Below are 54,472 nucleotides of genomic sequence, written 5' to 3'. Positions count from 1 at the left end.
GCCACCCGAACCTGAAAAGAAAGAGGAAGCTCCTAAAGCAAGCTCTTAAATTTCCCGTTCTACACTTAACAGGGTGTTGGCGCTGAACTACAGGAGATATCTGATAGCCGGATATCTGCTAGCGTTAATGGTAATCGCTTCATCCATTCTCTTAATCCCGGGTAAAAGATACGAGACTCTTACAACATCCGACAGCGGATGGATCTGGGCAGAAGCCAAGTTGTTGGAAAGAAACAACGGATTTGCAGAGAAAAATCCATGGTCACATGCACCGCATGGATGGGAGTTCGAAAAAGAGCAGTTGCAACCCCTCCTGGCCGTCATGATATACCGCGGAGTAAAGACCGTCTTACCATCTGTAGATCTCTACGACATAGCAAAATATTATGGAATAATTTTCTTCTGTCTTAGCATAATCCCGATTTTTCTGCTTGGTCGGGAGCTTCACGGGGATGTTGCAGGAGCGGTGGCGGCCTTCCTCTTCACAACCCTCGTATCATCAATATATTGGAACAAAGTTGGGGCCTTCGACAGAGAACCCACGATAACGTTCATGTGCGCTTGGACTGTCTACTTCTTTGTCAAGCTTATGAAATCTGGAAAAGATGGGATCATTCCCTACGGAATCCTTAGCGGGATAACTTTTGGACTATTTGTGCTGACTTGGGCTGGGTCAATGTTTATCTCAGTCGCCCTCATCGGCGGAATACTGTTCACGCTCGCCGCTTACTTCTTTACAGAACTTCTCAAGAAAAGGAGGAGCATCGATTTAGCGTTCAAAAATACTGTGAACTCTCATATGCCCTTGCTGATAGGGTTTGTGATAGCTATCGTGACGTCAACTGTAGTTTTCTGGTCTGGAGGTGTTAGTCCAGACAGATGGCTGGGAACTGCGCAGTCTATACTTGACTATGTGGGAATTGGCGGGGGTGGCAGGGTATCCTTCCCACGCTACGCCTCCGAAATGGTCGCGCCCGCTTCTTTCTCGGATATCTTCACAAAGTTCTATCAAAACAATTTTCTCCTAGGCATAACCCTCATCGGTTGTATCGTAACAGTTCTCTATTGCATCTGGAAAAGAGAACCCCATCACTTTCTCCTTTTAGCCTGGTTCATTGTAATGCTTGCGATGGTGTGGCCGAAAGCAGGTCAGGCTAGATTTGAAAGACAGTGGTGGCCGCTTTTACCAGTTATGGCTGGAGTCGGGATCAGCGTTATTCTGAGCTGGTTGAAGGATTTCTCCTTCCATCCTGACTGGAGCTGGCTCAGAAGATTTCAGACTCCGGTTTTGGCCGTTGCTATCATCGTGCTTCTCGGATCTGCATTTGTCGTGAACGCAACAAGGGCCGCTGAAGCAACAACGCCGCCTACGGAATGGCGACTCGGAGCTGGACTTGATGCGGCGCTTATGGAGGCTTTCAAATGGATAAGAGAGAACACTCCTGAAAACGCAATAGTTTCTATCCAATGGTCATACGGACACCTGCTGACTGGAGCGACGGAAAGAAAAACCGTCTGCGATGGTGTGGAGGGGATAGGCGAGCAAGGAAAATGGGAAAACGATCCAAACTTCTGGCCGAAACCACCAGATTATGTTTATTATGTGAAGAATAATGAAGCTAGACTTTACGGGGTAAACGAACCTGCTAAACCATTTTTCATCAACGGAAGGAGAACCGACGTTCAGCGTTTTCCACAGATTGGTGAAAACGAGCTCAAATGGTATCTTAAAACCTATAGAGACAATTTCGGAATAAAAATCGACTACATACTGTTCACTTATGACGAGTACTATTACGCATGGTGGAACTACAGTGTTTACGAACCTCTCACAATAATATTTAAAGCAAATGTCAGATATCGCCCATATGGCCTAAGACCGAGCATGCAAGATAGCATGTATGTCTTCAACTTCGGAGGCGACAGGAGAGAAGTTGTCTTAGATCACCAGAATGGGCGAGTATTCCTGAGAACCGAAAATGAGGAGAAAACTATGGATGGATATGCAATCGTTGTGATTGACGAAAGTGGTAGACCGACAAACATGGCAGGATTCTACCCGCCCGAGAATGAAGCAGAAATTCCGGAAACCCTCGTGGTTTTCCTCAACCAGACCGGGAACATAGAAACTGCATGGTTGATCAGCGGAGTGTCCGAGCAAATAACCAGCAGACCGGAGCCTATCGGAATCCAAGCTTTCCAAGATAAGTTGAATGTCGATTTCCTAACGCAGGTCTTCAAAAGCTCAAACGGATATGTTAGAATTCTGCAAGTTGACCATTCGGTGATCGATTGATGCAGTTGCGGTGTCCGCGAGGAACCAGAGATCTCTGGGGAGACGAGCTGGCAACTGCAAGGTTTGTGGTCTCAAAAATGAGAAGTGTTTTCGAAAGATTCGGATTTCAAGAAGTGCAGACGCCAATTTTCGAACATCTCGAACTATTTCTCGTCAAGAGCGGAAGTGAGATAATCAAACAGATCTATGATTTTGAAGACAAGTCTGGGAGAAAGCTTGCCCTTCGACCAGAGCTAACCGCACCGGCGATAAGGTTTTTCATCCAACATCTTAAGAGAAATCCTCCCCCAGTCAGACTTTTCTATTTTGGAGAATGCTTCAGGTACGAAGAACCGCAAGCTTGGAGATGGAGAGAATTCACGCAAGCTGGTTGTGAGATAATCGGAAGCCCAAACCCGCAGGCGGACGCGGAAGTGATCTCCCTAACATGCGAAATTATGCGCGAAGTTGGAATGAATGACTGGAAGCTAAGGATTGGTGATGTTGGAATTTTAAGGAATGTGCTCGCCTCGGTTGGGGTAAAGGAAGAAAAGCAGGACCCTATACTCAGGGCGGTTGATTCAGGAAACAGGAATAGGATTCTTGAAGAACTGCGGAAAGCTGGCGTTCCTGAAGAAGAATATGAAAGGCTCCTAAAGATTTTTTCCTTGCGTGGAGATTTCAGAGTGTTTCAGAAGTTAAGCGAGTTCGACATCGATGAATCCATGCTTGAAAGGTCTAAGGAGCTTTTAAGAATTCTCCGCGAAGCTGGAGAGAAGTTTGAGATAGATCTCGGAATAGCGAGGGGCCTCGACTATTACACGGGGACTGTCTTTGAGGTCTATGTCGGAGATGTGCAGGTCGCGGGTGGCGGCAGGTATGACACGCTCGTTGAAAGACTGGGAGGACCCAAAACACCAGCGACCGGAGTCGGCTTCGGCGTCGATAGGATTTCCTCTCTTCTCCTGAAAGACGGCAAAGCGGAAAAGCCGATAAAACCGTTAGTTTATGTCGTTCCACTCGAGAGGGATCTCCTGCCCAAAGCTTTGGAAATCTCTAACATGTTGAGGAGAAAGGGTATAGTAACGGAGATGGAGGTTATGGAAAGAAGCCTACAAAAGGCCCTGAGTCATGCGGATTCGATGGGGATGAGATTTGCTGTGATAGTCGGAAGAAAAGAAGTCTCTGCCGGTCAAGTCGCCCTGAGAGATTTGAAAACAAAAAAGCAGGAGACAGTCAAGATCGAGGAGCTCGTTTCAGCGCTCAAATCTGTAGCCTAGCTTCTCAAAAATTTTCTTCATCTCGAGAGAGTCCAATTCCAGAACTGGCGATTCAGAGATTATTGTTATCTTCATTCCTCTCTTCAAAACTTCTTCGGCGAGTGGTCGAAACGGCGGATCTCCAGCTCGCATTGGTAGATGTCGCTTTTCGTTTCCGGCGCCGGCTTGCTTAGCAGGCGTCCATTCCATTGCTGTGAAGTGCGTGTGAAGATGATCAAGCTTCAGAGGCTTTAGAGCATCTAAGATTTGCGCGTAGTCGATCCTTCCACCCTGCCTGGCGTAGATGTGCGCAAAATCCACGACAGGTCTACACCTTGAAAGCTCCTTGCACAGAGAGACTATTTCTTCCAAGGTTCCGAAAGCGCTCTGTTTCCCCGTCGTCTCGTGACCCAAGAAGACATCATCAATTCCCTCCTTCTCGAGTTTGGCGATCATGTCTGAGTCCGCCTCCTTGACCGTTCGGTACGCCTCCTCCGGAGATCTTCCGCCATAATAGCCGGGATGAAAAACTACTATGTCCGCACCCATTGCATGAGCTCTTCTGGCAGATTCGAGAATTCTCTGCTTTGAGGCTTCAACCTTCTTTTTGTCTGGGGAGCACAGGTTTATGAAATATGGACAATGGACGGAGAGTCTGACGCCGAGCTCTTGAGCGATCTTTCCAACCTCCTCCGCTGCTTTCTGCGTGAGCGTTATACCCCTGACGAACTCTATCTCCATGGCGTTCAGACCGATTTCGGCAACGCAGCGAACTCCAGCAAGCGTGCTCCTCTCCTTACACATTCCGGGAATTCCCGCCGGACCCAGCCATATTTTTGCTTTCACTCTGAACCTCCCCAGAAAATCTCTGACCGTTGACATATAATTAATTTCAAGAGCGCCACCTCTTCCTGATGCTTTTATTCAAAATACGGAGAATGATTTTTCGAGAGAATGCTCAGTCGCGTGAAAGAGAAGGTGCGCAACATCGTGGCTCCGATTGCCACTTCCATCGCTGCCAGAGGTATCACACCAAACACTCTCACACTAATCGGACTCTTAGTCGGAATGGTTTCTGTTTTCTTTTTCGCACGTTCGAACGAATTTTTAGGAGGAATTTTCCTACTGATCTGCGGAATCTTTGATTTACTCGACGGAGCCGTTGCAAAATTCGGCGGGATGGTCACGGCCTTCGGAGGCGTTCTTGACTCGACGATAGACAGACTCGTGGATTTCGCAGTCTTGGCTGCGGTGGCATATGGAGGGCTCGCAGAAGCTGGCTGGCTTCCCGGCTGGCTCTGGTGTTTCCTTGCGATAGAGGGGAGCTTTCTCGTCAGTTATATCAGAGCGAGAGCAGAAGCAGCAGGAGCTAAAGAGATGGATGTTGGACTCGGAGAAAGACCGGAAAGAATGCTCATCCTGGGAATAGGCGCCCTAGTCGGATGCGTCAAGTATGCCGTTGTGATCGTTGCTTTCTTGGCGAACTTGACGGCTTCCCAAAGGGTGATAGTTGCGAGGAAGAGGCTGAGCGGACGCTGAACCCTCTATACAGATTTCTTAGATAATCCTTGCCTTTCTGGAAAAGATCTCTGCCCCGTGCCGTGATTTCGTACAATGTTTTTCTCCTCCTCCCCGTGACTTTACGCACCGTGATGTATCCATCTCTCCTCAAAGCCTGCAAAACGAGATATGATGTGACTATCGGTGGTTTCCATCCAAATCTCCGCTCAATCTCCTTCATCAACTCATAACCGCACATAGGTCGCTCGCTCAGTAACCTTAGAAAATACATCCACAGAATTTCCACCGTTGTTTTCTTCTTCAGCCTGACTAGTGGCGCTTCTTTCACAATCGACCGTTCATCCGCAAGCTTTATAAATATTTCCGAAATTGATATATCAGAAAATGAAATATGGTGAAAACGGATGAGTAAGATAAAAGTTGCCATAGCAGGTGTCGGAAACTGTGCGTCCTCACTTGTGCAGGGCGTTGAGTATTATAAAAATGCAAAAGAGGACGAGTTTGTCCCGGGCCTCATGCATGTTAACTTCGGCGGATATCACATAAGAGATATAAAATTTGTGGCAGCCTTCGACGTTGACGCGAATAAAGTTGGAAAAGATCTCTCAGAAGCTATCTTCACTCCACCAAACTGTACTGTCAAATTCTGCGATGTTCCCAAGCTTGGGGTTGAAGTCATGAGAGGTCCCGTTCTTGACGGACTCGGAAAATATCTGACGCCGGTGATTCCCGTAGATAAAAGGCAGAAGCCGGTGAACGTTGCCAAAGTGCTCGAGGAAACGGATGCCGATATACTGATAAACTACCTGCCGGTGGGAAGCTATGAAGGAAGTAGATTTTACGCAAACGAGGCACTAAAGGCAGGCTGCGGCTTTATAAACTGCATCCCAGAGTTCATCGTTTCCGACAAAAACTGGGCAAAAAAGTTTGAGCAGGAAAAGATTCCATGTGTCGGCGACGACATAAAGTCGCAGGTTGGAGCTACGATCTTGCACAGAACACTCACTAAACTGCTGGTTGACAGAGGTGTCAAGGTCGAAGAAAGCTATCAGCTGAACATAGGTGGAAACACGGACTTTCTCAACATGCTGGAGGAGGAACGTCTGAGTTCGAAGAGAATAAGCAAAACCGAGGCCGTTTCCAGCCAGTTGCCGTATGAAGTCCCGCTTAGAATCGGTCCAAGTGATTATGTCCCATTCCTGAAGGACAGGAAAATATGCTACATATACATAAAAGGAAGGAAGTTCGGCGATGTTCCTCTTTACATCGATGTAAAGCTCTCCGTTGAAGATTCCCCCAACAGCGCTGGAGTTGTTATAGATGCGATAAGAGCTGTGAAGCTCGCTCTAGACAGGAAAATAGGCGGACCGCTCATAAGCGTCTCGGCATATTTCTTCAAACATCCACCTGTTCAGATGTCTGACGAGGAAGCGCGTAAAGCGGTGGAGGAGTTCATAGCTGGCAAGAGGGAGAGATAGAATGGTCGAAGTCGTAATCGTCGGTCATTTCGCAATCGATATAAACACCTACCCTTGGGGAACGATAGAAAACGCATTAGGCGGAGCACCGATCTATGGTGGTCTCACAGCTGTTTCGCTGGGCTTCGAGACTGGGATAGTCTCAAAAGTTGGAAGAGACTTCGTTGAAAGATTTCCGCCTCTCTTCAGTAAGCTCGGTTTGGACACGGAAGGGATTCTCGTCAGCGGAAAGAAGACCACTACGTTCGAAAATATTTACGACGAGAAAGGAAACAGGAAGCAGGTCTGCAGATATGTGGCTCCAGAAATCCTTCCCCAAGATGTGCCGGGATCTTATAGGGACGCAAAAGCGTTTTACGTTTCTCCGATAGCGGGCGAAATTTCCGCAGAACTTTTAGCCAGTTTAAAGACGGAAAAGAATGTTGTTGCCCTCGATCCTCAAGGGATTTTGAGAAAAATCGAAAAGAATGGCAATATCAAAATTGTGAAAAAGGATCTTCGCGAATATCTACGATATGTGGACATCCTAAAAATAGGAAAGGAGGAAAGCGTCATTCTTGGACCTGAGCCAAAATCCGAAATGAAAAAGCTGGCAGAAGCGGGCCCTTCGGTTGTGATCGTTACGCGTGGAGAAAAAACAAGCATCGTTCTTCATGAGAGAAACTTCTTCGAGGTTCCAAGCCTGAAAGTAGACGCTAGAAGCATGACTGGAGCCGGGGATGTTTTCGGAACTGCGTTTCTCTGCAGATATTTGAAAAGAAAAGATGTGATTGAGGCTGCAAGGTTCGCGTCTGTTGCAGCAGGCTTGAAGATAAGATATCACGGACCCGTCGGATTCCCGAGTGAAGATGAAGTTTTGCAGGCTATGAAATCGCTTCAGTAAGTTTTAGCTAAGTAAATCAGTTTTTCCGAATCTCCGCAACAGTTGACACACTTCCCGGTTGCTTTTTCGTCAAGAGACTCTCCGAGAATTCTTCCACCTGTTTTTTCCTCTATCGACATGCCACACTCCTCCGAGCCGCACCAGCAAAGTTTAACTATTCCTCCTTTCTCGGCCAAGATCTGTGCCGCTTCTTGGACGCTTTCCGCACGATGTATCCTCGACTCGAAGAACTTCATAGCTCTCACTCGGAGATTTTCAGAGATTTCTTCTAAGATTTTGTTGACCTCTCTCACCAAATCATCGGCTTTCACCGTACACCTCTCTCCTGTGTCTCTCCTGACAAGCATCGCTTCAGATTTCTCAACCTCTGAGGGCCCGATTTCTACTCTAAGCGGGACCCCTCTTCTCTCCCAGTAGTAATACTTATTGCCAGGTCTCAAATCTCGATCGTCAAGATGAACCCTAAAACCGGCACCCCTTAAAATCTCGAAAATTCTCCGGGCCGTCTGCATGATCTCCTCGCTTTTTTCCTTGAAAATCACAGGGACAATAACAATCTGGATTGGAGCCACAAGTGGGGGGAGACAAAAACCGATATCATCACCGTGAACCATCAAAACTGCAGCAATTGCTCTCTCGGATATTCCGTAACAAGTCTGATAGACGTATTCATGCGAACCATCTGGCTTTTCATACTTCACATCATAGACTTTTGAAAAGTTCTGACCTAGATTGTGGATTGTCCCTATCTGCAAAGTTTTTCCGTCAGGAGCAAGCGTGTCAAAAGCAATGGAGTAAACCGCCCCAGCGAATGTATCCCACTTCGGTCTTTTCGAAATCACAGAAGGAATTCCAAGTAAATCAAAAAACCTTTTGTAAATCCCGATCGCTTCAAAAACTTGCCTCTCTGCATCTTCCCAGCTCGCGTGAGCGGTATGGGCCTCTTTGAATGTCGTCACCTCCCTAACCCTTACGAGGGGCTTGGTCATTTTTGTCTCATATCTGAAAACGCTAACCACTTGGTAGATCTTGAGTGGCAGATCGGCGTGAGATTTTATCCACAGAGAAAACATCGGATACATTGCTGTTTCCGACGTCGGTCGCAAAACTAGCCTGACATCGAGGGGCTCCGTTCCTCCGTGAGTCACCCAATAAACCTGCCCCTCGAATCCTCGTATGTGTTCTGCCTCTTTTCTGAAAAGGTCTTCCGGGATCAAGATGGGGAAGAGCATTTCACTGTGTCCAGACTCGTCGAGTAACCATCTAAGGATAGAAACAACATTGTTTCTTATCTTAAATCCGTATGGGAGCCAGACGTATAGCCCCTTGACAGGATATCTGGGATCTACTATTTCCGCTCTTTCGAGCATCTCAGCAAACCACTCACTGAAGTTTTTCTCCCACGCATTTCTTTCAGCCATCCAAATCTACCTCCGTTAGTTTCTCAAAGCCTTCTTCTTTCACTATTACCATATCTTCCCACCTTGCTCCTCCTACTCCTTTAACATACACCCCAGGTTCCACTGTTATTACCATTCCCTCCTGGAGAATTTCTTGAGATGTCGGAGAAAGGGAAGGTGGCTCATGAATATCCAGACCTACTCCATGGCCGGTTCCGTGAAGGTAAAACCGGAGTAACCCTTTTCTTCTGATGAATTCTCTGGCCGCGAGGTCGACATCGCTCGCTTTTATCCCTCCTCTGACTCTTTTCAAGGCTTCCGCTTGCGCTTCTCTGACTATCTGCACTAGTTTTCTGAACTTCCGTGAATGTCCGAGGACAAAAGTTCTGGTCATATCTGACGCATAACCCTCAAAATAACAGCCTAGGTCGACAACCACTATATCCTCCTTTTTGATTCTTCTATCCGTCGCTCCCGCATGAGGCAGCCAAGAGTTTTCACCAGATGCGACTATCGTTGGAAAAGGAGTACCCTCCCCTCCCGATTTTCTCATCACATGCTCGGCTTCGGCCGCAAGTTCCAGTTCCGAGACACCAGGTGATAGGAGTTCATGAATTCTCTTCATTCCCAAAATTGCGAGATTCGCCGCTTTCTTCATTATTTCGATTTCTTTTGAATCCTTCATCATTCGCATTTCCTCCACAATTTTCGGAAGTCTTTTGTAACCGGCTCGGTACAGCATTCGCAACTTACTGATGAACTCAGGAGGGGCTTGATCATATCCTACAACTTTCGCTCCCAACTCCTCTAAACAATTTATGACAAGTTCCCAGGGTTGTCCAAAAAAGATGCTCTCTCCAGACCTGAGTGGAGACTTCCATCCTGAAAACGCCCGAACGTCCTTTATCCAGCTCTCTCTTTTTACTCTGTCGAACTCTAACCTGCTGCAAATCAAAATTGGCTTACCTTTACAAGGAACGATTACGGCTTTTCCCGCCTCACTTCCAGCGAGATATCTATGATTTTTAAAAGCGATGAAAACATCGAGTCCGTATTCCTCCATTTTCTCCTGCAATTTTCTTACTCTTTCCATCACGTAGAAACACCATTCATTTTTCCGCATACATATAAAATGAAATGATGTCCTTAAGAAAAATTGAGCTAGCCAAGCTGTATTCGGAAACAGCTGAAAAATACAGAAGAAGATATCGGGAAATTCAGCGTGAGAAGTACGAGTTGGTTTTGAGCATATTGCCATCCAAGATCGGAAGAATTCTGGATGTTGGGTGTGGTACAGGGGAACTCCTTTTAAGAGTCGCTAGAAAGGCTGACCTAGCGATCGGTATGGACATTTCCCCAGGCATGGTGAAAAGGATTCCACATGCTGTAAAAAACGTATGTGTTGTGATCGCGGACGCCGATTTTCTCCCATTCAAAGACAATTCTTTCGATTTTGTGGTTTCTGTCACCCTTTTGCAGAACATGCCAGATCCAGAAACCACAGTAAAGGAAATATGCCGTGTGGTGCGGCCTGGCGGCCTGGTGATTCTAACGAGCCTCAAGAAAAAACATAAAGAAGAGATGTTGGTCTCTTGGGCCAAGTCTGCTGGTTTTTCCGTTGAAAAAAGCGGGGAAATCGGGGAAGATGTTTATTGCGTATGTCTGAAAAAGTAGCAAACCTTAATTAAGAATAAAAATTAGTTTTGATGCAATGCAGGCAGTCATCATAATCGATATGATAGTTGATTTTGTGACTGGAAAATTCGGAGGCGAGCATGCTCAGAAAATAATCCCTAACATTAAACGATTGTCTGAAGCCGCACGCAGACGGGGAATACCTGTGATATACGTCTGTGATGCTCACAACCGTTGGGATCCTGAGATCTCTATTTGGGGTGAGCACGCAATGCTAGAGACAAAAGGTTCTGAAATAATTCCAGAACTAGCTCCAAAACCCGAAGATTTCATCATAAAGAAGAGAACTTACAGTGCCTTTTTCCAAACAGAACTAGATGACCTTTTGAAAAAACTGGGCGTGAAAGAAGTTATTCTCACCGGAGTCGTAACAGATATCTGCGTTCAACATACGGCCGCGGATGCTTTCTTCCGCGGCTATCTTATTGTTATACCTTCGGATTGCACAAACGCCGTCAAAAAGGAAAAACACGAACAGGCTCTCGAAACGATGAGGAGTCTATATGGGGCTAAAATAACCATCTCGGAAGAGATTATTTCTGGTTGGGGTGAAAATGAGAAAGTTCCATATTGCCACGGTTGAGGAAATCAAAAGTGGAAAAACCACAGACATCTACTTCGTCAGAACCAGACAGATCCTCGAAAAGAAAGGCATGAAATCAATTTCTGCCCTGGCGGAGGTGACGGCTAGCTCTTTGCCAAACAACTGGCCTTGGGCGGTTCTGGCCGGCGTAGAAGAGGTAGCACAGCTTTTCGAAGATGTTCCAGTGACTGTTAGCTCGATGCCTGAAGGAACTATCTTTCATCCCTATGATTTGCGAGGATTTAGAGTTCCGGTATTGACTATTGACGGAAAATACGCGGAATACTGTGAATTCGAAACTCCCATGCTAGGAATGCTCTGTCAAGCGACCGGAGCTGCTACGGTAGCTGCAAGAATAAGGAAACTCGCATGGGGGAAAACTCTTATAGCATTCGGGATACGCAGGGCACATCCTGCAATCGCTCCAATGCTAGACAGAGCAGCCTACATCGGCGGATTTGATGGAGTTTCCAGCTTAATCGGGGCCGAGACGATTGGGGAAAAGCCAATGGGAACTATGCCACATTCGTTGATAATATGCTTCGGAGATCAGAGAAGTGCCTGGAAGGCCTTCGACGATGTCATGCCGGCTGAAATTCCTCGGATAGCCCTAGTCGATACTTATTATGATGAGAAGGCCGAGGCGATCATGGCTGCCGAGACTCTCGGAAAAAAACTTACGGGCGTAAGGCTAGATACTCCCGGCTCGAGAAGGGGAAATATGAGTGAGATAGTGAAAGAAATTCGGTGGGAACTCGACGTCAGAGGATATAAATGGGTGAAAATTTTTGTTTCGGGAGGAATTAGTGAAAAAAACATAAAGGAGCTCTGCGAAGCTGGGGCGGACGGCTTCGGGGTTGGAACTTCGATCACGAACGCTCCGACCGTCGACTTTGCCATGGATATAGTAGAACTGAATGGAAAGCCTGCAGCAAAACGCGGAAAACTCGGAGGTAGGAAAGACGTATGGAGATGTCGTCATTGTCTCGCATTTCTCCTCACTAGAGAGGGAGAGACCCCTGGAAAGTGCCCAAAATGCGGAGGAAAGATGGAAAAGGCGCTGCAGCCTCTAGTTAAAGATGGAAAAATCGTGGGAAAACTTCCAAAACCGAAAGAAATAAGGAGATACGTGTTAAAACAACTTGAACGGGTGAAGGAGATATGAGGACAATACATTCGAGAGCTGACCTTAAGAAAGTCAAACGAATGGTGGTAAAAATAGGCACAAAGTCGCTGACTGGAGAAAACCACAAACTCGATGAAGAAAAGATCGGGAAGTTTGTAAAAGACGTCATGGCTGTGAAAAAAATGGGCAAGGAAGTTTTAATTGTGTCGTCTGGAGCGATAGGAGCCGGGATGGGGAGAATGAAAATAACAAACAGGCCGAGGAAGCTTTCGGCTCTTCAGGCCGTTGCAGCGATCGGCCAAGGAATACTCATGCAAACTTATGAAAAATATTTTGGAGAGCACGAACAAGTTGTAGCCCAAATCCTTCTGTCAGCAGAAGACTTCGTAGATGCGGAAAGATATAAGAATTTTAGGAACACGGCAGCGACTTTGCTGAAGTGGGGAGTGATACCAATAATAAACGAAAACGACACGGTGGCGACCGAAGAAATAAAAGTTGGAGACAACGATATTTTATCCGCCTATGTTGCTAAGGGGGTAAAGGCTGATTTGCTCGTTCTGCTCTCCGATGTAGACGGCGTTTATCTTGGAGATCCCAAGAAACCCGAAAGTAAGATCATTGGGCTCGTGGAGAGAGTAACACCCAGAATTGAAAGAGCCGTTTTAAAATCTTCGAAAGGCTTCGGCGGAATGTTCACAAAAGTTCAAGCGGCCAGAATAGTCACGGAGGCTGGGATAGCTGCGGTTATCGCAAACAGCAGAGAAAAAAATGTTTTGGAAAGAATTCTGAAAGGAGAAGAGATAGGAACCCTTTTCCTGCCGAGGCGGGAGTGATGGAAGTAATCGAAAAAGCTAAAAAAGCGCGCGAAGCTTCATTGAGACTTCCCAATCTCTCTAAAGACGATAGAAACCGAATATTGCTTGCGATAGCTAAAGAGATTGAAACACAAAAAGCACGGGTGCTGGAAGAGAATGCTAAGGATATCAGAGAAGCGGAGACAATGTTAGAAAGAGGGGAAATAACAAAACCCGTGCTCCAAAGATTAAAACTAAACGAAGAGAAAATTGCTGACATAACAAAAATGATTCGAAGTGTTGCAGAATTGCCGGATCCATTGGGGAAAACTGTTTACGCCATGGAGATGGATGACAACCTCTATGTCTATAAGCTAACATGTCCGATTGGTGTAATCTGCTGTATATTTGAGGCGAGACCCGACGTACTTCCGCAGATTTCCTCACTCTGTCTAAAGTCAGGGGATGCTGTGATCTTAAAGGGGGGAAGAGAAGCAAAATATTCAAACAGGGTTTTCTTCAGCATTTTCAAAGAGAAAAGCGAGGAGCTCGGAGCTCCGTCCGGGTGGATTCAACTTGTGGAAGAGAGATGGGAAGTAAGAGAATTGCTAAAGCTCGACGAATATATTGATCTCATCATCCCCCGCGGAGGCAAGGATTTTGTGAAATACATTCAAGAAAATACGAAAATCCCTGTCCTTGGACATGCGGAAGGCATATGTCACGTGTACGTAGACGAATATGCGGATCTGGAAAAAGCGCTGAAAATCTGTTTTGACGCAAAAGTCCAATATCCCGCTGTTTGCAACGCTGCTGAAACTTTGCTCGTTCATTCGAAGATCGCTAAAGAATTTCTGCCAAAACTTGCAGAGCTCTATAAACAAGCTGGTGTAGAGATCAGAGGATGTCCACGTGTCAAAGAGATATTGCCAGATGTTAAACTGGCCACAGAGGAGGACTGGAGAACTGAATACCTAGATCTCATAATTTCCATAAAAATCGTGGATTCGATCGAGGAGGCAATAAATCACATAAACATCTATGGATCTAAACACACGGATGCAATAGTTACGGAAAACATGAAGAACGCTCTAAAATTCGTCTCAGAAGTCGATTCTTCGAGCGTAATGGTAAACGCGTCTACCAGATTCAGCGACGGCTATCGCTACGGACTCGGTGCCGAGGTTGGGATAAGCACGAGTAAAATTCACGCTCGTGGCCCAGTTGGACTTGAGGGACTCACAACAACAAAGTACGTGGTCATAGGAAACGGTCATGTAGTTAAGGATTACATCGGTGCTGGAGCTAGGCCTTTCAAGCATAAGCCAATAAAACTTGACTGGAAAGAAGTCTTGAAAATATGAAGAACAACAACATCAAGTACAAAAAGGTTGTGGTTGGCGGAACTTTCGATTACTTCCATGACGGACATAAAACTCTTTTGAGAAAGGCGTACGAAATCGGGGAGCGCGTTTGCTTAGGAATATCTTCAGACAAAATGGCAGAACTTCTGCAAAAAGACTCTGCGGGAGTTGCACCACTGGCAGTCAGATTGCTGGCTGTCCTTCATTTCCTGCGTGAGAACGACTGGCTGGGAAGAACAGAGATAACCATACTTGAGGATCCGTTTGGACCGGCAGTAGACGATCCAGAAGCTGAAGCGATTGTTGTCAGTCCTGAAACCAAATGTCGAGCGAAGGAAATAAACGAAAAAAGACAAAAGAATAATCTTCCTCCTCTCCAAATAGTGGAGATCCCATTCGTACTTGCTGAGGATGGTAAGCCTATTTCTTCGATAAGAATAAGATATGGTGAAATCGACGAACACGGAAAGTTAATAAAACAAACGAGAGTTGGATAAAAAGTGAATCGCATGCATCCTTCAAGGGATATCATAGGTAGCAAAGGAAAAGAGCTTTTGGGAAAGAAAATCGCTCTCGGAATTTGCGGTAGCGTGGCGGCCTTCAAGGCACCAGAGCTCGCAAGACTTTTGATGAGACACGGTGCTGAGGTCCGGGCGGTGATGACAAAAAGTGCTACAGAAATCATATCTCCCAACCTGATGGAGTGGGCAACTGGCAACGAGGTCATAATAGAACTCACGGGAAAAATAGAGCATGTAGAGACGGCTCTGTGGGCGGATGTTATACTGGTAGCCCCTGCAACGGCAAACACCATAGGAAAAATTTCTCAAGGTATAGATGACACAACTGTGACATCTCTTGTCTCCGTTGCGCTAGGATTGAAGAAACCGGTAATATTGGTTCCCGCCATGCATGCTTCTATGTACGAACATCCTGCGGTTAAGGAAAACCTCGCGAAAATCAAAAAAATGGGAATGGTAGTTGTAGAACCGATTGTTGAAGAAGAAAAGGCGAAATTTCCACCGATAGAAAGAATATTCTGGCATGTTCTTTGTGTTCTGACGAAAAAAGATATGGATGGTTTAAAGGTTCTTGTCACAGCAGGTCCAACTGTGGAACCGATAGATCCCATAAAATTTATTACAAATCCGAGCTCCGGAAAGATGGGAATTGCCTTTGCCAAGATTGCGGCGGCTCGCGGGGCCGAGGTCACTTTAATATATGGACCTGGAACCGAACCAATTCCTGAAGACATAAACGTTGTGCAGGTTAGGACTACGAAAGAGATGAAGGATGCTTTTGATCGCGCGCTCGAAGAACATCCGGACATAGTTGTTGCCGCTGCGGCTCCCCTTGATTTCGAGGTTGAAAGTCCTTTCGAAAGAAAACTCAGACACGATCAACCTGTTTTACTGAAACTGAAACCTGCGCCGAGAATTCTCGACGATGTTAAAAGAAAAGTTCCGGAAGCGTTCGTCGTGGGCTTTAAAGCCGAGTATTTCGTCAGCGATGAAGAGTTAGAGAATTCAGGAAAAAGAAAACTAGAGGAGGGAGGCCTAGATTTAGTTGTAGCTAACGATGTTGCAAGACCGGGAGCAGGCTTCAGAGCGGATCGAAATGAGGTTATCATCATCTCAAAAAACATGAAAAGTAAAATGAGTGCAAGCAAAGAGGAAATAGCGTGGACGGTCTTAAACATTGCGCTGGAGGAGCTGCGGAAAAGGAAATCTTGAAAGCCAAAGTTTTTGTTCCCGGCCACATTTCCGGCTTTTTCCAGCCTTTTCTACACGAGAATCCTTTGCGTTGTGGATCTAGAAATTGCGGACCGTGCACCGAAGCAGGTGTGAAAACCCAAGTGACCCTGAGAAAATCCGAGAAGAGAAACATTGAAATCGAAATAAACGGTAAGCGTTGTGAGGCTAAAACAAGCAGGTGGGTGGCTGAAAAGCTTCTGCCGGAGGGCTGGAGCGCAACCATTGAACATCTAACCGAAGTTCCCGTTGGGGCGGGATTTGGAGTAAGTGGCGCTGGAGCGCTTGGTGTTTCAATTGGTTTAGTTCGCGCCCTCGGACTAAAGATGAGAAGATCAGAAATCATTGCAAATGCGCATGTAGCGGAAGTCATCTGTAGAACCGGTCTTGGGGATGTGAACGCTCAGTCCACAGGAGGTTTGGTCATTGGAGTTAAACCCGGAGCCCCACCATACGGTAAAACAAGAAAAATGAAGCTGAATGGAAATTTTTTGATAGTTTGTTGTACTCTCGGAGAAATAAAAACTTCCTCCATTCTAAGAGAAGAAGAATTCATAAAACGTGCAAAAGAACTCGGTGGGGATGCTATGCGAAGAATCCTAGCATCCCCAACGATCTCCAATTTTCTCCAGATTTCCAGAGATTTCGCAGAAAAGCTCGGTCTAATGAGCAAAGAACTGAGAGAGATGTGCGATATGGCGGTCAGAGAAGGAGCGTTGGGCGCAAGCCAAGCTATGCTCGGAAAAACTGTTTTCGCATTTTGCAACCAAAAAAATGCGAAAACAATTGAAAATCTATTCCGTGAAGTTGGAGGAGAGACCCTTATTACGCGAATATCTAAAGGGGGAGCAAGCTCAATAAGTTTCCCTATGGACAACCTCGTCTAATGGCAAACGAGGGGTTTTTGATGGTTTCTCTGCGGGCTTTCCAATCGGAATTATTGCTACCGGCCTAACACCAGATGGAATCTTTAGAATTCTGGAAACTTCACGCTCATCAAACGCGCCTATCCAGCAGGTGCCATAGCCTAAGGCAAACGCTGCTAAAAGCATGTTTTGGATTGCCGCTGCTGTATCTTGAATCGCATAAAGCTCCTCGCCACGCTTACCGTACACCCGAGAACTTCTTGCAAGGTTTGCACAGACGATAATCACAACTGGTGCTTCTTCTATGAAAGATTGTCCAAGAGCTGCCTCTACAAGCTCTCTCTTTCTCTCCGCATCTCTAACCACTATAAATTCCCATGGTTGTCTATTTCCTGCACTTGGAGCTGCAATCGCTGCTTCTAGAATTTTTTTCAAATCCTCTTCACATACCGGATCTTGCTTGAAGGCCCGGATGCTCCTCCTTTTGTGAATAGCTTCAAATACATCCATCGAAATCAATTTAATCATATTGATGTAATAGCTTTTCGGATGTCGTTTCCGCAGCTGAATTGGATCGTTGAAAAAGCCGCCGAACTTTTGGAAGACAAGGTAAAGGAAGGACCTCTTTCAGAGAAAGATGTTGAAATAGCCTTTGAAATTCTCGCTAAGCCCAGGATGGACCATATTATGAGTAGTCTCTCTGGAAGAATCAAGGAATCTGAAGCTAGAGACTACATAATGATGAAACTCAGAGAAAGGGCTAAACTTTTAAACACACAACATTGGGGAGTTGGTGAAAAAATTTAGACAAAAGGAACACCCATCCAGATGGCATAAATTAGAAATGCTAAAACAATAGCAGCCAAAAGTAGACTCATGCCCCATTTTTTTGCCTGCGCCCTGATACAGATGTATGAAAAGAGAAGGAAGACTGCTGCAATCAAACCGAAGATTATCGAGAGGACGATCTGCCCAGCGAGCTTCACCCAGCCACTAGCAAAGAATATTGCCAATGCTGGAAGGATAATAAGCAGGGCAAGCAATGTCCCCGCTATCATCCACACCTTCAAGCGCTCATCCCCCATTTTAATTTTCGACAATCTATAAAAGGGTTGTATAAAAACCTTCTCCGAGTAGCGATGGGCATAACCGAAGACATTCAGTGGCTTAAATCGGATGAAGGCAGCTTGCTTACTATTTTTGCAATCATAGCAAAGAGCGGGCCCTGTAGCCTGCGACAGATAAAGATGAGCTATTCGAAAAACGGAGATTGGTGGCCTGTTAAACTGTATGTGAAAATGCTCGAGGAAAAGAAAATTGTAGAAGAAAGAGAAGGAGAATACTCACTAACTGAATATGGCAAAAAAATATTGGAAACCATAAAGGCTACTGAAGATTTAACCGCTTTGTGAGATGAGAACTGTTTTTTACTTACAACCGTTCATTTTTCATTTGAGGGGTCGTGGGGTAGCCTGGTCTATCCTGCCGGCTTTGGGAGCCGGTGACCTGGGTTCAAATCCCGGCGACCCCACCAGATTTTCTTTTGCCACATTTCGCCTTTTTCACAACTCTCTTTTTTCTAATAATCCTCTTTTCCGGAAGCAAAACATCTAAGAGCACGAACAAGAAGCTACATGCAACAGCAATTGCTAGATAAACGTATCCCATCCCCTTTCCTGTTTCTCCAACCTCTCCCCAGCTGCCTATGCAAAGAATTTCTTTTTGGGAAACTAATGCAAAAATTTTCCCATATAGAAGAACAGGTGGATAGACCGCTGCTCCAACATTCATCTCCCAGATTAAGTTTCCGTTCGCATCATAATTTTTGAAGCCTGTCCTGGTCCCGACCAAGAGCGTTTCTGTTTCAGATATCACGAAAAACGGTTTCCCCTTTGTTTCCGTTGACCAAATGGTCTCACCGGTTTCTTTATTCAGAAAAACGAGACCTTTTGAAGTGCCTACGCAAATGCCTTCCTTAAAAACCAGCGGCTTTGTGACGCAACCCAGATCCCTCATCCAGAGAACTTCACCTGAATTTGTGGAAACTGCAAAAAGAGAATTATCGGAACATAGATACGCCACGTTTTCTTCGATTGTGAAGTCGAAAATCACCGGACAGAACCTACCAATGGAAATCGTTTTACGCCAAGCTCCATTTGAAATATCTAGGAAAACGAGATTTCCTCCAAATGTGGCTATAACCAAAGAATCACCAAGCAAAATCGGCTGGGTGACGACTATTTCATTGAGATTTTCTTCCCATCGGAGAATTCCATCAAAACCTAAGGAAACAACGTAGCCTTCGTGAGAAATAATAAAAATCGAATTACCCCCAACAACTAGGGCTCGTCTCCTGGGATCTTTCATTTCAAATCTCCACAGAAGATCGCCGTGATCTGCGCTAAGACAAACGATTCCTTCGGATGTGCTCACAAATACTCTTCCCTCACATGCTGCAGACGCCAAAATTTTTCCATCCATCTGCTTTGACCACCTGATTTTTCCGCTATGGGCGTAAAGCGCGAATAAGCGGCCCTCATCTGAACCTGTGAAGACAAGCATTTCGTAAACACAAGGAGGAGAGAGACATGAATCGCTGCTAAATCTCCAAGCAATTTCTGGGGTGGCTACAACTGCCTGTAGGAATAGCAATAGGATCGGGATCGAAACCATTATTTTCATTTATTCTCCCACAAATCGAAAACTTCTGGCAATAAAAGAATACCTCCACAAGTTTTTTGAAAATGTTACAACAACTCTTGATTGAAATGACTGAAACTACAAACATACTTGAAAACCCGATTCTACGTCGCGAGCTGATAGAAGAAAGAGAATATCAATTAAAAATAGCGGAGGAAGCTATAAAGAAAAACGTTTTAGTCATTCTTCCAACGGCTCTTGGTAAGACAATAATTGCTGTTCTGGTTGCCGCTCATTTTCTCTACAATTATAGAGATAAAAAGGTCCTTGTAATGGCTCCAACAAGACCACTTGTCTTTCAACATTGGGAGACATTTTTAAAGTTTCTGAAAATCCGGCAGGAAGACGTCGAAGTTCTCACTGGAAAAACTCCACCAGCATATAGGATGGCTGCTTGGAATGGAAAAAGGAGGCTTTATTTCGCTACCCCGCAAGTTGTGGCAAACGACCTAGAGAGGGGTCTCAGACTGGAGAACTTCTGCCTGCTTGTCTTCGACGAATGTCACAGGTCAAGAAAAAACTATGCGTACACGAAAGTCGCGAAATCATATGTCAGCCAGTGCCCATACCCGATAATTCTGGCTATGACGGCAAGTCCCGGCGCAGAGAGGGAAAAGATCGAGGAAATCTGCAAGAGCCTGTTTATCGAACACATTGAGATAAGAACGGAAGAGGACCCAGACGTGCTACCGTATACAAGCAGAATAAAGATGGAATTCTTTTCTGTTTCACTTCCTCCCGACTATGGAGAAATCAAACAAGCTTTGCGGGAGATGCTCGACGCAAAGTTGAAATCTCTAGTTGAAATGGGAATCATAAAGAAACCTTCAAAATATGTCTTCAGAACTGACTTGCTAGAAGCGGGACAAAAAATCAGAGAAGCGCTTTCGTCTGGGGGTGGTGGCGCTCTTTATCAAGCAATACTCCTTCAGTCTGCTGCCCTCTCGCTTTACCACGCACTCGAACTTCTTGAAAGCCAGGGAGTGTACACGTTTCGAAAGTTTGTGGAAAAACTGATGAGAAGCCGAAAAAGAAGTCATAGACTGATAATAGCTGAACTAAGGGAAAGAAAACTTCTTGACAAGATTCTGAAGCTCGATATTGAACATCCGAAAGTGGAAGCAGTGGAAAAAATTGTTGCAGAGCAACTGAAGATAAACCCATCCTCCAGAATAATCGTGTTCACACAGTACAGAGATACCGTGAACAAGATTGTTGAGAGGCTCAGATCCTTAGGAATAGACTCGGAGAAATTCATCGGGCAGGCAAAAAAGGAAGGCGAAGGAATGAGCCAAGACGAGCAGAGAAAAATTCTGCAGGCTTTTAAAGAAGGCAAAGTGAGGGTACTCGTTGCTACGAGTATAGGAGAGGAAGGACTTGACATCCCTAGCGTGGAATTGGTTGTTTTCTATGAGCCGGTTCCGAGTGAAATAAGATTCATTCAGAGAAGAGGGAGAACAGGGAGGAGAAAATTCGGAAGAGTTGTGATCCTCGCAGCAGAGAAATCTGTTGACACGGCATACTTCTGGAGCACAAAAAGAAAACTCGATAAAATGAAAAGACTCGTGAAACAGCTAAACAAACAACTTCATCCCATACTTAGAATTGGGGCTCCGCCTACCCCGGCGCCACTTGAGCCCAAAGAGATTACAGAGCTTCCACCAGAAGAAATAGAATTAGCAGAAAAAGAAAGAATAAAGCGATTTGAAAGAGAAATCGCGCAAATTTCAAAAAGAGTCGTTATGGGGGTTCTTCGACGGGGAATTGACGGTCTACCAGTGCAAGAAATCTCCAAAGAACTAGAAGAGGAGGGTTTCTCGAAATCTGCCATTGCTGAAAGTATCGATAGACTTGAGGCAACGGGTCAGATTAGACGAAGAGGAGATGTTCTATTACCGAACACAAGTAAAAACGGAAATTTGAAAACTCACACCTTCGAAGTTGAGAAGGTTCTTCCTGGCAAAGCAATACTGCTTGTTGACGGAAAATGGAGATCCGTGCTCACGCCCGATCAATATAATGGTCCTAGAGAGCTCATACGCAAGGGAGCTAAATTCTCTGCGGAAGCAGACCTTTATCAAGAGGATGGAAAACTCCATGTCCGAATAATCTCCGTGGACAGAATTTTAAGTTGAAAACATTAAGAAACCGATTGATTTATAAATCAATCATAACATTAACTTTATATACAAAAAACGGACCAAAGCGGAGGATAAAAATGGAATTCTGTCCGAAATGTGGTGGGCTGATGCTTCCGAAAAAAATAGGTAAAGGTAGAAAACTCATATGCCAAAAGTGTGGTCATAAAATCGAGCTGAAAAGAGGGTCCAAGTATAAGATAAAGACTGAAAAGAAAAGAGAAGAGAAAGTCACAGTTGTCACAAAAAAAGAAAAGAAGAAAAAGAAACCTGTAAGGTACGAAGTAGAGACAGAGCCGATAGAATATTATGAAGAATTTTTCGAGGAGTGACCAAAGATTTCTACAGATTTTGGGCATGAACAGTTTCTCTCTCCAGGCAACTTTTGTATGGCTGAAAGGAAGATCTTCTTTATTTCCTCATTTTTCTTTTTCATCATTTCAAGGACTTCCGAGTGTGTGAGGATGTTTCTCGAGATCCCCGCAGCATAATTCGTTATAATCGCAACAGAGGAATAGCATATCCCAAGCTCTCTAGCCAACACGCATTCCGGGACTAGGGTCATTCCAACCATGTCTGCGCCAAGCTTCTCAAGAGCTCTTATCTCCGCCGGTGTTTCAAATCTGGGTCCCTCCATGCATGCATAGACACCTCCCTCGCGGATTTTGAAGCCCAAATTTTCAGCGACTGATTTTACGACCTTCCGGAGTTGTGGACAGAACGGCTCTGAGACATCGATGTGTGCGACTCCGCTCTTTCCACCCTCAAAAAACGTTGAAGGACGGGATTTCGTAAAATCGAGAAATTGCGTGACAAGAATAAAATCGCCCGGTTTAAACCTTCTGTTTATCGCGCCGCATGCCGATGTAGCAAGAATTCTTTCAACCCCTATCGAGTGAAGCGCCCAAATGTTTGCTCTATAATTCACTCGGTGCGGAGGAATCGAGTGAGACTCACCATGACGGGCCAAGAAAGCGATTTTTTTGCCTCCAATTTCCCCAATGCGAACACCGATAACTATTCCATATGGGGTTTTTATGTCAAACTTTCTCATCTGAACGTTTGATATCTCATAAAAACCGGAACCGCCGATAACCGCAATTTCAGCTCTCATATGCTTCTAAACATAGTCAATCGACAAAGTTAAAACCATTCCCAGTCAGCACCCAAATCTCCTCTGTCTGCTTTGATAGTTTCGAATGGCTCTCAAAAAATCCAGCTTGCTGAAAGCTGGCCAATCTGCTTCACAGAAGTAAAGTTCGGAGTAGGCCGACTGCCAAAGCAGAAAGCCGCTCAGCCTTTCCTCCCCGCTCGTCCTTATTATCAGATCTGGATCTGGAAGCCCGGCGGTGTAGAGGTGTTTCTCTATAAGATCTTCTGAAACGTCTTCAGCTCGTAGCTCTCCTCTCTCAATACATTCGCATATGCGCCTAACGGCCCGTGCGAGCTCCTTTCTACCGCCATAACCAACGGCGACATTCAGAATATAACCATCGTTATCTCGGGTGGCATCCTCAGCTTTCTTTATCGCATCTTGAACATGCGGTGGAAGCATTTCTATTTCTCCTATCACCTTTACTCTAACGTTGTATTGTCTTGTTCTTTCATCGCGTGCCACTCTCTCGAATTTTTCCGCAAACAGATCCATCAGCTTTTCCACTTCTTCCCGAGATCTCTGGAAGTTTTCTGTAGAGAACGCATAAACGGTGACGTACCGAATGCCTAATTCTCTACACCAGTCAAGAACTTCTTCTAATTTCTTTGCTCCAAACTTGTGACCTTCGGTTGGTGGAAATCCGAGTTTCTTTGCAAACCGTCTATTCCCATCAAGAATTATCGCTATATGTTTCGGAAGATTTCCGTTCTCTCTTATCTCTCCGAGTAGCTGCTGCTCGTAAAGTCTGTTCAGGATTTCTCTAATTTTTGGTATGCCTAGGAGCCTAGCTAGCGGGATTCTTTCTATCACTACTCAATAATCTGTGCCTTCTGGAAAAATAATTTTCCTCTACAGATACCTCTCCCTTTCTGGACCAGCTTTAAGAGCGGCTTGAGCAGCGGCGAGTCTTGCAACAGGAATTCTGTACGGTGAGCAGGAAACATAGTTTAGCCCGACCTCATGACAAAATCTGATGGAATCCGGATCTCCGCCATGTTCGCCGCATATCCCCACAACCAGATCTGGTCTCTTTTTCTTCCCTAATTCTACACCCATCTTTATCAGCTTCCCAACACCCTCGATGTCTAACGTCTGGAATGGATCTTTGGGGAGAATCTTCTTCTCTATGTACAAGAAAAGGAATTTGTGCTCTACATCATCCCTCGAAAAGGCAAATGTCATCTGAGTCAGGTCATTTGTTCCAAATGAGAAGAATTCCGCCCACTCGGCGATTTCATCTGCCGTCAGAGCTGCTCTCGGAACTTCGATCATCGTTCCAAACTTGTAATGAACCTCAACCCCGTACTCTTTCATAACCTCCTTCGCCACACTTTCGAGTTGTTCCCTCACGACCTTCAGCTCGTTGGCATGCGCAACCAAAGGAATCATTATTTCTGGCTTCGGGTTGTATCCCTCGCGCTTGAGCTCACATGCCGCCTCGAAAATTGCTCTCACTTGCATCTCATTTATTTCCGGATGTGTGATCCCGAGTCTGCATCCTCTCAATCCCAGCATGGGGTTCTGGTCACGCATCTCCTCTACCCTGCGCAAAAGATGTTCCTTCTCCTCGAGTTCGCTGCTCTTTTCTCCTCTTATTTTCATTTCCAAAACTTCTTCCAAAAGCTTCTCATATCTTGGCAAGAATTCGTGCAGAGGTGGATCGAGGAGTCTTATAACCACTGGTAGTCCGTCCATTATTCTCAAAATCTCTTTGAAATCACTCTTCTGGAATTCCTTAATCTTTGCGAGCAATTCCCTACGTTTCTCGGCGTTATCCTCCAAAATAACCATTCTGAAAATCGGAAGCCTTTCCTCTTCGAAAAACATATGCTCGGTACGACAAAGACCTATACCCTGCGCACCCATTTCTCTCGCGAGCTTGGCATCTCTCGGATAGTCCGCATTCGCCCAGTTTTCCAGTCTCTTTACTTCATCACACCAGTTCAACAGCTTTTTAAGTTCTGGAGAGAGTCGCGGTTCTATCAACGGAGCTTCTCCTAAGATTACCTCTCCAGTGGATCCGTTGATTGTAATGATGTCTCCTTCCTTTACGATTATTCCGCCGGGTGCTTCGAACTGGCCCAATTCAAGGTCTATCTTTATCTCTTCACAACCAACCACGGCCGGTTTTCCAAGACCTCTTGTGACTACAGCAGCGTGAGAAGTCATGCCCCCTCGTGAAGTGAGAACGCCCTGCGAGGCGATTATTCCACCGACGTCGTCCGGGCTGGTCTCCGGCCTAACAAGAATGACTTTCTCCCCTTTAGATCCAAGTTCTTTCGCTTTCTCTGAGTCAAAAACAACTTTACCAACAGCCGCGCCCGGACTCGCGTTAAGCCCCTTGGCGATGACCTTCACTTTTGCTTCTGGGTCTATCTGCTTGTGAAGGAGTTGCTCCACCTGGGATGGTTCTATTCTGAGAATAGCTTCCTCCTTTCTGATTATCCCTTCCTCAACCATATCGACAGCGATTTTAACTGCTGCCTGCGCTGTTCTCTTTCCAGTCCTAGTCTGGAGAAGATACAGTTTTCCCTTCTCCACCGTGAACTCGATGTCTTGCATATCCTTATAGTGGCGTTCAAGCCTTTCGGCGACATCTACGAGCTGTTCGTAGATCTCTGGCCATTTCTCCTTTAGCTCGGATATTTTCATGGGCGTTCTTATCCCGGCTACAACGTCCTCGCCCTGCGCGTTGAAGAGAAACTCTCCGTAAAGCTCCTTCTCACCAGTAGAAGGATTACGCGTGAACATCACACCAGTACCGCTGTCGTCACCAATGTTCCCGAAAACCATCGTCACTATGTTAACTGCCGTTCCCAGATCGTGGGGAATCTTGTAGTAATTTCTGTATTCTATCGCCCTCTTGTTATTCCAAGATTTGAAAACCGCCTCGATGGCAAGCTCTAATTGCTTCCATGGGTCTGCTGGAAAATCTTCTCCTTTCTCCTCTCGAATTATTCTCTTGAAGTCTTCGACGATTTTCTCCAGATGTTCTGCCGTCAAATCTGTATCTTTCTTCGCGCCGACTCTTTCCTTCCACTGCTCAAAAACTTTGTCAAACTTTTCACCACTTACCCTGAGCACTATCCTCCCAAACATCTGGAGGAAGCGTCTATACGCATCTAGAGCAAACCTCCGATTTCCCGTAAGCCTCGCTAGTCCTTCCATCGTCTCATCGTTCAGGCCCAAATTCAGGATTGTGTCCATCATGCCCGGCATGGAAAGCATGGAGCCCGAGCGAACGGAAACGAGAAGAGGATTTGACTTATCACCAAAGCTTTTACCCGTCATTTTCTCAAGTCTCTGCATCGCTTTTCGCACTTCATCCATCAGCCCATCCGGGAGCTTTCCTCCAAGCTCGTAGTACTTTTTACAGACGTCCGTTGTTATCACAAAGCCAGGTGGAACCGGAAGACCAAGTTGAGTCATCATGCAGAGACCGGCTCCTTTGCCACCTAGGAGCCTCTTGTTCGTCGGGTCTCCTTCATCGAAGAAATACAAACTCTTGTTACTGTCCATGTTCTCTTTACTATTTGGATATTGAAGGGATATTTAACCTTTTGTTAACACAATTTAGGAGGGAGAAAATGGAACCGTCAGAAATCATAAAGGTTTTACCAGGGTTCGGTGGTTTCGATTTTCCTTATGAAAAAGCGGATGTTGTTTTCGTTGGTGTTCCGCTTGACTTAACCTCTAGCTACAGGTCGGGGTATAGGTTTGCGCCTGCAAAAATAAGAGAAGCTTCGGCAAATCTTGAGACCTTTGTCACATCCATCGGCATAGATGTTTTCGAAGCCCTCAACATCTCCGACTTGGGGGATATTGTGGTAACCCAGACGGATATCGTTACCACAGGGCAAAAAATCGAAAAAATCGTTAGAAAGATCAGAAGAGATGGAAAGTTTCCGTTCCTGCTAGGTGGGGAGCATACTCTCACGGTTTTCTCAACTGTGGCATTCGATGATGTATTCATCGTCCAACTTGACGCCCACAGGGATCTGAGGGAGGAATACCTCGGCGATAAAATATGCCATGCGACGGTTATGCGGAGGATTCTCGATCGAGTTCCTGCGGAAAAGGTCATACAGCTTGGAGTCAGATCTTGGTCAAAAGAAGAGGAGGAGTGGTTAAGAAAAACGCGAATCCGGGCATATACCTCAGAGGACATTTCTACAAATTTGGATGGGGTTATGAGAGAGATCAGAGACCTGATTGGCAGTGAAAGCGTTTACCTGACAATAGATCTCGATGTTCTGGATCCGGCCTTCGCCCCGGCTGTGGCTACTCCTGAACCCTCTGGACTTTCAACCGCCGAGATTTTAAAAATTGTACGAAAGATAGCCGAGATGAAACTGGTAGGAGTCGACGTTGTCGAACTGGTTCCTCAATATGATAACGGAAATACAGCGTTCGTTGCTGCTAGAATAATCTACGAGATCTTAGCAGTTTTGGGCTCCAAAAAATAATGCAAGGAAAGATTGTCTAACAATAACATTCAGGTGGACGACCGATCAAATTCCTTGTCCAGCCTTCTGCACCAGGTCCTGTCCCTTTTCAATGATGATCCTGGTAGGCATTGGTATCTTCATGGAAGCTCTGCGAAGAGCCTCCTTGGCTAATGGGAAGTGTTCTACACCTACTCTAACCGTCATTATTTTCTGACCGGTCGTTACTCTTGCCGCCGTTCCGATTGGCTTCCCAAAAGCTAGCCTCATTCCGTCAGATATTCTATCCGCACCCGCTCCAGCAGCCATTGGATTTTCACGTAAAACGTGGTGAGGGTACACTCTGAGCTTTAGATGATATCTTTCTTTACCAATCTCCTTTTCTAAAAGTCTGTTCGCAGCGACCCTTGCAGCCTCAAGTGCGTTGTGCCTTATTTGTCCGTTCTCAAGAGTTATCAGAGACATCTCTACGGGAAAATCTCCCGAAGGATTCCCCATATCGAAAAAAGTCACCCTTGGCTGAGGAACTCCTTTTACGAATTCCTTTCTCGTATACGCAGGTCCGCTAAAGTATCTGTATGTCTTACCAGGTCTGAGCGGCATATCTCCACCACTATGTAAGAGTGACATTCTCTTTAAAAAGGGAGTCGATAAAGTTGTGGAATTCAGATGTATATCATAATAGTTGGGGGAGGTCGGACGGGATCCGCCCTTGCCCAGAGGCTTAGCGAGCGAGGACACAACGTCGTCATAATCGAGAAGGACGAAAAAAGAGCTCATGAACTAGCCAGTAGACTGAATACTCTTGTTATTCACGGAAACGGAGCGGAACTAAAAGTACTGAAAGATGCTGGACTCGAGAAAGCTGATGCTCTGGTGGCGCTGACGGATGCGGATGAGGTGAACCTGATGGCATGCGAAATCGCAAAAAAGCAAGGAGTACCGACGGTTATAGCAAGGGTCAACGACGATGCTCATGCGCAGATGTTTGAGTCAATTGGAATAGACGTTGCGGTAAGCATTCCAACAACACTCAGCATGCTCTTTGAGAAAGTTCTTTTGGGCGGTGCTGGAGTTTACGGTCTGCTAAGCGTGGGGGGTGGAAAAGGCGAAGTCATAGAGGTTAAGGTCGGCCCTAACTCGAAAGCCGTTGGTAAGACACTTTCTGAGCTCAAGCTTAAGGACGTCGTGGTCGCGACGATATCGAGGGGCGATGAACTCATAATCCCAAAAGGCGATACCACCATTCAACCTGGGGATTTGGTCACGATAATCGGATACAAATCTGCCGCGACGAAGATAGCGAGGTTCCTGAAAGGAGATTAGGTTTTTCTCAAATGTGTAGTTCTACAATGTCTCCGTCTTTCAAAACGTATTCGCGGGAGACTTGCTGACCTGGGAATTTGGTTGATCCCCAGACCCTCGCAAATTTCAGATTTTTCTCAAAATCTTTGTGTACAGCTCTGGCAACGTCTAAAACCGTCGCACCCTCGTTCAGAACAAGTGGCTTTTTGGACGGCTGGCCGTCGGGGGGTTTTGTGTAGATTCTAATCACCCGCAGTGATTTGAATATTTCTTTCTTCAGGTTTGCGATGTCGTTTCCGACTAAAATCACACGAAAACCCTCGGGTATCTCCGTCTGAAGGAGGCGCAAGTTTTCCAAGGCACGTGGAGAATCCGATTTTGTGGCCAAAATAAAAGCCGGTTTAAAAACAATACCTCCTCTGATCACGTCACGAAGCAGCTCGATGGAAACAGGTTCGCGAATTATTATCGAAGCGTTGTGTATTCTCATTTCTTGGAGGAGCCTCTTAACGGCTTTTTCTCCACCTGCAACGAGCTCTGCTCCCCTGATTTCTATGCCCCCTGAAGATTTGGGCTCGAACGAGATTGCGGGTGGACGTTCGTTTACTTTCACTCTAATTTTTTCTAATTCTTCAAGAAGGACTCTAAGTTGAAGAACAGGATCTTCAGACAGATCTATAACCAGCGCAATAGCATCCGCCGTTCTGGCCAAACTCAATGGAGCTGGTCCAAGACCCCTACCTTCAGCCGAACCCTCGATGATGGCTGGAGCCTCAACGAGCTGAACTTGAACATCCTCAAACTCCATCATTCCTGGCTCCGGACGTGTGGTAGTAAAAGGATACTCAGCCACCTCAGGTTTGGCTGAAGTTAAGAGCCGCAGAACTGTAGACTTTCCAGAATTCGGAAATCCTAAGAGAACTATCTGAGCCGCGCCTTCCTTCTTCACAGCGAATGTTAGAGTCGTCCTTCCGGCACGCTTTGCCCTTCTCCTTTCCTCTTCTTCCCTGAGTTTCGCCAAGCGCGTCTTGAGCATCTTGAGCAGTTTCTCTGTACCTTTGTGTTTGGGGGCTAGCCTTATGAGTTCTTCTGTTAAACGTATCTTTTCCTCCAGCGTTTTCGCCTGCGCGTACTGCTGTTCCACTTTTAAATATTCTGGAGGAAGATTCGCGGGCATTTCTCCCCCAAAATTAACGGTTCGATGGATGGCTTATTATATTAGAGGCGGGACTTACGGCGGACCTTGAGCTTCCCTAGAATCTCTGGAAAAACCGGTATTAGGGCTTTGATCAGAGATGAGTGAAATTCAAAATCAAACGCGCTTTTAACAATTCCTATAAACATTTGATCTTCAAGAAGCGATACCAATGTGTCTATTTTTTTGTCAGAAAGATTAAAGAGAAAACGGCTGGCGAGCTTCGAGACCTCCAACTCGCTCAGAAGCTCTTTTCTGAACATTTGGATGTAAAATTTCGAAGCTTTTTTCGGTTTTTCTTCCTCGAAAGCCCGGAGGATTGAGAGGGCTGCGATGTTTGCGCAAAACATCCCTAGAAAAATTCCTCCACCGGTAATCTGTTTGACCTGCCCGGCTGCATCTCCAACCAGAAGAAAATTGTCTCTGGCTGGAGATGATAGAAAAGTTCTGGGGATGGCTTTGACTCCGGCACTCACTACGACCTTCTGTTTCACTCTGCCAGCTATTCCTGGGTGTTTGGCGATGAGATTGCGCAGATATCTAACCGGGTTTCCAGAAGTCGTTCCAAGTCCTATTCTGCAAACATCGCCTGCTCGAACTCCCCAAGCGAAAAAGCCCGGAGAAAACCGCTGCCCAAGGTATATCTCGGCAGTTCCTTCCTCGATTTCACCCTTTGTTTCAATTTGAGCACAAAAGGTGAACTCTCCAAAATCTAGCCCGAGAGATTTTCTAACGATTGAAGAAAAACCGTCGGAGCCTATGATAATCGAAGGTTTCGCAAATCCAGAAAAAACACCGGAGAGTTTAACTTTCGAAGTCGAACAATCGATCCCGATGCATCTCGTCGAGAGATAGAACTCTGCGCCCGCATTTAATGCCTCCTCAGCCAACCACCGGTCAAAAGCGGCTCTGTCGATCACCCAAGCTTCTTTCCCTCCACGCCCAATTTTTGAAGATAAACCAGAAGATGAGAAAAACTGGGCGCTTTTGAGTTCTCCCAAAACCCAATCCTCCTTTTTAATGCCAAGTGTCCTCATTCCTCGGATACCCACAATACCAGCACAGCAAGAAGGATGACCTATCTGTGGATGCTCCTCCACGACGACGACCTCAAGTCCTTTCTCCGATAAGATTTTTGCGAGGAAACTTCCGCACGGACCGGCTCCGACTATTAGAACATCTGGATAGATCATCTGCTTAAATGTCTAAGGAAAATCGATTAAAAAGACATTCAGCAACATTCTTTTAGCGTCGGCTAGGGTAATTAAAGGGGTAGTAGAATGACGGTACAAATCCTTACCGCTCTGATGGGCTGTCTTGCGGTCATCATCCCGGGGCTTCTTTTCTCAATCGCGCTCTTTCCAGGCAAAAATCAGATGGATCTTTCGACGAGAATTGCAAGTGGAATCGGGTTGGGGTTGCTGCTCTCAACTTGGGTCTCGTACATCTTGGCAAGATATCATAGACTCGTACTGAGTCAATTTCTCATCGCTATGACGATCGCTGGAGCGATTCTTTTCTTGTTCGCCTTTTTAAGAGGTGGGATAAAGATCCCGAGTTTCCTACAAAGAAAGAAAACTCCTACAGAGGTTCCAACCGGTGGAGGAAATGAAGGAGGCGTTCAAGTTCAAACAGGCGATAGTAGTCAGAGTTGACATCCCGATGAGTCCGGGAAAAATAGCAGCTCAAGTTGCCCACGCTGCCGTTGCCGCTGCTGAAAGAACTCGCATGGAAAAACCAGAATGGTTTAAGGAATGGATAAGTGAGGGCCAGAAGAAGGTCGTACTAAAAGTTCATGACGAGGAAGATCTACGCAATCTGAAAAAAGAAGCAGAAGCTCTGAGAATCCCGAGCGAACTCATATCCGATGCTGGACTCACAGAAATCCCCCCTGGAACGATTACGGCTCTAGGGATAGGTCCCGCCCCATCTGAGCTTCTGGACAGAGTAACAGGAAAACTTCATCTCCTCTGAGCGGAGATAATATGTCGAAAAGACTGAAAGATGTTGGAGAGAGCGCAGTTCTAAGACTTGCCAGAAAGATTTTCACAAAAAGTAAAATTGTCGTAACTGGAATAGGAGACGATGCGGCCGTGCTTTCCATTGGTGGAAAATTTTTTGCAATGACCACAGACATGTTTGTCGGCAAAACTTCCATTCCGCAGATCGCAACCCCCGAACAGATCGGGAAGAAAGCGGTTGTCATAAATTTTAGCGATCTCGCGGCGGTTGGGGCTAGACCGATCGCACTCCTTTTCTCCATCGCCATGCCGGCAGATTTTGAGTTATCATCCGTCGAGAGAATAATGAGGTCGATGGAAAAAGAAGCCAGAAGGTATGGAGCTTGCGTGGTTGGTGGGGATGTGGATAAAGGGGAAGATATAACGATTGCCGGTTTTGCTTTTGGAATAGTTGAAGGAAAAATTCTTACAAGAGATCGGGCTAGGCCTGGTGAACTTGTGGGGGTTACTGGCGAGCTAGGTAGTGCGGCCGCCGGACTGGATGTGATCAGGAGAAAACTTGAGGAAAAAAGATTCGAACCGCTCATAAGAGCTCAGCTCGAACCGGAGGCGAGGTGTGTGGAAGGGATCATATTGGGGAAATGCAAGGGAGTTACATCAGCGATCGATATCAGCGATGGCTTCGCGTACAATCTTTGGCAAATCGCTGAAGAGAGTGGGATCGGGATAACCGTTGAGAAAGAAAAACTTCCAATTTGCTCGCTCGTAAAAGAATACTCAAAGAGTATAGGAAAGGATCCGTACGACTTCGCTCTCTTTGGAGGTGAAGATTATGAACTCCTTTTCACCATAAAACCATCCTCTCTTTCCGAACTGGAGCGGAAGTTTAAGAGAGCTAACAGAAAATTCACGATTGTCGGAAAAACCGTAAGGGGAAGAGGTGTTTGGATCTCCGAAGAAGGAAAGGTCAAGAGATTGCCAAAAATAGGTTTCGAGCACTTTAGGCATAACTCTCAAAACCTATGAACCCTCCTCTTTAGTGGAGGCAAAAGATGAAAACTGCAGAACTGGGGGCTAATGAAAAACTTGTCCTGGCTTCACTGAGTGAGGAGAAGATATCCCTAATTCAGGATGTTATAAGAAGAACCGGATTAAACCAGGCTACCGTCATGCGGGCCGCGCTAGAACTAAAAGAAAGAGGATTGATCGAAATCATCGAAGAAAGAAGAGAAAAAGTCAAGCTAACTGAAGAGGGAATGAAATATCTGACTGCCGGACTCCCAGAGCGAAGACTTCTGCAAGCTCTAGAGAAAAGAGAAGGTCCTATCGAAGAAATTCGAGAACTCGCGGGAATGAACGAACAGGAAATGAACATCGCCTTGGCTTGGTGTAGGAGAAAAAACTGGATAGAAATGCCAGAAATCGATGGAAAGAGGATTTTGCGTCTAACTCCAGAAGGTCGTTCTGCGCTTCTCACCAAAAGTCCTGAAGAGGAAGCACTTGAAGCAATCGGGAGAGGGGAAATCTTGAAACCCGAAATGAAGGAAATTGTTGTTATTCTCGAAAGAAGGGGACTTGTCGAAGTAGAAGAAGAAATCGAAAGAAAGCTAAAAATCCTTCCTGCAGGGGAAGAAATAATCAAGACAGGAGTAGAGATCGGGGAAGAGATTTCAGAACTGACGAAAGAGATAATCGTAACTGGAAGGTGGAAGACCGCCAAGTTGAAGAAATACAATGTGCTTGCACCGGTCGCCGACATTTTCCCCGCCAAAATTCATCCGCAACAGAGAGTGATTGAAGAAATCAGAAGAATCCTGCTCGGGATGGGTTTTGTTGAAATAAAGGCGAGGATAGTCGAATCAGAGTTCTGGAACTTCGATGCACTTTTTCAGCCCCAAGATCATCCAGCCAGAGACATACACGATAGCCTTTGGGTAAAAAAACCAGAAAAAACTATGCTCCCTTCCGAAGAGCTGGTCAGACGTGTAGCAAAAAGTCATGAAAAAGGAGTGGCAGGCTCAAGGGGATGGGGATACAAGTTCAATCCAGAGATTAGCAGACGTCCGGTACTCTGCTCACAAACCACGGCTGCCACAGTCAGATACCTCGCCTCTAAACCTAAACCCCCTGTCAAGGTCTTCTGCATAGATAGAGTTTATAGACATGAAAAAATCGACTACAAACATTTAGCAGAGTTCTACCAGTGTGAAGGCATAGTGATGGAGAGAGGCATGAATCTTAGAAACATGCTTGGCTATCTGAAGGAAATATTAAACGCACTAGGTTTCGAAAAGATAAAGTTCATGCCGTCTTATTTCCCATACACCGAGCCATCTGTTCAGGCGTTGGTTTATCACGAACCTAAAGGAGAGTGGCTGGAGGTTCTTGGAGCGGGCATGTTTAGACCAGAGCTACTCCGACCGTTAGGTATACGTTATCCTGTTTTGGCTTGGGGAATAGGTCTGAGCAGACTAATCATGCTGAAAATCGGACTTGAAGACATAAGAGACCTATTCAAGAATGACCTGGCGTGGTTGAGATCTGGCGCACTTTATCAGGCCTTATCAGAAGGTGATTGAGATGCCAACCATCACGATCGACTGGGAAGATTTGCTGAAACTCGTCGGAGGAAGGATTGGACAAAACAGAATTGTCAACTCTATGGAGCTTCTCGGGCTAGAGACGGAAATCGATGGAAATGAAGTTAAAGTTGAGGTTCCGCACAATAGACCCGACATGCTCAGCGTGGAAGGAATAGCCAGAATTCTAAAGGGGATACTTGGAAAAGAAACTGGACTGCCAAAATACAAGGTGAGAGAATCCGAGGTAGTGGTATACATTGACAAAAGCACGAAGGATGTCAGACCGATGATTGCGGCGGGTGTGGCATTAGACGTAAAGCTCAATGAAAAGGCAATTCTATCGATAATGCAGCTACAAGAAAAACTCCACGAGTCGCTTGGAAGAAAGAGAAGAAAGGCCTCGATAGGTGTTTATGATCTCGACACCGTTAAACCGCCTATTCATTATACAACGACAGACCCCGAGGGACTAAGGTTTGTCCCGCTTGGGTTCTCGGAAGAGATGTCCCCAGCTGAGATCTTGGAGAAACATCCAAAAGGCATAGAGTATGGACACCTACTCAAAGGACTGCCGAGATATCCAGTTCTGATCGATTCTGCCGGGATAGTGCTGTCGATGCCACCCATAGTCAACAGCGAGGATACAAAAGTCACCAAAAAAACCAGGAGGATATTCGTGGACGTAACTGGCTTGGATTGGAAAACTGTCCACGGTGCGCTAATCATCATGTTGGCGGCTCTGGCCGAGCGAGGATATAGCATAGCAAACGTTAAAATAAAAAATGGAAGAAGAACGTGGACAACTCCGGATTTCCGACCGGGTCAGATTAGGGTGCACACCAAAAACGTCTGTGAAACCATCGGAATTGATCTAAAAACTAGTGAAATTGTGGAGATTCTCAGAAAGATGAGATATGAGATATACAGAAGTGGCGGGGTGCTAGAAGTTTTCTACCCTTCTTACCGTTTAGACATAATGCACGAAATCGACGTGATCGAAGATGTAGCGATTGGCTATGGATACGACAAATTGGAACCGGTCGTCCCTTCTGTGCTGACCAAGGGGGAGGAAGCCCAGATAGAGAAGATATCTCACTGGGCAAGACTTGTGATGATCGGCTTGGGCTTCACAGAAGTGATGACGTACACACTTTCAAGTAAAGAAAAAGTTTGTGGCAAAATGTGCGTAGAAGAGGAACTCGTGGAAATTGGAAATCCAGTGTCCTCAGAATACTCGGTGATCAGATCTTCTCTAATACCATCTCTCCTAGAAGTGTTAGCGGAGAACAAACATTATCCGACACCACAGAAAATCTTTGAGATAGGAAACGTTGCCGTGCTAGACCCGACCTACGAAACTCGCGCTAAAACTGTGCGGAGACTTGCTGGAGCCATAACCGGAAGTGAAGCAACCTTTGCGAACATTAGGGCGGCGGCGGAAGCTGTGATGAGAGAGCTATCTTTCAAATGGGAAATTAGAGAAACAGAACATCCCAGTTTCATCTCGGGAAGGGTTGTAGAAATACTATCAGATGAGAAAAAAAGAGGAATAACGGGGGAGATATCCCCAGCCGTTCTTGAAAAATTCGGACTTGAGAACCCAGTCGCAGTGTTCGAGATCGAGCTAGGATCTATCTGACTCTAACTGCATATCTTCCAGGCTTTTTTATCGATAAATGTTTCGCAATCTCAGATTTTTCCGGATTTTCAACTATCAAGTAACCAAACCACTCGGAGGAAAGCGCTGTCTCGCCACAACTGCATCTGTTCCCTTCTACTAGTGCACGGCATCTTTTGCAGGCTTTCAACTTTTGCCCTCCTTCTCCAACCATTCTAGCTTACCCAAGCCTGGCTGACGCATTGTCATGCCGATTTTTTCGGCTCCTATTGCCATGATTCTCGCTCTAACATGGTCTCCTACTTTAAGCACGAGCTTCTTCTCTTTTCCAATTAGGATGCCCTTCTTTCTGTCATGGCTGATGTAGTCATCCATCACCTGGGAGATGTGGACTAGACCATCCAAAGGACCTATCCTCACAAACGCGCCGAAATCTGTGATGTCTACGATTTCTCCCAGAACGACCTCATCCAGCTCGGGCTTGAACACCAAGGCTTCAAAAACTACATCGTGATGGCTGGCGCCGTCTCCCATTATGATTCTTCCTTCTCCTATTTTCTCAACCTTCGTGATTGCTAAAATTACTCCGACATCTTTATCCGCTATTCCTACGTAGGTTTTTCGCAAAATGTCAATGACGGCGCTTTCGATCGGCTCACTAAATTTGTCTGGCGGAACTCTTACGGTATCCTCTATCTTCACGAGCTTAAACATGCTTTGTTCACCTATCCAGATTTACGGATATATTATTTATAAGCGACTTTTAGGATAAATTCCTTACGTAACGAGTATATTGGGTGGTACCATGTATATGCTTATAGGCTGCGACGACTTTGGGTTCTCTTTGCTGCGCGAACTATCCGGCAGAAGGATGAAGATAGTGGTGATAGAAGATAATCCAGAACGTGTAAGGCATCTGAAAAAAATCGGCTATTCTGATGATTCTGTGCTTGTCGGAGATCCAGCTTCTCCGGATACTTTGCTGAAAGCAAGCATAGAGAAAATGGATGCCGTTCTGATAACCTTCCCCGACTTTGAAAAAAACTTGAAGATCCTGCGAACGATCAGAAATCTGTTCGAAGGACCTTTAAAGACACTTAACGTCATGGGTCTCACGCCGGTCGTGATGGTGAGAGTGAAAGACGAAGCGGAAAAAACTGAGGTCGAAAAAAATGGGGGAAGCGGCATTCTTCCGGAAAATCAGCTGATGGCATCTGCCGCATCGGTTCTTTTCGACGAAATTTCGCTCATGTTGAAGGAAAAAACATTGAGAAGGTTAATGGAAGACATGAGAAGAAAGGCTGGAAGACTTGCGATCATACTCCAGACGAATCCCGATCCTGACAGCATCGCAAGCGGTGTTGCGCTAAAACTTTACGCGAAAAGAATGGGAGTTGATGCAGATATCATCTACGACGGAGTAATCGGGCTTCCTGAGAATGTCGCCTTGATAAATCTCCTCAATGCTGAGTTGAAAGAGGCGAATTCTGTAGATTTGGATAAAGACTATCAGTGGACAGCTTTAGTCGACGTCGCTACTTCTGCAAATTGTGCCTTGCCTCCTGAAAAGATTCCAACCATAATAATCGACCATCACATCGTGCCAGAAAGTGAAATCAAAGGAAACTTTGTGGCGATCTTCCCGGTTGCCTCCACTTCCACGATAATGACAAGCTTTCTGCGGCACGCCAACATTCAGATAGACTCTGTGACCGCGACGGCGCTGATGATGGGACTTCTAACGGACACTATGTGGCTGACGAGGGAGCTGACGGAGATCGATTTGGAAAACTTCAGATATCTATCTGGATTGATGGATAGAAGCCTCTTTCAGCGAATAAGAATGGTCTCTTCTCACCCATCACCAGAACACATCGAACTCTTGAGCAAGGCATTGAAAGCTTCTAAGATAAAGGGAGACTTTAGATTTGTCAATCTAGGCGAGGTTGACAAAAGAGAGGACATTGCGATTGTGGCTGATTATCTGCTATCGTATGAAGGACCGAACACCGTTGTGGTCTATGGAAAAATGGATGGTAATATTTATGTTTCTGCAAGAACGAAGTTAGACACTCTCCATCTCGGAAAACTCATGAAAGACAGTTTCTCGAATATTGGGAGCGGAGGTGGACATGCCAAAATGGCCGGAGCAACGATTCCACTCAAGGCTTTTCCGGCGGACATGAGCAAGAGTAAAATCAATTCAGAAATTCAACGCAGAATTCTTGCTGCAGCCGGAGTTGTGAAAAAGAGAAAGAGAAAATGAGCTGGTTGAGGGAAGCTCTCCGGGGAGTCTTATCCGAGGAGAAATTGCGGCTCGTTCCTAGAGGTTTTCAACAAATCGGAAGAATAGCCATATTGAGCTTGCCAAATGAGCTCACAAATGAAGCTGAGATCATTGCAAAGAAGATCTTGGAGACCGGTCAAGTTGATACGGTGGCGCTGAAGACCGGCGGAATCGAGGGCTGGAGGAGGAAGCCAACCATAAAGATTATCGCTGGTAAACCTCAAACAGAAACAATACACAAGGAAGCTGGTTGTATTTTCAAGCTGGACGTGGCTGAAACTATGTTCTCGAAGGGAAACTTGTCAGAGAGACAAAGAATAGCAGATCTCGTAAAAGAAGGCGAGGTGGTTGCAGATCTTTTCGCAGGAGTAGGGCAGTTTTCTATACCGATTGCGAAAAGGGGAAGAGCCAAGCTGGTCTATGCCATTGAGAAGAACCCAATCGCTTACAAATATCTCTGTGAAAATGTGAGGCTCAACAAAGTTGGACATATCGTTATGCCAATTTTGGGAGACTGCGCACTGGTCGCTCCCCGCGGAATCGCCGACAGAGTCATACTTGGAATTCTGCACGTTGGTCACGTTTACTTACCACTCGCCAGCGAAGTGCTGAAAGAAGATGGAGGAGTTATCCACTATCATGAGACGGTACCGGTGAAAATGGCTTTCGAAAGACCTCTTCAGAGAATAACAAAAGGTGTCGGAAGGGAAATAAAAAAGGTTGAGGTGAGGATTGTCAAAAAATACTCGCCAAAGGTTTTACATGTCGTTGTCGATGCGGATGTGGGAAGGAGGATTTCAACATGAGAAAAGCCAACGAAGCTGAATTGAGAAAGTTGAGGATGATGGCGGATTATCTCTTTGGTTCTGGTGCTGGCGATAAACTTTTTCCAGATGGAATTTTCATCGTAAAAAGTAAGGGGAGGATAAGACAGGTGTGGATGAATGGAGAACCCATCTGCGCTATCAGAGCATCCGATGGTCACATAATCCTAAACAAACGAGGGGCGATGGGACTATTGAGAGCTTTTCCTACGCCAAGGTTACGGGTCATCGTCAGCGATGAAGCGGCACCTTTCGTTGCGCAAGGGAAAACCGTCTTTGCCAAACACGTCATAAGAGCGGACCAAGAGATAAGACCGGGCGAAGAGGTAATAGTCGTGAACGAAAAGGATGAACTCTTGGCCACCGGAACTGCCATGTTGGCTGGAGTGGAGATGGGTAAGGTCAGATGTGGGTTGGCAGTCAGAGTCAGAAGAGGATATGGGAGGAGGAATGGTGAACATGATGGGGATGAATAAACGGCAGATGGAAAAGATGATGAAACAGCTAGGGGTGAAAATATCAGAGCTCGAGAACGTTGAAGAGATCGTCATAAGAACCCGTTCGCAGGAGATCATCATCAAAGAACCGAGCGTGACGATAACCGAGATACAGGGGCAGAAGATTTATCAAATTTCCGGGAAGGAGGAGGAAAAGAGAAGAATTGAAGAAGAAGACGTGCGGCTAGTTATGGAGCAAACGGGTGCGAGTAGAGAAGAAGCTAGAAGTGTACTTGAGAGGACCAATGGAGATCTAGCCGAAGCCATTCTGCTCCTTAAAAAGCAGAATTCTAAATAAGGGAAAATGAAAACCAACTGACGGTTGCTATTAATACTGCCGCAACAAGAACTCCGAAAGTCATGGCAAGGGTGGCTGCAGACCTACGCATGCTTAAAACGTGGGCGATCAGACATCCAGAATATACCCCAGTTCCAGGAAGCGGTATGGCCACGAAAGCGAAGAGGCCGAGAAAGCCAGCTGGATTTCTGGTAGCTGCTCTGCGCAGACTCCATTTGTAGAGCCGGTCCACTATCTCGAATCTCCTCCTTAACGGTGGAACTATCCAATCGAGAAGGAAAAACGCCAGTGGAATAACCAGAATGTTTAAAATTACACATACTGCAAGCGAAAAGCTGAGCGAAAATCCCATCGCTAGAGCGGCGGGAAGGGATGCTCTGAGTTCTAAGAAGGGTACGAACGTGAGAAAGAATACCCACCAGTCCATCGCGTCTTAATCCACTGTCTGGGATTAAAAATAGAACGGTGCTCCCTTCAATCACCTTTTTTAAAAATCAGAATCGAAAATAAAACGGATGTCCGAAGGCACACCGCCTGACAAACATGAAGTTCCAAGCTGGGATGAAATTTATAAACTCTGTTTAGAGGTCGCAGAAAAAATAAAGAGAAGTGGCTTCAAGCCGGACATTCTGGTTGCGATCTCCCGTGGTGGTTGGATCCCCGGGAGGATTCTCTCGGACCTTTTAGAAAATCCGAATATCGCCACCATAAAGGTCGAACATTATATCGACATCTATAAGACTACTCCAAAACCGCAGATAACCCAGCCTCTCCCAATCGACGTGAGTGGGAAAAGGGTTCTCCTGATAGATGACATTGCAGATTCGGGAAAGAGTCTCCAGCTAGTCAAGGAGCATCTGCTCGAGAGCGGAGTAAGGGAAGTCAAAATCTGTGCTCTCTATTGCAAGCCTTGGTCAGTTGTTGTCCCAGATTTCTATGCGCGAGAAACAGATGCTTGGATATGGTTTCCGCACGAGCTGTTTGAAACCATATCCAAGATGGTCGCTAGGTTGAAGAAAAATGGTAAAAGCCAAGAGGAGATAGAAGAAGCTCTTCTAAAAATTGGGTTAAAACAAGAACTTGTAGAAAAATTTTTGAAATGGATGAAAAATCAGGATCTCCTTGAGTCAAGATAGGAAGCCAGACCCTCCACGTCTTTGACGTATTTTCCGACCAAGCTTTTCAGCTTCTCCCATATTTCAGTGTTCAGGTGAAGATTTTTTACTCCGCTTAGGTGACGCTTGCAGAACGAAACCATCTCTCGGCCTCGCCTATCGAAGTCCATGAGAACGATTACCTCTCGCTCTTTCATGAGCTCGTCCATATTATTTACCATGCTGCTACCATTCATGACGGTGAAAAATCTACCGTTTATTCCGAGTTTGGAGAGGGAAAAGACATCCTTTTTTCCCTCCACTACTATGACGGCCCCGTCGGAAGCCAGCCTACTAAGCTCTTGCAGAGTATCTTCGATTTCCTGCAAAATTTCTTCGTTCATCTTTAATCTATCTGTCAGGCTTTGGATATAAAAATTGGTTTTTCAAAAAACTTGTATTTCAGTATGGCTCTTTTTTCAGTCCAAGTGAATAAGCAAAACAGTTGGCTAGCAGATGAATGATTGGAGTTATTACTAGAAGAATGATGAAAATCGAAAGAGATGGAACACGTAATGGCAAAGCAAATATGACTGCAAAAAGAAGGAACCCGAGCTGATCTAGCAGGGGAAACGGTCTGCCTCTTTCGAAACCCAATCTGCGCTTGACAAAGCTTCCGAAGAGATCTCCACAGAGCGCTCCAAGTGACAAAAGAAAAGCAAGTGGAAGCAGTCCCAAATTGTTTGTTGTGAGGGTCTGAAACCCACCAATAATCGTACCTACTGAAAGCCCTCCAAGAAATCCTCTCACGGTTTTGCCCGGGCCGAAAATCGGCCGCCCATCCCTAAACTTCCTTCCACCATCGATGGGTCTTCCTCCCCCAAAAATCACGGGGGAAGCGTTCGCAAAATATGCGGGCAGGATAAACCACAGGGCTTCTCCTACTAGACTGAGCATCACGGATTTCATCCCTCATGGTAGCCCCGGCCGGATTCGAACCGGCGTCGCAGGCTCCAAAGGCCTGCATGCTTGACCGCTACACCACGGGGCTCCAGATTTACATCATACACCGGCATATTTGATGTTTTCCCACTAATTTTGTAAAAAAGCACTGCTGCTGCCAGAGAAAGAACAAAAATCAGGAAGAAGACCCAAGAAAAGCTCCAAACTACTCCCATATAATCCAGCAGGCTGGAGAGAATCGCACCAACCCCATAGCCCGTAAAAACCAAACTATAAAGTTCGTCAAAATTTCCGGAGAGAAATTCCGAGGTTGCTAACGGAAATATTGAAAACCATCCACCAAAAACGAACCAGAGAGCGGAGAAGGAAATTGCATACAGAAAAAGATTTGTCGCCTGCGAAGCTAAGATTGAAGAAAAAGCAGATATCGTGAAAAATAGAATCGCGCCGGATCTCACACCAGATCTGTCACAGATAAATCCAGCGATTGGTCCGCCGAGCCCGTTGAAAATCGCGAAAAGAGAGGTCATAAAGCTGGCGGAGGAAGGATCTAGAAATATCACTTCCTGCCCATACTTTGCGGACAGAGACACTGCCAAAAGCCCACCGATTGTACCGAGCGCGAGCGATGTCCAAAGCATCCAAAACTTTCCTGATTTCAAAACTTTTTTAGAAGACACACTCGGAACTGGCTCAATGTTCTCCCCAGAAGTAATGTTGAGAAAGAAAAAGGGTAAACAAACTATAAACATGGACCCTAACCAGAAGAAAGTTCTGAAAACCCCAAACTTAACAATCATCAGTCTAGAGAGAGGAGCCATAAGAACTGGAGAAAATCCAAATCCCATAGCGACTATCCCTATCGCCAGACCTCCATAAGAGGCAAATTTTCGTTTTACGATTGCGATCGGAATAAGATATATGCTTCCCGTTCCTGCTCCAGCGACAAGGGATGAAATAATCAGAATGTTCGGATTTGATTTCGCAAATGCTCCGAATAGCCAGCCGATTCCGCAGACAAGCGAACCAACTAAGGAAGTTTTTGTATATCCAAACCTTCTTATAAGCTTCCAGCTGATCGGTGTGAAAATTGCGAAGCTTGTCAAGAAAACCGCAAATGGGAGTGATGACTGAAAGGAGCTCCACCCTAACTCTTCCTCAAGTGGAATCCGAAACACGCTCCAGCTGTATATCGTCCCGAGCAGGAGATTTATCATGAAACCCATCAGAGGATATATCCATCTGTTTTCTTGGTTCACTTTGCTCCCGAAATCTGCAAATTATTCTACGCCTGTTTAAAGGTTTCTGCAGCATATTTTTTATGAGAACCAATGATGTAAAATTTGCATGATGCTCGAGAAAATAGTGGAGTGGCTCGGTTATATTGGAGGGTGGATAAGGCTTATCGTCATATTCGCTACTTTCCTAGCTGCGGGCTACATTTTCACGTTTCTGCTTGGAGCAGCCCTGCGACTGATCTGGAGAAAAAGTAGACGGGAAGTAGAAGAAATAATCATCAAAAAAATTAGGCTGGCGATTTTGACCGTTTTCTCGCTAGTTGGGCTCCATTTTATTCTATGGCGCGAGGCGCTGTTTTCTGAAAACATCAGAAATTACATCTCTCTTCTTATCTTGGTCCTCATAGTCGTTATTTCGGCATCCATTGTGACGAAAGCGATAGGAAGACTTCTTTCTCATTACGCTAGTCAGAAACCTTCCCTGAAAGGAGCAATACCTATTTTCTCAAAACTAGTGAACATTTTCGTCTATGTTATCGCGTTCATACTCGTTCTCCACATACTTGGAGTAAATGTGACCGCGCTCGTCGCCGGACTGGGAATAGCTGGGATAGCAGTCGCCTTCGCCCTTCAAGAAACTCTCTCTCAGTTTTTTGCTGGAATGTACATCATCTCCGAACATCCTATAAAAATCGGGGATTTCATCGAGCTTGAGACTGGACAGAGAGGATATGTGGTCGACATTGGATGGAGGTCAACCAAGATAAAAGAGCTTCCGGACAACGTCATAATAATACCCAACTCGAAGCTTGTCTCGTCCATCATTAAAAATTACTCAGAGCCCCAAACGGAAATGAATTTTGTGATTCCTGTCACCGTTAGCTACGGAAGTGATCTCGAAAAAGTCGAGAGAGTGACCTTGGAGGTAGCCGAGGATGTTATGAAAAAACTCGGGATCAAGTTGTCAGGTTTCAAACCGTTGCTGAGATACACTTCTTTTGGAGAATCGGGAATAAATTTCAACGTGGTTTTGAGGGTTAAAGAATTCAAGCAACAGTTCCCACTAACGCATGAGTTCATGAAGGAACTCTACAAACGTTACAAAAAAGAGGGAATTGTCATTCCGTATCCGACTAGAGTTGTTTATCTTGAGGAAAAGAGCAAATAAAATTTTTCTGGCGGGCCCGCGGGGATTCGAACCCCGGTCACAGGCTCCGCAGGCCTGCGTCCTATCCAGGCTAGACTACGGGCCCGAGTTTTTCTCGGCTCCCCACAACCATTATTTTGACTTTCGTCTAGTTATAGACACATGTTTATGAAGAAATCTGAAAAAGGAGGATTGGTGGAGATTGAGAGTAGTTCTCTTCATATGTACTGAAAACAGATTCAGAAGCCAAATTGCTGAGGCATATTTCAATAAATATGCACCGAAAGGGTGGAGGGCGATAAGTGCGGGTTTAGAACCTGCAGATGAAATTCATCCCAATGCGCTCAAACTCATGCTTGAGGAGGAAATAGACATTAGTGGAAAAAAACCAAGGCTACTCACGATTGACATTCAGCGCGGTGTTGATGTTGCGATAATCGTCTGCAGCGGATATACATGTCCAGTAGTTTTCGCAAAGCATGTTGAGAAATGGAATCTACCAGATCCAGCAAGAATGCCTTTACGAGAGGCTAGGAAAATCCGTGACGAAATAAAAAGTAGAGTTCTCGATTTAATTCGCAGGATCAAAGAGAATAAGATTAGATTCATTAAATCAAACGAGACATGTTAAAAAGCATCTGCTAGAATCCGGCAAACTCCATGACGATCAGATGGCCCTTCTCGCCAACGCGTCTGAATCCGTTCTTTTCATACCAACTTTCTCTTTCCCTAAAAACCTCTACAGTTATCCTCTTACCATTGAAATCATCTTTTATCACCTTTAGGAGCCAGGAACCGATTCCATGTCCACGCCACTCCCTATTGACGTTTATCTCTAATATGTGGACGCTTTCGTCCTCACGAACGATAGCTACGGCTATTACTGAAGAAGAATTCCAGCACTCGTACCTGTGTATATCTCCTTCACACGTTTTTTCTATGTGCATATGGTAAAACTCATCCTGAAACCCTTAAAAATGCTTTTCAATGATGAAAAACGAACCTGAGAATCCCCATAAGGAGAAGACCAAGCAAAAATAATGAGAAGGAAACGATGGTGTTGAATTTGTCTGTTTCTTTGTGCAGTTCGGGAACCAAATCAGATGCAGCTATATAGAGAAAACCTCCAGCGGCAAAGGAAAGAAGCAAAACTTTGGCATCACCAAGGTATGGAAGAAAGAAGTATCCAGCTAAACCTCCGGCTACAGCTGTGAGCGCCGACAAAAAATTGAGAAAAAGAGCTCGACGTGGTTTGATCCCGCCGTAAACTATCACACCAAAATCCCCCATCTCTTGAGGAATTTCATGAGCTGCTACGGCAAAAGAGGAAGTCAGACCGAGCGGGATGCTGACAGCAAAACTACCGGCAATGATTAAACCGTCAATGAAGTTATGAACACCGTCTCCAAGCAGATTGAGGTAAGCGAAAGTATGAATTGGACAAGCTCTGTCGTGGCAATGTCGCCAGAGCAATTTTTCTAGAATCAAAAACAAAACAAAGCCAAAGACTAGAAATGAAAATACTGTTTCCGAACCCAAAGTTTCAGCTTCTATCGCTTCCGGGAGCAGGTGAAAAAATGCTCCACCGATAAGTGCTCCGGCGGCAAACCCAACTAGCACAAGAAGAAGCCTCTTCAACAACTTTTCAGATAAAATCAAAGTAATTGCGCCAACGAAAGATATCAGGCTTATTATGAATGTCATCAACAAAATCCATAAAATTTTGATCATTTTGAGATCCTCCTACACCGCGAATCCTCAAAAATCTCCTTCCCACATGGACAAACCGTTGGATGATTGTTAAGCCTGCAGATCGCATTAATGATTTCCATCGAGACCCTATAATCCAACTTGGATGCTTCTTTACAAGCCGTCCGGACATCACACCCCAACTGCCCGACAAAGAGAATTTCTAGTAGTCTATGCTTTCTAAGAAGCTTCCTGGCCTCCCGTATGCCGGCCATCGTGAGCTTTACTTCGCGATAACGCCTGTATTTAAGGAGGTTTTTTCTTGAAAGGCTCTGGATGACTTCCGTCACCGTAGCCGGATTGACCCCAAGAGATTTCGCCAGCTGGGAAGTACGAACACTCTGAAAGTCCTCGCAACGTCGCCTGTATATCTCCTTCAGGTATTTTACTTCATTCTCCGTTAGCTGTATAACTCCCATAATCTCCAAAAATTTAGGTGAATCCTAAATTTATAGACTTATACGAATGCGGCTACATAGCTTCCTTTCTCCACCCCGAGCGATTCCGCAACTGGACGACATTTGGCTCTAAGAATGTAAAAACATCTGTTGCCGAGATCGAGTTCCGAGAGCGTTTCATAATTTCCCATTCCTTTGGAGATGATTATATCGGCAGAGTTGAAAGCCTGCTTAAAGGAATCTTTCGCCAGCGAAAGGTAAACTCCAACAGTTGGAGAAGAGGGTATAACCTCAGCTGGTATTTCCACTCCCTTTAAATCAATCATGGACAAATCGTTTTGAATCGGTTTTTCCTTAACAGCGTAGTAAACATGCGCCCTTTCCGACAAGAATTTCAAAAATGGTATATCAAAGAAAACTTCCCCTGCATTGTCGGCGATGTAAAGAACCTTATTTGCTTTTTCTAACCTGCGCTCAAGTTCATCCCTATCGTCCAGCGCGAATTCGATTTTTTCTATTACCGCTCTTTCCAAGGAGGAAACAGGCAAAAAGAAGTCAAGCGAGTTTCCGATCGCCGCCACCTCAACGAGTTTTTTCAAGTCACGCAACTCACCGAATTTAGCGACTATCTCTTTCGCTCTTTTCATTTCCTCAATCTTTCTTTCTCTGAACGGATCCGGGTTTCTGGATACTCTATAAATCATCTTGAGAAATTCGTTGGAAACATCAGACGGAACCGATGAGGGTGGATAGCTCGAAATTATTTCCTCAGCCATTCTCATCATTTCCTTTTTCAGATTGGGGTCATGAGAGGCTAAATCTACTGTTAGCTTGGCAAGCCATCTGAGACATCTTGGGCAATCTTTCCCCATGCGCATATCTCATCGATTTTAGTTGTTCATTTTCTCTTATGCGCCTTCCTGTAAATTGCACGATACTTCCCGTACTTTCTGGGTTTTGCGAAGAACTCCTCCTTTTCTCTTTCCATTTCCCTGCGGCAAGTGCGACAGAGAAGAATGAAGTTAGAGACATCGTTGCCGGCTTCCTCATCGAGTTTGCAGACCTCGACGGCTTCTTCGCTTAAACAGATTTCACACCTCTCTCCAAGAACCTTTCGCACGTGAGAGAAGAAGAGATCTTTTGCAACCTTTTCGATCTCCTCTCGCATCTCAAGTTTTTTCGTCCACTCCTCCGGTATTTTGTGTATACCTAGAAGAGTTCCTGCTATTCCACCACTCATGCTTGCAATGGTGTCGGCATCGCCACCGAGCGAGACCGCTTGCAAAATCGTTGCCCTGAAATCTCCGGCGTTTGCCAAAAACGTATAAATCGCAGTTGGGACGGAGTTCAGAGCCTCGCTTCCGTTCCCTAACTGAGACACTACTTCTTTCTTAGAGGCTCCATGCTTTAAGAACTCCTCAATCTTTTTTAGCTTCTCCACGTAGGCTTCAGAGTTTAGACCTTCGACGAGAGAGTTCAGGAAATCAAATCTGTCGAACTCCGAAAAATCCGTGGTGGCGGCAAGAGCAACGGCTTTTGCCTGAAGCTTTGCACCCTCAACTGCGAGCGGATGAAAGTGTGTGACAATGCTCGACTGCTCGGCTGCCTCGAAAAGGGCAGTCATATCATCGCAAAAGAAAAGTCCAACTGGCAAGACACGCATGGCTGCTCCGTTTCCCCAAGAACCTCCTTCAGCCACTTTTCTGGTTACTTCTCTCCAATCTGCCCCATTCTTCACTTTTTCCAAAACCAATGTTGTGGTGATACCGTAACCACGGGCTGGGTCATAACTCAGAACGAATTTTTCGATGAGATCATCTGGGTCCACTTTACCTTTTTCCACGATCGATCTTGCAACATCTAGCGACATCAGCGTGTCATCTGTGACTGTCAAAACCGAAGAGGATGAGATCATTTTTTCTATCTCTTCTTTTGTGACCGATGCAGAGCCTTCAAAAGGTCTGCCGGTCGCGTCGCCGACTGCGGCGCCGATCATGCCACCGACAAACTTTTCAAGCCGAGTCAAAACTTTTCCACCTCCTCTTGAACGTCCAGACGTGTTTCTGCCGCAAAACTTCTCTCGATCAAGCTCACGAGTTCAACAATTCCTTTATTCTCAGTTGCGGAAATCGGAAGCAGCTCTCCTGCTAGGCCCATCTTCTCTACAGCCTCCAATATCATTTTTGTGTTCTCTCTGTTCAGTGGATTTTCCTCACTTTCGAGCTTTTCTAAAAGAGCATCTTTTCTGTTCACCCAGTCTGATATCTCCTCCACGGTTTTTTCGTCGAGCAAATCTGCCTTTGTCAGAACGTTCAGCTGTGCTACCCTGAAACGGCTTAGAACCGATGTCGAAAGCATTAACATCGATATGAAAGAGCTCGGGCTGCGGGCCAGAAATGCATCGATTAGAAAGAGAATTAGAGGAGTACCTTTCTCGGTAAAGGCACGCACGACCATTGGACCGGTATCCCTGAACGCGAATAGCTCCATTTGTCCCGGAGTGTCCACCAACACGTAGTCGGGGTTCCATTTTGAGATAATCTCTCTAATTTTTGGAATATGGTCGACGATGAGATCTACAGAGACTACGAGAGCACCATTCGGTCCGAGCCTGAACTCCCTCATTACCTCGCGAAGTGAGATATCCTTTCTTATGTCTATCTCGGGCGTATATGGAAGCCACTCGGCTCCAGGGTCTAAGTTAACGGACAAAACTTCCAGACCTGCGGCTCTCATAGTCTCGTATAACACGGCTGTTAGGGTAGATTTTCCACAGCCGGCCGGACCAAGAATGTACACGAAGTTGGACATACCGATGCCAGAAAAAGATTATCCCACAACCTTTCTTTATTTTTTCTCCAGCATGAGTAGATATTCCCCTGCTTTGCCGAGCTTCCGCCTCGATGGCGTCGTGCACCATCTTTCATTGACGAGTATCGCCTTCTTCACGGAGAAGCCAACATCCTTGGCAATTTCTGAAACCTTTTCGATCACTTTCACAACACCCCTCTTCGAACAACCGTCGGAGATCACCAAACAGACTTTGGCTGCAGAACGAGAAACTCTGAAAAGTTCCTCCATGAATCTCGCCATATCTGAGAAATACTCTTCTGGACTTGAATCGTCAGCCCAACCACCAAAGAAACTTTCTATATTTGTTTGGACATCCAAAATCCACTCCTCGATCTTGTATGCTCTTATGTACTCACCCTTGAATAAGTATGGCGGAGACGTTATGGTTATATCAATGCTCTCGTCGGGAAGATTCATCCTCCTGGCATCACACCTCTCTATCCTTACTTTCGCTGGTTTTGTGGGAAGATTCCTTAAATCCTCGAGCATCCCTTCGGTTACCTCTTTAAAAATTGTTAAGAGTGGCTTCACCTTTCTCTTTCTAACCTTGAGAACTGCACCGTCTACTTCCGCCCAACTGCAATGAAGAGCTGCCTTCATAAGAGCAAGCAGAAAGAAATTTCTCTCCCTTTCTTCAAGCTTCAAAATTTTTTCCTTTAAACTTAAGATCAGTTCAGGGATTTTTGGCGGAAAGAATTTTCTAACCCATTCTGGAGCGATTTCGCCGGGCTCTACCTCAACCGCGATTATTTCATTCATTAGTTGGTGAAGCCTCGCCAAATCATAATCGGACGTTTTCACGCGAGACGCGAACAAAAAAAGAGGATGAACGTCAAAACCTATGCTGGACAATCCTGCCTCCTTGCAGGCGAGCAATGTCGTACCAGCTCCACAGAAAGGATCTAAAACTAGCGAGTTCCGGTCTGGCTTCCAGAGATCTAAAAGCGTAAGAACGAGATGGCTCGAGAATGACTCCTTCAGCTGAAACCAACGATAAACGGGTCTTTGCTTATCTGGTATGGGCGTAACAAACTTGCCAAACTGTAATTTTTTGGAAATTTTCATGACTTCCCTGCCCTTAGCGACTTGAGAAATTCTATTTCTTCTTCGTTCAACTCCAGTTCTCTAGCCAAATGTTGTAAACGCTCCGGTTTGCCGCCAAGCATTATAGGTAGATAAGGCAGAAAATCCTTTTTCACAACTCTGGAGGAGGTATGACATTTGCGCGCAAGCTTTTTGGCAACGGAATTGCGAATGTTTCTTGTTTTCATTGTTTGTGCCATCTTCCTTATCCACGAAGACGGCTGGAATTTTGAGAATTGAAGCTCTTCTCCTTTACTAACCGCCACACCGGCAGTCATCATATCTGACGCAAAACTCCAGAATTTGTACGAACTCCTAGAATAACCAAAAAATTTGTCCGCCTTCGAAAGAACTTCATAAACTTTTACAAGCGACTCAGGATCCTTTACAACCTTTGGAACGTTTTCAACGATCCAAGCAAATGCTTCGTCCGGTGAAAGATCTGCGTCCCACAAAGCGGTTCTGGCGATTTTCGCACTCTTACTTCCGAGAATAGCGCTCAGAGCATCGAAAATCGTTTTTTCACGGTTTCTCCTTGCAATTATCACGTCATCCTTCGTGAGAGTTTTCTTTCCAAAAGCTGCGACCTGAAGATCGTGAATGGCTGAGCGCATATCTCCTTCCGATATGTTCGCAATCATTTCAAGAGCTTCCTGATCTGCCCTTATTTTCTCTCTCTGGGCTATCGTTGCTAGTCTTTTGACTATGAGTGGTTTCTGAATCCTCCGGAAAACGATAGGTAGACAGAGCGCACGGATATCTGCCGGCACCGCATAAAGATCGTTAGCGATGAGAATTATTGGGTTTCTCGTCTCGTTGAGAATTTCTCTAAGAGCAGCGTAACCGCCGCGATCTGCAGTTCCGTGAATATTATCTGCTTCGTCGATTATCAGGAGTCTTCTGCCAGCCGCTCCTTCAAACAGAGTCCCGGCCCTAGAGGCTTCTCCGGCAATTCTCCTAACCGCGGAAAGCGTCCGCTCGTCGCTTGCATTCATCTCCACATACTCCCACCCCATTTCTTTTGCAAGCAGAATTGCGGATATCGTCTTTCCAGTTCCCGGTGGTCCGTAAAGAAGCAAGGCTTTCTTCGCTGGGGTTTTCTTTTTCCACTCTCTAGCCCAGGCTTTCATCTTCTCGATCGCGGCTGCCTGCCCCACGACCTCAGCCAAGCTTTTTGGAGAATGTTTATCAACCCAAATTTCCGTCATCAATGTTAATTTCTCCTTTTTGGGTTTTAATCCGGCACGTAAGCAAAAATTAAAGCACTTCGCGTGAATTTTACTCTGATGAGAATCGCTGTAATGTCTGATTTTCATTTCGGAGTGAAATCTGGAACTACTCGTGAACAAGATTCCTTCGACCAGGCAGAGGAGGCTCTTAGAAAAGCCATCACATCCGGAGCTGATCTTATTCTGGTTTTGGGAGATATCTTCGATAGAAGTAAGCCAAGCTTGGAGAGCTGGGCTAGAGCTCTTCGAATTCTAACCTCTCCCCAGCTCGCCGAAAATAGTGGGATAAAACTCGTGGAGACAATTGATAAACCGGAAGATTCTATCTCTCCGCTAGCTTTGCGTGGTATTCCGCTCGTGGCGATTTTTGGAAACCACGAAAGAAGAGCAAGAGGTGAAAAAAATCCCGTTGAGGCGCTCGAGGCTGCGGGAAAACTCATATTGCTTAATGCGAATTCTGTGACTTTTGAAAAAAATGGGGAAAGAATTTCACTACACGGGCTGAGCTATGTTCCAGAAAGAGATCTTTTGCCGACGATAAAGGCTTGGAATCCAAAACCGGTGGAGAACTCATTTAACGTTCTCCTGTTACATCAGTCGATAGGGAGCTTCACTTTTTCCTCTGAGGAAAAACCAAGCATTCAGTTCTCTGACCTGCCTACAGGTTTTGACCTCTATCTAGATGGACACGTTCATTATCGGGCTGAGGCTACTGTCCATAACAGACTTTTGCTTATTCCGGGAAGCACAGAGAGGACGCAGCTTTCGGACATAGAAGCCGGCAACCCAAAGGGATTCTATATACTTGACATCGATGGGAAAATCGTGCAGCGCAGGTTCGTCGAGCTAAGGTCTCCAAGAGATTTCTTTTACGAAAGATTGGTATTTAGAGATGCTACACTTGAACAAATCTACACCACGTGCAGGAATAAGGTAAAGGAGTTGCTACAAAGAGCACGGAAGAACACGGAGAAGATTCCGATAATAAAACTGAGATTGGAGGGAACGCTGGCAAATGGTGTGGCGAAAATAGATTTTGATCCATCCATTCTAGTTGAAGAATTTGGCAAAGAAGCAATCCTAGAGATATCCCACGACAGACTGACCGCAAAGGGTCTGGAGGAGAGAATTGCTGCGCTGAGGAGCATGAGAGAGAAAGGTGTTCCCATCGAGGAAAGGGGAATACTCCTACTTTTGGAATATGCTAAAGATATTCCGGCCGCTCAGATGCTAGACATGAGAGGACTATTTGAGTTGCTCGCTGCGAAAAAAGAGGAAGAAGCCAAAAAAATGGTGGATGAACTCGTTTCTGAGCTCGTTCGTGGTGGTTCCGGATGATCTTCGAGGTCAAAATAAAGAACTGGCGATCGCATGCAGACACCCACCTCAGATTTCAGGAGGGGACAAACGTTCTGGTTGGACCAAACGGCAGCGGGAAAACATCAGTTCTTACGGCTGTGGAGTTTGCGCTCTTTGGGATGATTTCGGATGTTGAAAGTAAGAAAGTGAAACTGGAGGATCTGATAAGGAAGAATGAGCAAAGAGGAGAGGTCGAGGTCGGATTCATCTCTCCAGATGGTGTTGAGTACTCGGTCAAAAGGACGATCATGCGAGGGAAAGGGACGACATGGGCCGAGCTCAGGAAAGCCGATGGGAGCACGGTGATAAGCGGGAGTACTGAAAGGGTCACAGAAAAAGTTTGCGAGATTCTGAAGATAACTAGGGATGTTTATGAAAGAGCTGTTTACTCAGAACAAAATAGGCTCGATTATATTCTGGAGCTGCGGGCTGGAGACAGGAAAAGAAAAATAGATGAACTTCTGGGACTTTCGAAATTTGAGGAGGTTAGAAAGGGTTTTGGATCTCTGGCAAGAGAGCTTGAAATTTTAGGAGAAGAATCAAAGAAGAAAGCTGAGACACTCAAAAAAGATGAGCGGCTTCAAAAGCTTGAGGAATTCAAAAGAAACTTGGAAGAAATAAAGCAGCAGTATGAACTGAAAAAGCGCGAGCTTGCAAAGATTTCGCAAGAGCTGGACGAGATTGATAAAGAACAACAACGCTTGAAGGAAATTGAGAAGAAAATCTCGGAAATAAAAACGGAGCGTTGGCAGATCGAGGGAAAAATAGAACAGGCAAAAAACCAGCTTGAAAATTCTAGAAAAACACTTGGAGAGATGGCTCATGTTTCAGAAGATTTTTTGATTTCAAAAAAGGATGAACTCGAAAGTAAGTTCAAAACTACTAGCGGATTCATCGAGGAAAAGAACAAAACAAAAGAAAAACTCATCCAGAAAAAAAGCGAGTTGCTGGCTGACGGTAGAAGTCTGACGGCCGGTATTCAGAGACTTGAGAAAGAACTGGTCGTCAAACGTGAGAAGAGAAAAAAGCTTGAGGAACTCGCTGCAAAAAAACTGAAGGAAGAGATAGAAAGACTGGAGAATGAACTCAAACGTGTTGGGGGTGAAATCGGCCGACTCAAAAACCTAGAAGTGGAGCTTTCTAATGCCATTGCCGAGCTTGGGCGAGCCGAAAGTACATGTCCGGTTTGCGATAATCCGCTACCAGAAGAAAGGAAAGTTTCCCTCATCGACAAAAAGAGAGCAGACATGGAAGAGGTGAAAAGAAAGATCGCTCTGCTAGAGAATGAGGAGACTGAAATTTCTGGGAAACTTCGTGAGCTACGACGGGAGGCAAACGAGGAGGAGATTCTCAGA

At 45.5% G+C, this 54,472-nt stretch carries 61 protein-coding genes and 3 tRNA genes (2 of these 64 only partly in view); 37 read left to right on the top strand and 27 right to left on the bottom strand.

Annotation, left to right across the window (positions count from 1 at the left end; translation table 11 throughout):
- The 3 genes in view from QXF64_03385 to hisS are tightly spaced (at most 27 nt apart) and all read left to right on the top strand, a layout consistent with a single transcriptional unit that may run on beyond the window.
- A protein-coding gene (locus tag QXF64_03385; protein MEM1689529.1) for a hypothetical protein crosses the window boundary here: on the top strand, nt 1–49 show its 3' end. Its footprint begins 236 nt before the window's first position; the window shows 49 of its 285 coding nt (coding positions 237–285); its start codon lies off the left edge, out of view; the stop codon is at nt 47–49.
- A 27-nt stretch (nt 50–76) separates the two neighbouring features.
- Nucleotides 77–2,296 carry an STT3 domain-containing protein gene (locus QXF64_03380; GenBank protein MEM1689528.1) on the top strand — a complete coding sequence of 740 codons (2,220 nt, stop codon included), beginning with the start codon at nt 77–79 and terminating at the stop codon, nt 2,294–2,296.
- Nucleotides 2,296–3,555: a histidine--tRNA ligase gene (gene hisS, locus QXF64_03375; protein ID MEM1689527.1), complete on the top strand. Its 1,260-nt coding sequence runs from the start codon at nt 2,296–2,298 to the stop codon at nt 3,553–3,555. The genes QXF64_03380 and hisS overlap by 1 nt, the downstream gene beginning before the upstream one ends.
- On the opposite strand, the gene QXF64_03370 is transcribed toward hisS, so the two are convergent.
- On the bottom strand, nt 3,532–4,380 hold the full coding sequence (locus QXF64_03370) for a TIM barrel protein (GenBank protein MEM1689526.1): 849 nt from the start codon (nt 4,378–4,380) through the stop codon (nt 3,532–3,534). The two genes, hisS and QXF64_03370, sit on opposite strands and share 24 nt — an antisense overlap.
- A gap of 108 nt (nt 4,381–4,488) precedes the next feature.
- Here QXF64_03370 and QXF64_03365 point away from each other — a divergent pair, with 108 nt between their 5' ends.
- The 3 genes from QXF64_03365 to QXF64_03355 all read left to right on the top strand — a co-directional run bounded on the left by QXF64_03365 (nt 4,489) and on the right by QXF64_03355 (nt 7,416).
- On the top strand, nt 4,489–5,073 hold the full coding sequence (locus QXF64_03365; protein ID MEM1689525.1) for a CDP-alcohol phosphatidyltransferase family protein: 585 nt from the start codon (nt 4,489–4,491) through the stop codon (nt 5,071–5,073).
- Between the two features lie 386 nt (nt 5,074–5,459).
- Entirely contained in the window at nt 5,460–6,533 is a 1,074-nt protein-coding gene (locus QXF64_03360; protein MEM1689524.1) for an inositol-3-phosphate synthase, read from the top strand.
- Between the two features lies 1 nt (nt 6,534).
- Complete coding sequence (locus tag QXF64_03355) at nt 6,535–7,416, top strand: PfkB family carbohydrate kinase (protein MEM1689523.1); 882 nt, start codon at nt 6,535–6,537, stop codon at nt 7,414–7,416.
- Here the strand turns inward: QXF64_03355 and proS are convergent.
- Both proS and QXF64_03345 read right to left on the bottom strand, forming a co-directional pair.
- Nucleotides 7,410–8,837: a proline--tRNA ligase gene (proS, locus tag QXF64_03350; GenBank protein MEM1689522.1), complete on the bottom strand. Its 1,428-nt coding sequence runs from the start codon at nt 8,835–8,837 to the stop codon at nt 7,410–7,412. The two genes, QXF64_03355 and proS, sit on opposite strands and share 7 nt — an antisense overlap.
- The gene (locus tag QXF64_03345) at nt 8,830–9,909 is read right to left on the bottom strand and encodes a Xaa-Pro peptidase family protein (protein MEM1689521.1); all 1,080 of its coding nucleotides are present in this window, start codon (nt 9,907–9,909) and stop codon (nt 8,830–8,832) included. Before QXF64_03345 ends, proS begins: the two co-directional genes overlap by 8 nt.
- Before the next feature lie 44 nt (nt 9,910–9,953).
- Here QXF64_03345 and QXF64_03340 point away from each other — a divergent pair, with 44 nt between their 5' ends.
- The 8 genes from QXF64_03340 to QXF64_03305 are packed head-to-tail and all read left to right on the top strand — an operon-like array spanning nt 9,954 to nt 17,019.
- Nucleotides 9,954–10,490, top strand: a complete 537-nt coding sequence (locus tag QXF64_03340; GenBank protein ID MEM1689520.1) for a class I SAM-dependent methyltransferase — start codon at nt 9,954–9,956, stop codon at nt 10,488–10,490.
- 37 nt (nt 10,491–10,527) lie between these two features.
- Nucleotides 10,528–11,094 carry an isochorismatase family cysteine hydrolase gene (locus tag QXF64_03335; protein MEM1689519.1) on the top strand — a complete coding sequence of 189 codons (567 nt, stop codon included), beginning with the start codon at nt 10,528–10,530 and terminating at the stop codon, nt 11,092–11,094.
- Entirely contained in the window at nt 11,066–12,259 is a 1,194-nt protein-coding gene (locus QXF64_03330; protein MEM1689518.1) for a nicotinate phosphoribosyltransferase, read from the top strand. Before QXF64_03335 ends, QXF64_03330 begins: the two co-directional genes overlap by 29 nt.
- Nucleotides 12,256–13,056 carry a glutamate 5-kinase gene (gene proB / locus QXF64_03325; protein MEM1689517.1) on the top strand — a complete coding sequence of 267 codons (801 nt, stop codon included), beginning with the start codon at nt 12,256–12,258 and terminating at the stop codon, nt 13,054–13,056. The genes QXF64_03330 and proB overlap by 4 nt, the downstream gene beginning before the upstream one ends.
- A complete protein-coding gene (locus QXF64_03320; protein ID MEM1689516.1) occupies nt 13,056–14,381 on the top strand; it encodes a glutamate-5-semialdehyde dehydrogenase in 1,326 nt (441 codons plus the stop codon). The genes proB and QXF64_03320 overlap by 1 nt, the downstream gene beginning before the upstream one ends.
- Entirely contained in the window at nt 14,378–14,878 is a 501-nt protein-coding gene (locus tag QXF64_03315; GenBank protein MEM1689515.1) for a phosphopantetheine adenylyltransferase, read from the top strand. The genes QXF64_03320 and QXF64_03315 overlap by 4 nt, the downstream gene beginning before the upstream one ends.
- A 12-nt stretch (nt 14,879–14,890) precedes the next feature.
- Complete coding sequence (coaBC, locus tag QXF64_03310) at nt 14,891–16,114, top strand: bifunctional phosphopantothenoylcysteine decarboxylase/phosphopantothenate--cysteine ligase CoaBC (protein ID MEM1689514.1); 1,224 nt, start codon at nt 14,891–14,893, stop codon at nt 16,112–16,114.
- Nucleotides 16,063–17,019 carry a pantoate kinase gene (locus QXF64_03305; protein ID MEM1689513.1) on the top strand — a complete coding sequence of 319 codons (957 nt, stop codon included), beginning with the start codon at nt 16,063–16,065 and terminating at the stop codon, nt 17,017–17,019. Before coaBC ends, QXF64_03305 begins: the two co-directional genes overlap by 52 nt.
- Here QXF64_03305 and QXF64_03300 read toward each other — a convergent pair.
- Nucleotides 16,987–17,508: a nitroreductase family protein gene (locus tag QXF64_03300; GenBank protein ID MEM1689512.1), complete on the bottom strand. Its 522-nt coding sequence runs from the start codon at nt 17,506–17,508 to the stop codon at nt 16,987–16,989. The two genes, QXF64_03305 and QXF64_03300, sit on opposite strands and share 33 nt — an antisense overlap.
- A 39-nt stretch (nt 17,509–17,547) precedes the next feature.
- On the opposite strand from QXF64_03300, the gene QXF64_03295 reads away from it, so the two are divergent.
- A complete protein-coding gene (locus QXF64_03295) occupies nt 17,548–17,805 on the top strand; it encodes a hypothetical protein (protein MEM1689511.1) in 258 nt (85 codons plus the stop codon).
- On the opposite strand, the gene QXF64_03290 is transcribed toward QXF64_03295, so the two are convergent.
- The gene (locus QXF64_03290) at nt 17,802–18,083 is read right to left on the bottom strand and encodes a hypothetical protein (protein MEM1689510.1); all 282 of its coding nucleotides are present in this window, start codon (nt 18,081–18,083) and stop codon (nt 17,802–17,804) included. The genes QXF64_03295 and QXF64_03290 overlap by 4 nt on opposite strands.
- A gap of 54 nt (nt 18,084–18,137) precedes the next feature.
- Here QXF64_03290 and QXF64_03285 point away from each other — a divergent pair, with 54 nt between their 5' ends.
- On the top strand, nt 18,138–18,410 hold the full coding sequence (locus QXF64_03285; protein ID MEM1689509.1) for a winged helix-turn-helix domain-containing protein: 273 nt from the start codon (nt 18,138–18,140) through the stop codon (nt 18,408–18,410).
- A 44-nt stretch (nt 18,411–18,454) separates the two neighbouring features.
- Nucleotides 18,455–18,532 (top strand) — tRNA-Pro (locus tag QXF64_03280).
- On the opposite strand, the gene QXF64_03275 is transcribed toward QXF64_03280, so the two are convergent.
- The gene (locus QXF64_03275) at nt 18,511–19,680 is read right to left on the bottom strand and encodes a PQQ-binding-like beta-propeller repeat protein (protein MEM1689508.1); all 1,170 of its coding nucleotides are present in this window, start codon (nt 19,678–19,680) and stop codon (nt 18,511–18,513) included. The genes QXF64_03280 and QXF64_03275 overlap by 22 nt on opposite strands.
- An 86-nt stretch (nt 19,681–19,766) precedes the next feature.
- On the opposite strand from QXF64_03275, the gene QXF64_03270 reads away from it, so the two are divergent.
- Both QXF64_03270 and QXF64_03265 read left to right on the top strand, forming a co-directional pair.
- Nucleotides 19,767–21,833, top strand: a complete 2,067-nt coding sequence (locus tag QXF64_03270; GenBank protein MEM1689507.1) for a helicase-related protein — start codon at nt 19,767–19,769, stop codon at nt 21,831–21,833.
- 83 nt (nt 21,834–21,916) lie between these two features.
- Nucleotides 21,917–22,168 (top strand): hypothetical protein, encoded by a 252-nt coding sequence (locus QXF64_03265; protein MEM1689506.1) that lies wholly within the window; start codon nt 21,917–21,919, stop codon nt 22,166–22,168.
- On the opposite strand, the gene mtnP is transcribed toward QXF64_03265, so the two are convergent.
- The 3 genes from mtnP to ppdK are packed head-to-tail and all read right to left on the bottom strand — an operon-like array spanning nt 22,144 to nt 26,511.
- Entirely contained in the window at nt 22,144–22,950 is an 807-nt protein-coding gene (gene mtnP / locus QXF64_03260; protein ID MEM1689505.1) for an S-methyl-5'-thioadenosine phosphorylase, read from the bottom strand. The two genes, QXF64_03265 and mtnP, sit on opposite strands and share 25 nt — an antisense overlap.
- Before the next feature lie 45 nt (nt 22,951–22,995).
- On the bottom strand, nt 22,996–23,802 hold the full coding sequence (gene uppS, locus QXF64_03255; GenBank protein ID MEM1689504.1) for a polyprenyl diphosphate synthase: 807 nt from the start codon (nt 23,800–23,802) through the stop codon (nt 22,996–22,998).
- Nucleotides 23,803–23,841: 39 nt separating this feature from the next.
- The gene (ppdK, locus tag QXF64_03250; GenBank protein ID MEM1689503.1) at nt 23,842–26,511 is read right to left on the bottom strand and encodes a pyruvate, phosphate dikinase; all 2,670 of its coding nucleotides are present in this window, start codon (nt 26,509–26,511) and stop codon (nt 23,842–23,844) included.
- A 68-nt stretch (nt 26,512–26,579) separates the two neighbouring features.
- On the opposite strand from ppdK, the gene speB reads away from it, so the two are divergent.
- On the top strand, nt 26,580–27,458 hold the full coding sequence (gene speB / locus QXF64_03245) for an agmatinase (protein ID MEM1689502.1): 879 nt from the start codon (nt 26,580–26,582) through the stop codon (nt 27,456–27,458).
- A 45-nt stretch (nt 27,459–27,503) separates the two neighbouring features.
- Here speB and rplJ read toward each other — a convergent pair whose 3' ends face one another.
- Entirely contained in the window at nt 27,504–28,040 is a 537-nt protein-coding gene (rplJ, locus tag QXF64_03240) for a 50S ribosomal protein L16 (GenBank protein ID MEM1689501.1), read from the bottom strand.
- A 66-nt stretch (nt 28,041–28,106) separates the two neighbouring features.
- Here rplJ and QXF64_03235 point away from each other — a divergent pair, with 66 nt between their 5' ends.
- Entirely contained in the window at nt 28,107–28,763 is a 657-nt protein-coding gene (locus tag QXF64_03235; protein ID MEM1689500.1) for an FAD-dependent oxidoreductase, read from the top strand.
- Nucleotides 28,764–28,770: 7 nt separating this feature from the next.
- Here the strand turns inward: QXF64_03235 and QXF64_03230 are convergent, their stop codons facing one another.
- Complete coding sequence (locus QXF64_03230; protein MEM1689499.1) at nt 28,771–29,919, bottom strand: GTPase; 1,149 nt, start codon at nt 29,917–29,919, stop codon at nt 28,771–28,773.
- Between the two features lie 41 nt (nt 29,920–29,960).
- Entirely contained in the window at nt 29,961–31,130 is a 1,170-nt protein-coding gene (locus QXF64_03225; protein ID MEM1689498.1) for an NAD(P)/FAD-dependent oxidoreductase, read from the bottom strand.
- A gap of 87 nt (nt 31,131–31,217) precedes the next feature.
- Here QXF64_03225 and QXF64_03220 point away from each other — a divergent pair, with 87 nt between their 5' ends.
- From QXF64_03220 to pheT, 5 genes are read left to right on the top strand one after another with little or no spacing between them, the layout of a single operon-like run.
- Complete coding sequence (locus QXF64_03220) at nt 31,218–31,592, top strand: hypothetical protein (GenBank protein ID MEM1689497.1); 375 nt, start codon at nt 31,218–31,220, stop codon at nt 31,590–31,592.
- A complete protein-coding gene (gene pth2, locus QXF64_03215; protein MEM1689496.1) occupies nt 31,546–31,911 on the top strand; it encodes a peptidyl-tRNA hydrolase Pth2 in 366 nt (121 codons plus the stop codon). Before QXF64_03220 ends, pth2 begins: the two co-directional genes overlap by 47 nt.
- Nucleotides 31,912–31,922: 11 nt before the next feature.
- Nucleotides 31,923–32,924: a thiamine-phosphate kinase gene (thiL, locus tag QXF64_03210; GenBank protein ID MEM1689495.1), complete on the top strand. Its 1,002-nt coding sequence runs from the start codon at nt 31,923–31,925 to the stop codon at nt 32,922–32,924.
- A 26-nt stretch (nt 32,925–32,950) separates the two neighbouring features.
- Complete coding sequence (locus QXF64_03205; protein MEM1689494.1) at nt 32,951–34,477, top strand: phenylalanine--tRNA ligase subunit alpha; 1,527 nt, start codon at nt 32,951–32,953, stop codon at nt 34,475–34,477.
- Between the two features lies 1 nt (nt 34,478).
- Nucleotides 34,479–36,119 (top strand): phenylalanine--tRNA ligase subunit beta, encoded by a 1,641-nt coding sequence (gene pheT, locus QXF64_03200; GenBank protein ID MEM1689493.1) that lies wholly within the window; start codon nt 34,479–34,481, stop codon nt 36,117–36,119.
- Here pheT and spt4 read toward each other — a convergent pair.
- Together spt4 and QXF64_03190 are read right to left on the bottom strand one after the other, a co-directional pair.
- Nucleotides 36,112–36,288: a transcription elongation factor subunit Spt4 gene (gene spt4 / locus QXF64_03195; protein MEM1689492.1), complete on the bottom strand. Its 177-nt coding sequence runs from the start codon at nt 36,286–36,288 to the stop codon at nt 36,112–36,114. The genes pheT and spt4 overlap by 8 nt on opposite strands.
- Complete coding sequence (locus tag QXF64_03190; GenBank protein MEM1689491.1) at nt 36,285–36,812, bottom strand: DNA-directed RNA polymerase; 528 nt, start codon at nt 36,810–36,812, stop codon at nt 36,285–36,287. The genes spt4 and QXF64_03190 overlap by 4 nt, the downstream gene beginning before the upstream one ends.
- Before the next feature lie 91 nt (nt 36,813–36,903).
- Between QXF64_03190 and QXF64_03185 the strand changes: the two genes are divergently transcribed.
- Genes QXF64_03185 through QXF64_03170 form a run of 4 tightly spaced genes read left to right on the top strand, consistent with a single transcriptional unit; the run spans nt 36,904 to nt 40,004 of the window.
- Nucleotides 36,904–38,364 carry a DHH family phosphoesterase gene (locus tag QXF64_03185; protein MEM1689490.1) on the top strand — a complete coding sequence of 487 codons (1,461 nt, stop codon included), beginning with the start codon at nt 36,904–36,906 and terminating at the stop codon, nt 38,362–38,364.
- Nucleotides 38,361–39,191, top strand: a complete 831-nt coding sequence (locus QXF64_03180) for a class I SAM-dependent methyltransferase family protein (protein MEM1689489.1) — start codon at nt 38,361–38,363, stop codon at nt 39,189–39,191. Before QXF64_03185 ends, QXF64_03180 begins: the two co-directional genes overlap by 4 nt.
- On the top strand, nt 39,188–39,685 hold the full coding sequence (locus QXF64_03175) for a PUA domain-containing protein (GenBank protein MEM1689488.1): 498 nt from the start codon (nt 39,188–39,190) through the stop codon (nt 39,683–39,685). The genes QXF64_03180 and QXF64_03175 overlap by 4 nt, the downstream gene beginning before the upstream one ends.
- Nucleotides 39,660–40,004, top strand: a complete 345-nt coding sequence (locus tag QXF64_03170) for a nascent polypeptide-associated complex protein (GenBank protein MEM1689487.1) — start codon at nt 39,660–39,662, stop codon at nt 40,002–40,004. The genes QXF64_03175 and QXF64_03170 overlap by 26 nt, the downstream gene beginning before the upstream one ends.
- On the opposite strand, the gene QXF64_03165 is transcribed toward QXF64_03170, so the two are convergent.
- Nucleotides 39,997–40,431 (bottom strand): small multi-drug export protein, encoded by a 435-nt coding sequence (locus QXF64_03165; GenBank protein MEM1689486.1) that lies wholly within the window; start codon nt 40,429–40,431, stop codon nt 39,997–39,999. The two genes, QXF64_03170 and QXF64_03165, sit on opposite strands and share 8 nt — an antisense overlap.
- A gap of 88 nt (nt 40,432–40,519) precedes the next feature.
- On the opposite strand from QXF64_03165, the gene QXF64_03160 reads away from it, so the two are divergent.
- Nucleotides 40,520–41,140: a phosphoribosyltransferase gene (locus QXF64_03160; protein MEM1689485.1), complete on the top strand. Its 621-nt coding sequence runs from the start codon at nt 40,520–40,522 to the stop codon at nt 41,138–41,140.
- On the opposite strand, the gene QXF64_03155 is transcribed toward QXF64_03160, so the two are convergent.
- From QXF64_03155 to QXF64_03145, 3 genes are all read right to left on the bottom strand, one after another.
- On the bottom strand, nt 41,116–41,502 hold the full coding sequence (locus tag QXF64_03155; GenBank protein ID MEM1689484.1) for a toprim domain-containing protein: 387 nt from the start codon (nt 41,500–41,502) through the stop codon (nt 41,116–41,118). The two genes, QXF64_03160 and QXF64_03155, sit on opposite strands and share 25 nt — an antisense overlap.
- A gap of 58 nt (nt 41,503–41,560) precedes the next feature.
- On the bottom strand, nt 41,561–42,055 hold the full coding sequence (locus tag QXF64_03150) for a CDP-2,3-bis-(O-geranylgeranyl)-sn-glycerol synthase (GenBank protein MEM1689483.1): 495 nt from the start codon (nt 42,053–42,055) through the stop codon (nt 41,561–41,563).
- 18 nt (nt 42,056–42,073) lie between these two features.
- Nucleotides 42,074–42,149 (bottom strand) — tRNA-Gln (locus tag QXF64_03145).
- A gap of 341 nt (nt 42,150–42,490) precedes the next feature.
- Between QXF64_03145 and QXF64_03140 the strand changes: the two genes are divergently transcribed.
- The 3 genes from QXF64_03140 (at nt 42,491) to QXF64_03130 (ending at nt 44,467) form a co-directional block, all read left to right on the top strand.
- On the top strand, nt 42,491–42,940 hold the full coding sequence (locus tag QXF64_03140; GenBank protein MEM1689482.1) for a hypothetical protein: 450 nt from the start codon (nt 42,491–42,493) through the stop codon (nt 42,938–42,940).
- A 42-nt stretch (nt 42,941–42,982) separates the two neighbouring features.
- The gene (locus tag QXF64_03135) at nt 42,983–43,195 is read left to right on the top strand and encodes a hypothetical protein (GenBank protein MEM1689481.1); all 213 of its coding nucleotides are present in this window, start codon (nt 42,983–42,985) and stop codon (nt 43,193–43,195) included.
- Between the two features lie 213 nt (nt 43,196–43,408).
- Complete coding sequence (locus QXF64_03130; GenBank protein MEM1689480.1) at nt 43,409–44,467, top strand: mechanosensitive ion channel family protein; 1,059 nt, start codon at nt 43,409–43,411, stop codon at nt 44,465–44,467.
- 8 nt (nt 44,468–44,475) lie between these two features.
- Here the strand turns inward: QXF64_03130 and QXF64_03125 are convergent.
- A tRNA-Arg gene (locus QXF64_03125) sits at nt 44,476–44,552 on the bottom strand.
- A gap of 96 nt (nt 44,553–44,648) precedes the next feature.
- Here QXF64_03125 and QXF64_03120 point away from each other — a divergent pair.
- On the top strand, nt 44,649–45,077 hold the full coding sequence (locus QXF64_03120; protein MEM1689479.1) for an arsenate reductase ArsC: 429 nt from the start codon (nt 44,649–44,651) through the stop codon (nt 45,075–45,077).
- Nucleotides 45,078–45,087: 10 nt separating this feature from the next.
- Here the strand turns inward: QXF64_03120 and QXF64_03115 are convergent, their stop codons facing one another.
- Genes QXF64_03115 through QXF64_03080 form a run of 8 tightly spaced genes read right to left on the bottom strand, consistent with a single transcriptional unit; the run spans nt 45,088 to nt 51,737 of the window.
- A complete protein-coding gene (locus QXF64_03115) occupies nt 45,088–45,393 on the bottom strand; it encodes a GNAT family N-acetyltransferase (protein ID MEM1689478.1) in 306 nt (101 codons plus the stop codon).
- 37 nt (nt 45,394–45,430) lie between these two features.
- A complete protein-coding gene (locus QXF64_03110) occupies nt 45,431–46,177 on the bottom strand; it encodes a ZIP family metal transporter (protein MEM1689477.1) in 747 nt (248 codons plus the stop codon).
- Nucleotides 46,174–46,614 (bottom strand): metal-dependent transcriptional regulator, encoded by a 441-nt coding sequence (locus QXF64_03105; protein MEM1689476.1) that lies wholly within the window; start codon nt 46,612–46,614, stop codon nt 46,174–46,176. Before QXF64_03105 ends, QXF64_03110 begins: the two co-directional genes overlap by 4 nt.
- A 38-nt stretch (nt 46,615–46,652) precedes the next feature.
- The gene (locus QXF64_03100; GenBank protein ID MEM1689475.1) at nt 46,653–47,465 is read right to left on the bottom strand and encodes an ARMT1-like domain-containing protein; all 813 of its coding nucleotides are present in this window, start codon (nt 47,463–47,465) and stop codon (nt 46,653–46,655) included.
- Between the two features lie 26 nt (nt 47,466–47,491).
- Nucleotides 47,492–48,619 carry an ADP-ribosylglycohydrolase family protein gene (locus QXF64_03095; protein ID MEM1689474.1) on the bottom strand — a complete coding sequence of 376 codons (1,128 nt, stop codon included), beginning with the start codon at nt 48,617–48,619 and terminating at the stop codon, nt 47,492–47,494.
- The gene (locus tag QXF64_03090) at nt 48,616–49,404 is read right to left on the bottom strand and encodes an ATP/GTP-binding protein (GenBank protein MEM1689473.1); all 789 of its coding nucleotides are present in this window, start codon (nt 49,402–49,404) and stop codon (nt 48,616–48,618) included. The genes QXF64_03095 and QXF64_03090 overlap by 4 nt, the downstream gene beginning before the upstream one ends.
- A gap of 36 nt (nt 49,405–49,440) precedes the next feature.
- Nucleotides 49,441–50,511, bottom strand: coding sequence for a DNA methyltransferase (locus QXF64_03085; GenBank protein ID MEM1689472.1), 1,071 nt, complete (start codon nt 50,509–50,511; stop codon nt 49,441–49,443).
- Nucleotides 50,508–51,737, bottom strand: coding sequence for a replication factor C large subunit (locus QXF64_03080; GenBank protein ID MEM1689471.1), 1,230 nt, complete (start codon nt 51,735–51,737; stop codon nt 50,508–50,510). Before QXF64_03080 ends, QXF64_03085 begins: the two co-directional genes overlap by 4 nt.
- Before the next feature lie 78 nt (nt 51,738–51,815).
- Here QXF64_03080 and QXF64_03075 point away from each other — a divergent pair, with 78 nt between their 5' ends.
- Nucleotides 51,816–53,096: a DNA repair exonuclease gene (locus QXF64_03075; GenBank protein ID MEM1689470.1), complete on the top strand. Its 1,281-nt coding sequence runs from the start codon at nt 51,816–51,818 to the stop codon at nt 53,094–53,096.
- Nucleotides 53,093–54,472: the 5' portion of an AAA family ATPase gene (locus QXF64_03070; GenBank protein MEM1689469.1), read on the top strand. The gene runs 1,026 nt beyond the window's last position; the window shows 1,380 of its 2,406 coding nt (coding positions 1–1,380); its start codon is at nt 53,093–53,095; its stop codon lies off the right edge, out of view. The genes QXF64_03075 and QXF64_03070 overlap by 4 nt, the downstream gene beginning before the upstream one ends.

Source organism: Candidatus Hadarchaeales archaeon, assembly GCA_038823825.1.
GTDB lineage: Archaea > Hadarchaeota > Hadarchaeia > Hadarchaeales > Hadarchaeaceae > JAVZGN01.
This window is presented reverse-complemented; position numbering and strand designations above follow the sequence as displayed.

What these genes read in the sequence shown, in the direction of transcription:
- mtnP (MEM1689505.1), bottom strand. Translation starts at nt 22,950, where the DNA reads ATGAGAGCTGAAATTGCGGTTATCGGCGGTTCCGGTTTTTATGAGATA.
- QXF64_03075 (MEM1689470.1), top strand. Translation starts at nt 51,816, where the DNA reads ATGAGAATCGCTGTAATGTCTGATTTTCATTTCGGAGTGAAATCTGGA.
- QXF64_03355 (MEM1689523.1), top strand. Translation starts at nt 6,535, where the DNA reads ATGGTCGAAGTCGTAATCGTCGGTCATTTCGCAATCGATATAAACACC.
- rplJ (MEM1689501.1), bottom strand. Translation starts at nt 28,040, where the DNA reads ATGCCGCTCAGACCTGGTAAGACATACAGATACTTTAGCGGACCTGCG.
- proS (MEM1689522.1), bottom strand. Translation starts at nt 8,837, where the DNA reads ATGGCTGAAAGAAATGCGTGGGAGAAAAACTTCAGTGAGTGGTTTGCT.
- QXF64_03100 (MEM1689475.1), bottom strand. Translation starts at nt 47,465, where the DNA reads ATGGGGAAAGATTGCCCAAGATGTCTCAGATGGCTTGCCAAGCTAACA.
- QXF64_03220 (MEM1689497.1), top strand. Translation starts at nt 31,218, where the DNA reads ATGACGGTACAAATCCTTACCGCTCTGATGGGCTGTCTTGCGGTCATC.
- QXF64_03275 (MEM1689508.1), bottom strand. Translation starts at nt 19,680, where the DNA reads ATGAAAATAATGGTTTCGATCCCGATCCTATTGCTATTCCTACAGGCA.
- QXF64_03300 (MEM1689512.1), bottom strand. Translation starts at nt 17,508, where the DNA reads ATGGATGTATTTGAAGCTATTCACAAAAGGAGGAGCATCCGGGCCTTC.
- QXF64_03155 (MEM1689484.1), bottom strand. Translation starts at nt 41,502, where the DNA reads ATGAACGAAGAAATTTTGCAGGAAATCGAAGATACTCTGCAAGAGCTT.
- hisS (MEM1689527.1), top strand. Translation starts at nt 2,296, where the DNA reads ATGCAGTTGCGGTGTCCGCGAGGAACCAGAGATCTCTGGGGAGACGAG.
- pheT (MEM1689493.1), top strand. Translation starts at nt 34,479, where the DNA reads ATGCCAACCATCACGATCGACTGGGAAGATTTGCTGAAACTCGTCGGA.
- coaBC (MEM1689514.1), top strand. Translation starts at nt 14,891, where the DNA reads ATGCATCCTTCAAGGGATATCATAGGTAGCAAAGGAAAAGAGCTTTTG.
- QXF64_03185 (MEM1689490.1), top strand. Translation starts at nt 36,904, where the DNA reads ATGTATATGCTTATAGGCTGCGACGACTTTGGGTTCTCTTTGCTGCGC.
- QXF64_03360 (MEM1689524.1), top strand. Translation starts at nt 5,460, where the DNA reads ATGAGTAAGATAAAAGTTGCCATAGCAGGTGTCGGAAACTGTGCGTCC.
- speB (MEM1689502.1), top strand. Translation starts at nt 26,580, where the DNA reads ATGGAACCGTCAGAAATCATAAAGGTTTTACCAGGGTTCGGTGGTTTC.
- QXF64_03090 (MEM1689473.1), bottom strand. Translation starts at nt 49,404, where the DNA reads ATGTCCAACTTCGTGTACATTCTTGGTCCGGCCGGCTGTGGAAAATCT.
- QXF64_03135 (MEM1689481.1), top strand. Translation starts at nt 42,983, where the DNA reads ATGCTTCCCGTTCCTGCTCCAGCGACAAGGGATGAAATAATCAGAATG.
- QXF64_03150 (MEM1689483.1), bottom strand. Translation starts at nt 42,055, where the DNA reads ATGCTCAGTCTAGTAGGAGAAGCCCTGTGGTTTATCCTGCCCGCATAT.
- QXF64_03235 (MEM1689500.1), top strand. Translation starts at nt 28,107, where the DNA reads ATGTATATCATAATAGTTGGGGGAGGTCGGACGGGATCCGCCCTTGCC.
- QXF64_03110 (MEM1689477.1), bottom strand. Translation starts at nt 46,177, where the DNA reads ATGATCAAAATTTTATGGATTTTGTTGATGACATTCATAATAAGCCTG.
- QXF64_03315 (MEM1689515.1), top strand. Translation starts at nt 14,378, where the DNA reads ATGAAGAACAACAACATCAAGTACAAAAAGGTTGTGGTTGGCGGAACT.
- QXF64_03320 (MEM1689516.1), top strand. Translation starts at nt 13,056, where the DNA reads ATGGAAGTAATCGAAAAAGCTAAAAAAGCGCGCGAAGCTTCATTGAGA.
- thiL (MEM1689495.1), top strand. Translation starts at nt 31,923, where the DNA reads ATGTCGAAAAGACTGAAAGATGTTGGAGAGAGCGCAGTTCTAAGACTT.
- pth2 (MEM1689496.1), top strand. Translation starts at nt 31,546, where the DNA reads ATGAAGGAGGCGTTCAAGTTCAAACAGGCGATAGTAGTCAGAGTTGAC.
- ppdK (MEM1689503.1), bottom strand. Translation starts at nt 26,511, where the DNA reads ATGGACAGTAACAAGAGTTTGTATTTCTTCGATGAAGGAGACCCGACG.
- QXF64_03130 (MEM1689480.1), top strand. Translation starts at nt 43,409, where the DNA reads ATGATGCTCGAGAAAATAGTGGAGTGGCTCGGTTATATTGGAGGGTGG.
- QXF64_03265 (MEM1689506.1), top strand. Translation starts at nt 21,917, where the DNA reads ATGGAATTCTGTCCGAAATGTGGTGGGCTGATGCTTCCGAAAAAAATA.
- QXF64_03295 (MEM1689511.1), top strand. Translation starts at nt 17,548, where the DNA reads ATGTCGTTTCCGCAGCTGAATTGGATCGTTGAAAAAGCCGCCGAACTT.
- QXF64_03290 (MEM1689510.1), bottom strand. Translation starts at nt 18,083, where the DNA reads ATGGGGGATGAGCGCTTGAAGGTGTGGATGATAGCGGGGACATTGCTT.
- QXF64_03085 (MEM1689472.1), bottom strand. Translation starts at nt 50,511, where the DNA reads ATGAAAATTTCCAAAAAATTACAGTTTGGCAAGTTTGTTACGCCCATA.
- QXF64_03190 (MEM1689491.1), bottom strand. Translation starts at nt 36,812, where the DNA reads ATGTTTAAGCTCGTGAAGATAGAGGATACCGTAAGAGTTCCGCCAGAC.
- QXF64_03180 (MEM1689489.1), top strand. Translation starts at nt 38,361, where the DNA reads ATGAGCTGGTTGAGGGAAGCTCTCCGGGGAGTCTTATCCGAGGAGAAA.
- QXF64_03230 (MEM1689499.1), bottom strand. Translation starts at nt 29,919, where the DNA reads ATGCCCGCGAATCTTCCTCCAGAATATTTAAAAGTGGAACAGCAGTAC.
- QXF64_03205 (MEM1689494.1), top strand. Translation starts at nt 32,951, where the DNA reads ATGAAAACTGCAGAACTGGGGGCTAATGAAAAACTTGTCCTGGCTTCA.
- QXF64_03270 (MEM1689507.1), top strand. Translation starts at nt 19,767, where the DNA reads ATGACTGAAACTACAAACATACTTGAAAACCCGATTCTACGTCGCGAG.
- QXF64_03285 (MEM1689509.1), top strand. Translation starts at nt 18,138, where the DNA reads ATGGGCATAACCGAAGACATTCAGTGGCTTAAATCGGATGAAGGCAGC.
- QXF64_03330 (MEM1689518.1), top strand. Translation starts at nt 11,066, where the DNA reads ATGAGAAAGTTCCATATTGCCACGGTTGAGGAAATCAAAAGTGGAAAA.
- QXF64_03175 (MEM1689488.1), top strand. Translation starts at nt 39,188, where the DNA reads ATGAGAAAAGCCAACGAAGCTGAATTGAGAAAGTTGAGGATGATGGCG.
- QXF64_03165 (MEM1689486.1), bottom strand. Translation starts at nt 40,431, where the DNA reads ATGGACTGGTGGGTATTCTTTCTCACGTTCGTACCCTTCTTAGAACTC.
- QXF64_03080 (MEM1689471.1), bottom strand. Translation starts at nt 51,737, where the DNA reads ATGACGGAAATTTGGGTTGATAAACATTCTCCAAAAAGCTTGGCTGAG.
- QXF64_03115 (MEM1689478.1), bottom strand. Translation starts at nt 45,393, where the DNA reads ATGCACATAGAAAAAACGTGTGAAGGAGATATACACAGGTACGAGTGC.
- proB (MEM1689517.1), top strand. Translation starts at nt 12,256, where the DNA reads ATGAGGACAATACATTCGAGAGCTGACCTTAAGAAAGTCAAACGAATG.
- QXF64_03105 (MEM1689476.1), bottom strand. Translation starts at nt 46,614, where the DNA reads ATGGGAGTTATACAGCTAACGGAGAATGAAGTAAAATACCTGAAGGAG.
- QXF64_03225 (MEM1689498.1), bottom strand. Translation starts at nt 31,130, where the DNA reads ATGATCTATCCAGATGTTCTAATAGTCGGAGCCGGTCCGTGCGGAAGT.
- QXF64_03340 (MEM1689520.1), top strand. Translation starts at nt 9,954, where the DNA reads ATGATGTCCTTAAGAAAAATTGAGCTAGCCAAGCTGTATTCGGAAACA.
- QXF64_03160 (MEM1689485.1), top strand. Translation starts at nt 40,520, where the DNA reads ATGTCCGAAGGCACACCGCCTGACAAACATGAAGTTCCAAGCTGGGAT.
- QXF64_03345 (MEM1689521.1), bottom strand. Translation starts at nt 9,909, where the DNA reads ATGGAAAGAGTAAGAAAATTGCAGGAGAAAATGGAGGAATACGGACTC.
- QXF64_03365 (MEM1689525.1), top strand. Translation starts at nt 4,489, where the DNA reads ATGCTCAGTCGCGTGAAAGAGAAGGTGCGCAACATCGTGGCTCCGATT.
- QXF64_03335 (MEM1689519.1), top strand. Translation starts at nt 10,528, where the DNA reads ATGCAGGCAGTCATCATAATCGATATGATAGTTGATTTTGTGACTGGA.
- QXF64_03170 (MEM1689487.1), top strand. Translation starts at nt 39,660, where the DNA reads ATGGTGAACATGATGGGGATGAATAAACGGCAGATGGAAAAGATGATG.